Genomic DNA, 57,387 nt, shown 5'->3' with positions numbered 1-57,387 from the left:
GAAACAGATTGCATACAATTGAGGCTGAAGCGATTGAAGAGCTCAAAAGGATCAGAAATCTCAAAAAACTCTATTATATTGGAGATTTGAGGCTTTTGAAGAGGAGAAAAGTCTCAATAGTGGGCAGTAGAAGGCCCACTTTGTATGCGAAAGAAAAAACTTTTGAGTTATCTTCCGCTCTTGCAAGAAGAGGTGTTGCAGTGGTAAGCGGTGCGGCCATGGGTGTGGATGCTGCAGCACACAGAGGGGCAGGTGCGGCAAATACTATAGCTGTGGTTGCGGGCGGGCTTGATATAAAATATCCTTCGATAAATAGAAATCTTATACAGAGTATTGAAGAAAAAGGACTTGTAATCAGCCGTTTTGAGCCTGGTTTCAGACCCGCAAAATGGAGTTTTGTCGTCAGAAACGAGATAGTTGTGGCTCTTGGGGAAGTTCTTGTTATAACAGAGGCAGATATGGGCAGCGGCTCCATAAGAAGTGCAGAGTATGCTTTGAAAGCCGGCAAAAAGATATATGTCCTTCCTCATAAAATAGATAATAGTAAAGGTACTAATAGACTTTTAAAAGAGAGTCTAGCAGAGCCGATATACGATATAGAGGAGTTTGCCGACATGTTTGGAAATATGTGCGAAGATAGCAAAAATGATGAATTTTTGGAGTTTTGCAGAAAAAATCCCACTTTCGAAGAAGCTTTGCAGAAGTTCGGTGAAAGGGTTTTTGAAGCTGAACTTGAAGGTGATATCGAAATAAAACATGGAAAGGTGTTTCTTATTTTTGCATGAAAACCGTACGCTCTTTGTCTGTCTCTGTTTTGGAAGTAAAAAGGTCCAGATTCCACTCTTTTTTGGTCCCTTTTAATGAGTTTGAAGAAACTTTGCAAGATTTAAGAAAGTGTCATCCCAAAGCCAATCATTTTGTAACTGCTTTCAGATATTTTAACGAGTGTAATCAGATTGTGGAAGGTTCAAGTGATGACAAAGAACCCAGAGGTACAAGCGGCAGACCGACTCTAAAGGTATTGCAGGGAAACGGACTTGTTAATGTGGGGATAATAACGGTAAGATATTTCGGAGGTGTTTTACTTGGTGCAGGAGGACTTGTAAAAGCTTACAGCGACAGTGCCAATCTGGTAATTTCAAAAGCTGATCTGATAGAATACAAAGAGGTTGAAGAGTTTAAATTCTTTGTAGAGTATAGTAAAACAAGAGAGGTAGAATATACCATAGAGAAAAATTATATTTTTGTTTATGATAGAAAATTTTACGCAGAGGGAATCGAATATATTATCCGAGAGGATAAAGAAAAAATAGATATAATCAGAAAAATTATATAAGATAAACCATTTTTAGGAAGTTTTCCCTGTTCAACACTCCTTTACGAATGCGTCAATGGAAAATAAAAGCTAAAAGACCGATAACAGCAAGGATAATTGTACCTGCATTTATTTTGTCAAACTCCTTTTTTAAAAGAGCCAATAACAGATAGATTACAAATCCGGCACTGAGTCCTATCGTTATCGAATAGGTTAGAGGCATTAAAACTACCGTTACAAAAGCACTTACTGATATTGTAGTGTCAGAATAGTTTATGTTTTTCAATTCACCAAACATCAATACCCCGACCATTATCAGTATCGCATAAATCGCATTTTCCGGAATCGCTTTATATAGAGGCAGGAAAAAGAGCGTGGATATAAACAGAACTCCTGTTACAACAGCCGTAAGTCCCGTTCTTCCGCCATCCTCCACTCCTGCGGCAGACTCTATAAATGCCGTTGTGGTAGATGTGCCGAGTGCTGCACCGGTTACGGTAGCCAAGGCATCGGCTTCAAGAGTTTTTTGAAGTTCCAAGCTGTTGTCTTTAAAAAGTCCTGCTCTCGTTCCAATTCCGGCAAGAGTTCCTATAGTATCAAACATGTCGGTTATTAAAAACGTAATAATCACAGGTATAAAAGAGAGTTTCAGAGCCCCCAAAATATCAAGTTTAAAAGCGATAGGAGCCATACTTGCAGGCATCGATACGATGCTTTCTGGAAGTTTTGCAAGCCCGAAAATCCATCCTATCACAGAAGTTGCCAAAATTGCCAAAATAAAAGCACCTTTTATCCTGTATGCATAAAGCAGTGCAGCTAAAACAAATCCAAATACTCCCAATAAAACGTTTGGATCTTTAATATCGCCAAGAGCGACCAAAACTGCCTCATCGTTTACAATCAATTTCATTCCCTGCATACCTATGAAAGCTATAAAAAGTCCAATACCGGCACTTATGGCTCTTCTTAGATCAACGGGAACTTTTTCTAAAACCCAAACTCTAAATTTGGTCAAAGACAAAATCAGAAATATCAGTCCAGAAATCATTACTATTCCAAGAGCTGTCTGCCAGCCGATACCCATTCCTTTTACGAGTCCGAAAGTAAAATAGGCATTAAGTCCCATGCCAACACTCATGGCAACCGGAGTGTTGGACCATATACCGTTTAATATGGTGGCAATAATAGTAACTGCCGCAGTTGCCGTAATCAGCGCATCAAACGGCATTCCAGTCAGACTCATAATGGAAGCGTTGACAGGTACAATATACATCATTGTTAAAAATGTCGTAAAACCGGCTCTGATTTCTGTGGAAAAATCTGTACCTTTTTGCTGAAGTTTAAACATAGATTCAAGCCACATTTGAAATCCTGTATCTTTTGTTTATAATTATAACCCAAACAGACCACACTTGCAGGAGAAAATATGAAAAAGATACCTCTTGGAAAGTATGCCGCAAAGCATAGACTCAGTCGATATCAGGTGCTGAAAATGACTATGAAGGGCGAACTGGCTTACGAAGAGGTCGAGGAAAACGGCAGAAAAACAGTATATATACTTGAAGAAGAAGATGCGCAAAAAGAGAGAGGCAACCAGGCCGCCGAGACAAAAGAGAGTGCCAAACTTGCGTCAACTCCAAAACCGCCTTATTATGCAGTGATATTTACTTCTCAAACAGGCGAGGATATTGAAGGTTTTCAAGAGATGGCGAAAAAAATGACAGCTTTGGCATCCGAGCAGGAAGGATTTTTGGGAATTGAATCTGCAAGAAGCGATATTGGGATAACAGTCTCTTACTGGAAAGATTTGGAGTCAATACGCAGATGGAGAGAGAATAGCGAACACAGACTTGCTCAAAAGCAAGGTCAGCAAAAATGGTATAAAAGATATAAAATCAGAATTGCAAAAGTGGAAAGTGAGAAAAGTTTTGAATAGGAAGGTTTTGAGCTACTGCGGCCTTCAGGAGCCGGGAAGGCCGCAGAGCAATATTACTTCTCTTCTTGGAAAGCGTAAACGTTGATGTCAGTTTGAGGGTTGTACTCAGAGTAGACCTCAGTGCTGTTTAGCGTCTCTTTTTCGCCATCTTCGAACCAGTAAGGGTTAAGATTCGCATCGCTTGCGAATAGTGCTGTTGCCAATGCTGCAAATGCAAGTAGTGTCTTTCTCATTTTGTTCTCCTTGAGATTTTTTTTTGTTACGAAAGAATTATAGCAACTATATATTAAATAGGACATAATTTGTCTTATTTAAAGGAAATCCTTTAATTTAGGGAGCTTTGTTGCTACTTTTTATAAAAAAATATTATAAATCTTATCAAAGACAGTCAAATGATAATTTTTTTTCAACAAGTATAAAAAGGACGAAAAACTGGGGAATACAGAAAATAAATAGGACAAAAATAGTCCTATTTTAAATATGCAGAAAAAATTTTTTTCGGTTTAAGGTTTAGTTGAAGCTTTTTTTAGTGCAGTATATATTTTGCAGCCTATACAGTAGTCGAAGAAAGCTTCAAGCAGAGCAAATGTTATGAATATACATGACAATATTACTGCGGGTATATGCAGATTGAATATATATAAAACTACAAGATTGAAAGACATTATCATACCTAAAACTCTTGCAAATTTTTTAGGAGCGTCGTCAACGGATTTTTGCGGCAACTTAAGGACCTCTTTGCATTTTTTTGACAGAGGTCTGAAAATTCCGTATCTGTTTTGTGTGGCCAGTTTCAGAAGAAAATCGATTGCCAAAAGCAGAGGCATTACAAAAGAGCAGGTCATAACAAATATGGTTACAATCGCAGCTGTTATGAAAGCTTCGATGCGTTCTAGATAAGAATCGGTTCTTCTTTGCGAAATAGGACAACATTTGGCCATACAGACTCCTGTAAAGTTTTTTTGCAATAATATACAATTCAAATATTTTTTTCAATGACCAAAATCATAAAGGAGCTATGATGGGAAAACAGTATGGAAGTCTAAAACAGAAAGATGTGGATTTTATAAATGCACAGAAGATATTTTTTTTGGCAAGCTGCAGCTTAGAAGAGGTAAATCTCTCTCCGAAGGGATATGAGAGTATAAAGGTTCTGGACAGCAACACTCTTTTGTATCTCGACTACCCCGGAAGCGGTAACAGAACTGCAAGAGATATAGAAAATGACGGTGAAATTACGCTTATGTTCTGCTCTTTTGAAGGAAAGCCCAAGATTCTAAGAGCATTCTGCAAAGGTGAGCTTATAGAGAAAAAAGATGCCCAGTTTAGTGAACTTTTAAAACACTTCGATGCAGATGAGAGCCTCACAAGAAGACTTATAAAGTTCCATATATATGCGGTAGAGACAAGCTGCGGTTTCGGAGTGCCTCTGATGAAATATATAGGCAGAAGGAGTGAGCTTGAAAACTGGGCGGTAAAAAAAAGAGACACGGGTGAGCTCGAGAAATATATCGAAGAGCATAAAACTCCTCCAAACCTGAAAAATCTTGGAAATGTCACTGAAATATAATTTTTTAAAAAAGTGTTTCAAACAATCATTTGAAATTAAAGGTTAGTGTCTGTATAATGGGTGCAAATAAACAAAACCCGGGCGAGTGATGAAGAAAAAAAAGGATACTAAACAGAAAATTCTTGAAGTCTCCTCCAGACTCTTTGCAAAATATGGCTTCAAAGAGACTACCATAGCCATGATATGCAAAGAGGCCGGAGTCAATATAGCTTCTGTTAACTATCATTTCGGTTCCAAAGAGAATCTCTACAAAGAGTCCTGGAGATATGCTTTTCAAAAGAGCCTGAAACTCTACTCTGAGGAAAAAAAACTCCCCCAAAACGCAACTGCCAAAGAGAAACTGAGGTTTAAAATCGCCTCTTTGATACGCCATATTTTTGACCCAGAAGCTCTAGATTTTGCGATTATGAATAAGGAGAGCGCAAATCCTACGGGACTTTTAAGAGAGATTCTTATAAAAGAGATACAGCCTGAACGTAAAGCTATGATGGAGATAATAGCCGAACTTCTTGGAGAAAAAGCAACAAAAGAGAATGTGAAGTTTTGCCATATGAGCGTAGTAGGGCAATGTTTTCATCTGCAGAAAGTAAAGAGCCTGATGAGCGAAAAGAGTATTAAATTTGAAGGAATAACCGAAGAAGAGATTCAAAGATATATAGATCATGTTTTAAAATTTTCGCTTGCAGGTATAGAAGCGGTGAAAAATGGCTAAATATCTCTCTTTTTTGGCGATACTTCTTCTGTTTGCCGGATGTTATGCAAAAAAAGAGCCTTTGCCGGGTGAAATTGCCGAAATCCAAAAAAATATGACAAATGCAGAGACCAAAAAGTGGTGGAAAGTATTCGAAGACGAGAACCTAAACCGGCTTTTAGAAGAGGCTCTTGCCGAAAACTTCAGTTTGAAATCGATAAGAAAAAAAATCTTACAGGCCGAAGCTCAATTGAAGAAGAGCAGGTCACCTCTTTTTCCGGCTATAGATGCAACGATCGGTGTTTCTAGAAGTTTTGTAAACGAAAGCGGATATTCTGATAGCGAAAACAGTTTTTCTCTGGGTGCGGCGGCAAAATATGAAGTTGATTTGTGGGGTAAAATAGATTCGCTTTCCAAAGCGGCAGGATTTGAGTATAAAGCAAGCAAAGAAGATTTTAAGGCTGCAAATGTAACTTTTACAAGCGAAATAGCAAAAAACTGGTACGGATATCTTTATCAAAGCAGCAGACTCAGACTGCTTGCCGAAAAAAGAGATATTGCCCGAAAAGAGCTTGAGACTCTGAAGAAGCGATTTGTATCTGCACAGGCTGATGTGTCGGATATTTTACAGCAAAAGAGTACGATCAAAGAGATAGACAAAGATATAGTTTTCTCCAAAAATGAAAAAAAGATATTTGCCACTGCTCTGAATGTTATGCTCTCAAAAAAGCCGGATGAAAAGCTTATCTTTAATGAGTCTGCTTTTCCGGATGTTCTCTCCGTAAAAACACCGAAAATTGAAATGTCAAAACTTATGCAAAGACCTGATATAAAATCTCTTTATTACAAACTGCAGGCTCAGGATGAAAGATACGCGGCAGCCATATCGGCACAATATCCCAGACTCGCTTTGAGTTCAAACATAAGCAGCTCCTCTTCCGGGCTGAATAATGTTTTTGACAACTGGTTTGCCTCCATAGCGGCATCTGCAGTGTCGCCGATTTTCGATGCGGGAGAAAGAAAAGCTGATGTAAAAGCTGCCCGTGCCAAGACCGAAGAGCTTCTTTTTAGGTACAAACAAGCACTTCTTGATGCTGCAAAAGAAGTTACGGATCTTTTGGAAAAGATAGAGTCACAGAAACAATATATAAAAATTTTGAAAAAACAAAAAGAGATTGCACAAAAAAATATAGAGTTTTATCGCAGCAGATATATTACTGGGCAGCAGGAATATAGAAGATATCTAAGTGCTCTTATGAGTTTTAAAAATCTAGAGGAAAAAGAGCTTAAAGCCAGTTATGAGCTTGCACTCTATTATATAGGTCTTTACAGAGCACTATCAACCGGATGGGAAGAGGACAAGGATAAAAAATGAGAGAGAAAAACAGGTTTCATTTAATTTTAAAAGTCGTTATTGTACTGGCCGTTGCCGGTTTGTCTTTGTATATATCCTACTACTGGATTACAAACAAACCAAAAGCCAGAAAAAGAGTGCATAAAATCGAGAAAAGAGCTCTTCTTGTGGAAACTATCAAACCCAAAATATCGGATTGTAATGTCAGACTTGAGATGTATGGAAAAGTTATACCATACAGAAGCCTTGAACTTACTTCAAGAGTCAGTTCCCAGATAACAAAGCTGAATTCACGTCTGATACCCGGTGAGATGTTTAAAAAAGGCGAAGTATTGATTGAGCTTGATACTGCAGATTTTATTCTTGCTGCAGCACAGAAAAAAGCCGATATTGCGAAGGCAGAGTATGAGTTGGAAGTGGAGCTGAACAGACAGAAGAGTGCAAAAAAAGAGTTTGAGCTTTTCGCAGAAGAGGTAAGCGAAAGAGAGAAGAGTTTTATCTATCGGATACCGCATATCAAAGCCGCAGAAGAAAAACTGGCAGCGGCAAAAGCAGCTTATAAGAAGGCATTGCTCGATATAGAAAGATGCACCATAAAAGCCCCCTTTGATTGTGTGATTTTAAGTGTAGACGTTGCCAAAGGAGAGGTAGTGAACAGTTCAAAAAGACTTCTTCTTCTTGCAAGAGCCGATCGGTTTTGGATAGATGTGACTTTGAGCCCGGAGAAGCTCAAATATATAGATATCCCCGGCTATAACAGTAAAAAAGGATCAGTCGCATCGGTAAGACACAGTTTCTGGCCGAAAACTGCAAAGAGTGTTTCGGTCAAAGTAATCTCATTGAAAAAAGAGGTAGATAATGGTAGTAAAATGGCAAATATTCTGCTTGAGGCAAAAGACCCTCTAGGAATCGAAACAGAAGGAGCGAAACTTCTTTTGAACTCGTTTGTCGAAGTGGAAATAGAAGGCAAAACAATCAAAGAGTGTGCAAAGATTCCGAGAGTTGCCCTAAGAGCGTCTGATACGATATGGGTATATACAAAAGAAAAACTGCTTGATATCAGGAAAACTGAAGTTTTATGGAAAGACAAAAAGTTTGCCTATATAAAAGCGAAAGATTTAAACGACGGCGAGATGGTAATAACAAGCAATATAGAGACACCGGTGGAAGGAATGAGACTGCGAAACTTTAAAGCTTTTTCGGCAAAAAAAAGAGAGCATAGATGAGAAAAACCGATAAAGATCTGTTTAAAGGTCCCATTGCCTGGATGGCGAGCCGTCCGGTTGCAGTAAATCTTGTTATGATGATTGCTATTATCGGCGGTCTTTTGATGATGGGGCATTTAAGACAGGAGGTTTTCCCCGATTTTGAAAGAGATGAGGTAAGAATAAGCGTCTCCTATCCGGGAGCAGGTCCCGAAGAGATAGAAAAAGGGATAATCCTTCCTATTGAAGAGGCGCTTAGTTCCGTAGACGGTATAAAAAGATATCGAAGTGTCGCTTTTGAGGGGAGGGCGTCTGTAAACGTAGAAGCCAGAAAAGGATATGAGCTTCAAAAACTGCAAAATGATATAGAAAATGCGATAAACAGAATAAGAACTTTTCCGGTTGATGCCGAAAAGCCGAAAATCAGCCAAAGAAGCTATGAAAAAAGGACAATGTCACTTGCGGTTTACGGGGATGCCGACAGACTGACTCTTTATAAAATAGCTCAAAGACTCAAAGAAATTCTCTTGCACGATTCCGTTATCTCCAAGGTGGATATATACGGTGTATCGCCTTTACAGATAAGTATAGAGATAGATGAAGAGCATCTTAGAAAATACTCTCTTACCCAGGGATTCATCGCCAAAAAAATTAGGGATAATTCGCTTGATCTGCCCGCTGGAAGTATAAAGACTCAGCGTGGAGAGATAATAGTAAGATTAAAACAGAGAAGAGAAAAGCCCATAGAGTTTGAAAATATTCCTATCATTACAACAAAAGAGGGCAACTCTGTTTTTTTAAAAGAGATAGCGGTAATAAAAGAAGCTTTTGAGGATGAGGACTATTTTGCTCTGTTTGACGGAAAACCTGCAATAAGGATAGAGATAAGAAATTCCCAGGATATATCTCCCATAAAAATCTCTGAGAGCGTTAAAGAAAAAGTAGAGAGTTTCAGGCAGACACTTCCTGAGACGGTTGATGTGAAGATATTGACGGACGAGGCCTCCGTCTTCAAAGACAGGGTGGATCTTATTTTGAAAAACAGTGCGATAGGGCTGGTACTGGTACTTCTGGCTTTGTCTATTTTCCTTGAAATAAGACTCGCTTTTTGGGTAATGATGGGTATACCTATATCTTTTCTAGGCGCATTTCTGTTTTTCCCTTATCTGGATGTATCTATCAGTATGGTATCGCTTTTTGCCTTTATAATAGCTCTTGGTATAGTAGTTGATGATGCGATAGTTGTGGGAGAAAATGTTTATCATTACAGAGAAAAAGGCTATTCTCCTCTTGCCGCTGCAATAAAGGGCGCACGCGAGATGGCGGTACCGGTCTCTTTCAGTATTCTGACCAATATTGTAGCGTTTTTACCTATCTATTTTATCCCCGGGGTGACGGGCAAAATTTTTCAAGTTATACCGGTAGTTGTCATAACAGTATTTTTAATTTCTTGGTTTGAAGCTCTTTTTATATTGCCGGCACACCTTGCGGGGGTGAAAAACAGTGTCAAAAACAGACTTCTTCTCTGGATACACAATAACCAGCAAAAATTCAGCAAAACATTCAGGGCATGGGTGAGATTCAAATTTGGTCCGTTTTTGTCATTGATATTAAGAAACAGGTATATTACTCTAATCATTGCCATATCTATTTTGGGAGTTACACTCTCTTACGCATTTAGCGGTAGAATGGGTATGCAGATATTTCCGCGAACCGAGTCGGATTATGCCAAGGCAATTGTAAAGATGCCTTTTGGAACACCTGCCGAAAAGACAAAAGAGGTTGTTGAAAGATTGATAAAGAGTGCCCAAAAAGTGGCCGAAGAGACAGGAAAAAAAGATATCTATCTGAAAGGAATCTATGCAAGGGTCGGCAGAAGCGGAAGTCATCTTGCAGAAGTGAGAGTATATCTTGCACCGCCTGATATAAGAGAGGAGATCCTCTCTACTGCAGGATTTGTCAAAAAATGGAGAAAACTCACAGGCGAGATTGCCGGTGTGGATGTTTTACAGTTTTTTTCTGATGCCGGAGGTCCGGGACACGGCCCGTCGCTGACTATTGAGCTCAGTCATCCCGATATGGAGGTACTAAAAATTGCCAGTCGCTCTTTGGCACGCGAACTGGAGAAATACCCCAGAGTCTTTGATATTTCAGATGGGTTTGCGCCGGGCAAAGAGCAAATAAATTTCAGACTAACACCTTTGGCATATGCTCTCGGATTTGATGCAAATCAGATAGCCCGCGAGATCAGAAACAGACTATACGGCGCTGAAGCCAGAAGAATCCTGATAGGGCCAAATGAGGTAAAAATTATGTCAAAAATGCCTCTTGATGAGAGGAGATATGAATACTATTTTGACAATATGATGCTTTATACGAAAGACGGAAAAGAGGTTGCACTAAAAGACCTGATCATTCCTGAGTGGGGACACGCATATACTGAAATTGTCAGACAGAACGGAAGAAGAGTCATAACGGTAGAAGCCAATGTGAAACCAAGAAGCAAAGCTCTTGAGATACTAAACGATCTGAAAGAGGGCAAACTTAAAGAATTGACAAACAGATATCACGGCTTGACATACAGTTTTGAAGGTAATCAGTCTGAAATGAGGGAAAGTCTCAGTACACTGAAGACCACTTTCATTCTTTCCATATTTGCCATATATACTCTTTTGGCTATTCCTTTTAGAAGCTATCTTCAGCCGCTTATCGTAATGGCAAGTATTCCTTTTGGGATAATAGGTGCAATTTTAGGGCATCTGGTAATGGGATACAGTCTCAGTGTAATAAGCCTTTTTGGCATAGTCGCCCTTTGCGGAATAGTAGTAAACGACTCTTTGATAATGGTGAAGTTTGCAAACGACTACAAAGAAAAATTTAATGTTAGTATGTTCAGAGTTGCAAAAGAGGCAGCTTTGCAGCGTTTTAGACCCGTTTTGCTTACAACTATAACAACATTTGGCGGGCTTATGCCTATGATATTTGAAACTTCAAGGCAGGCAAAAGTGCTGATACCGATGGCTCTCTCATTGGGGTTCGGTATACTTTTCGCTACGTTTATAACGCTTCTTCTTGTTCCTTCGCTATATCTTATAGTTGAAGATATAAAAAAACTCAAAGGATAAAATTTGGCATTTTTCAAGTCTGTGTCCAAGAAAGAGAGACTATATTCAAAATCCCAGCAGATACTTGCAGAAGAGATATCAAAAAGGCTCAGGCTTAAAGGGGATGAAAATGTGCTCGATATAGGTTCGGGCAACGGAAAGATAACATATCTTATAGCTTTGAAGACTCCAACAGGTTCCGTTTTGGGGATAGATATAGACAAAGAGGCTGTGGAAAGTGCAAAAAAACTTTTCTACAGTGAAAAAAATCTTGAATTTAGGCAGATGGATGTAAAAAATATCCAAACTAAGTTAAAATTTGATGCGGTATATTCCAATGCAGTTTTTCATTGGATAGATGATCATTTTACAGCTGTAAAAAATATATCCGAGGTAATGAAAGAAAATGGCAGACTCTATATAACGATGGGTGCTAAGGGAAATGCAAAAGAGATATTTGAAACTATGCAAGAAGTGATTCAAACAGGATACAAAGAGCAGTTTGCCGATTTCGTATCGCCTTATAACTATGCATCTGCAGTGGAGTTTGAAGAGATTTTGAAAAGAAATGCTTTGTTTCCCAAAAGAGTAGGGTATATGGAAAAAAAGATAAATTTTGGCAGCAAAGAGATGTTCAAAGGCTGGATCTCTACCGCATTCAGGTCTTTTGTAGAGAAGTCCGGTAAAAACAGAGAAAAGTTTCTTGAAGATTTTGTAGAACTTTTTTTGAAAAAATATCCGCAAAAAGATGGTTCAGATATATCAGTGAATATGAAAAGACTTGAAATAGAGGCTTTTAAAAACTCAAAGAAACAGTTTTAAGTATGTGAATTAATAACTATTTTCATTAAGTTATAATAATTTCTAAAATACAATACCCTAAATCGTTTGTCAGACCGGCAAAAACATGGAGAATGAATGGATATAAAAAAAAGAGTTTTGTCTCTTCTGATTGTTTGTTTCTCTTTTTTTATTGTTCATGATTTCGTTTTTGACATGATTGATTCTTGTCAGGACTGTGTAGTTTGCCAAATTGAACCAAAAAAACAGAATCTGGATGTTTCGTGTCAGATACATGCTGATATTCACCAAATAGCTTTTATTTTGGAAAATTGTAATATCTCTCTTTCAGATATGGAAAAAGAGATTATCTTCTCATTCAGCGAAAATTACAAGTTTGAATTTTATTCAAATATTTATCATCCTCCAGCAGCATAATCTTCTTTCAGTCTTTTAATCGTTACTGTGCTTTCATCGCACTTACATACTTTTTAATTTTTTCGGAGTATTTTATATGAACAGAATATATTTAATATTTATAGCATCTGCGATAAGTGTTTATGCTGTTATATTGCCTTCCTCTGTGCAGTTTTCACCGCAAGAGTGTATGAAGTACAGCTATTCGCATTCGGGAGGTCAACTTCACTCCAGTTTCAAAAACTCAATGGAAAAAAAGAAGAGGGCTAAGGAGCTAGCAATTGTTACGAAAAATGAGGTTGAAAATTTTATAAAAAAGAAAATGCCAAATTTGCAGATAAAAAAGATAAAACTATCAACAATCAGATGCAGTGTAGTCTACAAGGTAATAGCGGAGAATAAAGTGATTTTTGTAGATGCCGGAGAACTGAAAATATTGGGACAAAGGGGAAAAAAATGAGAATTATTATGATTTTATCATTTCTTTTTTCGCTAGCTTTTGCGAAAGTTGCGGGACTTAAAGAGATAATGGAAAAATTTGAAAAAACACATCCGGCTGCTGTTGCCATACAAAAAGAGATCAAACTTTTACAAACCAAGACCAAACTGTCTATTGTACGTGATCCTGCTGAATTTAGAGCCTCATCTGCATATGCCGAAGAAAATAGCGGTATAAGCGGAAAAGAGTACTATTTTGAATTAAATCAGCAGTTCTTGGTGCCAAATGTTAAAAAATCATTAAAAAATAGTGCGTTATCGGGTGTTGAAGCGAGGATTTTAAATCTTAAATTTGATTTTTTAAAACTCAAATATTCAATAAAAAATTTATATAAGCAGACATGCCTGAACAGAAAAATATATAAATTAAGAACTGAAAATCTTTTTGAACTGGAAGGGTTTTACAAAAAGATGCAAAAGGCGTATAAGCTTGGGGAAGTCTCTAAAAAAGATATTTTGGCTCTTGAAATGGAAAAGAGAAAAGCTTTTGTAGAAGTTCAGTCTGCTAAAAACGATATGACTGAGTCCTTTTTGAATCTTAAAAAACTTCTATCTTCTACTGAAATTGAGTTTGATGAAATTCTTTGTGAAGAGGGGAGTATTAAAATAGAAGATATAAATTATGAGCCTGAAAAAATAGTTGAAAACTCTCCAGATATTTTGTCATATAAGGCATATATCAAAAAACTGCAGGCCAGACTCAGAGGATATGAAAGTACTATAGAGAGATTTGATGTCTCTATGGAGTACAGTGACGAGCTTGGTACAAAAAGATATCTGGTGGGAGTAGGAATTCCTTTGAACTTCAGCAGTTCAAAACGACAACTGGAGAAAAAAGCTATTATGGAGTCTATCAGTCTGAAACGTACAGAGCTCGAAAATCTTGTTGCTTCAAAAAAGGCTGCCGCTATGCAGCTTTTGACAAGATTGAAAAATGTAGTGAATAACTACAAAACTACTAAAAAACTTGAAGATGGAGCAAGAGAGCTGACAAGCTTGACTCTCAAGAGTTATCTTGCAGGAGAGAGCTCTTTACTAGAACTTTTGATATCCAAAAGAGAGCTGATCAATCTTCAGATAGAGACTCTCAATTTTAAAAAGAGATATTTTGAGACACTTTTTGAATTATATAAGACTATTGGATTTAGGGAGGATATATAAATGATAAAAAAAATATTACTGGTATGCGTATCTTTTTTTATTTTATCAGCAAATGAAGCAATCAAAATGACAAAAGAGGAGATGTTAAACTGGCATATAAAAACCGAAAAACCGAATCTTAGCGGATATATTCCGATAGGTGAGTATCTGGGAGTGGTAAAAGCTCCTCCTTCTATGTTATATACTGTATCGCTTCCGTTCTCGGCTCTGGTTGTAAATCTAAAAACCTACAAATACGAAAGTGTCAAAAAAGGCGAGGTATTGGCCGAAGTAACAGGCAGCGAATGGATAGAGGCTCAAAAAGATCTGCTCTCTTTATCAATTGAGCTGGCAAAAAGAGAAGCTCAGTACAAAATAAAATCTGTTTTATGTGAAGAGGGAATTGTGCCTCAAAAAGTTTGTATTGCATTGAAAGCCGATAAGGAAGCGGTTTTGAATGATCTGAAAAGCAAAAAGAGTCTCCTGGAGCTTTTCGGTGCGGAGAAAGATGAGATAGATGATATCATCAAAAAGGGTGTGATTAAAAAAACAGTAGATATAAAAGCTCCCATAAGCGGTGTTGTTGATAAAATATTTGTAAATACCGGAACCACATTGGAATCTACTAAACCTCTTTTAACTCTCGTATCAACAAAAGAGAAAGTAATGGATATCGATTTGCCGGTCAAGGTTGCAAAATTGTTGAAAGTAGGCGATAAGTTATCTGTGAAAACGAAAGAAAGTGTAATTGAGACGCGAGTTTTGCAAAAAGCACAGATACTCAATCTTTCAAACCAGTCACAAAGAGTAAGACTCGCACTCCCCTCCAACATATCTTGGCCACTTGATTTAAAGTTGTCCGTAAAGCTTGAAGTTGCAAAAAAGAGTTTGAAAATATCTAAAATATCCGTAGTCAGGATACCCGAAGGTTATCTTGTGTTTAAAAAAGATGGCAATCTATTTAAACCGGTCAGGATAAATATTTTAGCAGAAACAAAAGAGAACTTTTTCTTTGCACCAAGTGAAGAAATAAAAGCGGTTGACGAAATAGTTGTGGAAGGGGCTGCAGTATTGAAAGGTATGATGGAGGGAAATGATGGTTGACGCTCTTATAAAATTTTCCCTTTCGCAGCGACTCTTCATCCTTCTTCTGGCGCTGGTAGTTTTAGGGTTTGGGATAAAGTCGTATAAAGAGCTGCCTATCGACGCTTTTCCGGATATTTCACCTACACAGGTGAAAATAATTATAAAATCGAGCGGTATGACGCCCGGGGAAGTGGAATCAAGGATAACTACTCCTATAGAGCTTGAGATGCTGGGCATCCCTAAAGAGAGAATTTTGCGTTCTATTTCAAAGTACGGTCTTTGCGATATAACTATCGATTTTGAAGAGGGAACCGATATATACTGGGCAAGACAGCAGGTCAGTGAAAGACTGAATGCCATAAAAGATGAGCTGCCCAAAAATATCGAAGGGGGACTTGCTCCTATAAGTACGCCGCTTAGTGACATCCTGATGTTTACAATAGAGTCTGATAAGCTCTCTTTGATGGAGAAAAGATCTATTCTTGACTGGGTTATAGCTCCAAAAATAAGAAGTATAAGCGGAGTAGCAGAAGTCAACTCTCTTGGTGGATTTGTCAAAACATATCAGGTTACGCCAAAACTCAAACAGCTTGAAGCGTATGGTATAAGTATGGATACTCTATACCGTGCTCTGGATGAAAACAATATAAATGATGGCGCGGGAAGAGTGACGGTAGGCCCAGAGAGTCTGTATGTCAGAAGCGTAGGACGGATTAAAGATATTGACGATATTAAAAGCAGGCCTGTTATCAATATAGATGGAAAGGTTGTGACGGTAGGCGATATAGCTGATGTGAGCATAGGACATCTGACCAGAGCAGGTTTTGTAACAAAAGACGGTAAAGGCGAAGCTGTAGAGGGGATAGTTTTGTCTTTGAAAGGCGCCAATGCGGCCAAGGTTCTGGAGAATGTAAAAAAAGAGCTTAAAAAGATAGAAAAAGTGCTTCCTGAAGGCACTTCCATAAAGATACTGTATGATCGTTCCGAACTTGTCGATATCGCTACACATACTGTTAAAAAAGCACTTATTGAGGCAGTCATACTTATCGTGGTAATTCTTCTTCTGATGCTTGGCAATATCGCTTCTGCGGTATCGGTTGCACTGATTTTGCCTTTTGCTCTGTTGATGAGCTTTATCGCTATGAAGATGTTCGGACTCAGTGCAAACCTTATGAGTCTCGGCGGCCTTGCCATAGCTGTAGGTATGCTGGTCGATTCGGCAGTGGTAATGGTGGAGCATATAACTGCGGAACTTGGAAATCCGAAACGTATGAACAGACCGAAACTGGAAATTATTCTGGTTGCGGCAAAAGAGGTAGCTCCTTCCATAGTAACGGGGGTTTTGATAATCATCATAGTCTTTATGCCTCTTTTGACACTTGAAGGTCTTGAAGGAAAACTTTTCAAACCTGTTGCATTAAGTATTGTATTTGCACTTTTCAGTTCGCTTGTACTGGCTTTGACCCTGATACCGGTCATAAGTTATCTGATATTAAAAATCAGACCGGATAAAGAGTCTTTTGTGATGAGAGTGCTTTTGAAACTCTACAGACCTGTTTTGACAGGTGCTATCAGGCATCAGTGGATTGTTTTTGTATCTGCCGTTATGTTGATGGCAGGAGCGGTTTATATGGCAGCAAATGTCGGAAAGACATTTATGCCTACCATGGATGAGGGAAGTATAATCATAGGAATCGAAAAAATTCCTTCGGTAAGTCTTGATGAGAGCAAGGAGATGGATCTGAAAATCCAGCAAAAGATACTCCAAAGAGTTCCTGAAGTTGTATCCATAGTAGCAAGAACCGGAAGTGATGAACTGGGTCTTGACCCTATGGGGCTCAATGATACTGATACTTTTTTGGTTCTGAAGCCGAAAGAGGAGTGGAGAAAACAGGATAAAGAGTGGTTGATTCATGAGCTTAGAAAAGTTCTTGAAGAGTTTCCGGGAATTGAGTATAGCTTTACTCAGCCTATTGAGATGAGAGTATCGGAGATGCTTACCGGAGTCAGAGGAGATGTTGCCATAAATATTTACGGCAGTGATCAAGACAAACTTGAAGAGATAGGAAAAAAGATCAAAACTCTCCTTGAAAAGATACCTGGAAGTACGGATATTTACAAAAAGGCAAACGAAGGTGTAGAATATCTTGAGCTTACATTTAATCAAAAAATGCTTGGCTTGTATAATATAACAGAAACAGAAATTGCAGCATATCTGAAAACTCTTGTTGACGGTATAAAAATAGGTATAATTCAGGAGGGTATGAGAAGGATAGATCTTGTTATAAAAGGAGAAAACTCCGTTCAGCGTTCAATTTCTGCACTTAAAAAACTGAACTATACATTACCAAACGGCAACACCATTCCTTTGTCCCAACTGGTAGAGTTCAGGCAGACCAGCGGACCGGTGCAGATAGAGCATGAAAACGGTCTTAGAAAGACGGTGGTTCAAAGTAATGTGGAAGGCAGAGATCTTGTTGGATTTGTTGATGATATCAAAAAAGCTGTGGAAAATGAGATAAAACTTCCGGCCGGATACTATATAGAGTATGGCGGAGAGTTTGAAAATCAGCAAAGAGCGGCAAAAAGATTGATGCTGATAGTTCCTATATCCGTTTTTATGATATTTATTTTGCTGTTTATGTCATTCAAATCCATAACACAGGCACTTTTAGTGCTTGTAAACATTCCTCTGGCGCTTGTGGGAGGAGTTGCAGGGCTCTACTTTAGTGGGGAATATCTATCGGTACCTGCATCAGTCGGATTTATAGCGCTTTTGGGTATAGCGATACTTAACGGTGTTGTAATGGTAAACTATTTCAACCAGCTTGTTTTGAACGGAATGGAGATTAAAGAGGCTGTCATAACCGGAGCAATGAGAAGGCTAAGACCTGTTTTAATGACAGCACTCATAGCAGCTTTTGGACTTTTGCCGCTTCTGTTTTCAACAGGTCCTGGTTCTGAGATACAAAGGCCTTTGGCGATAGTTGTTATAAATGGTCTTGGAAGTTCTACTACGTTGACACTTCTTATCTTACCTATTCTTTATATGAGATTTGTGAAAGGTTTAAATAGATAACTCTTTGATCCGCCACAGCAAGATGCTGTGGACGGACCGTTTTGTAATCTATCCCGCTGTTACATCTTTGCATCTTTTTTTGAAGTACTCTTTGTCTGCTTTACATAAAGGGCATTTGTTTGGAGCTTTTTTGCCTCTGTGGACATGGCCGCAAACTTCGCAGACCCACTCTTCTTCGTCATCACTTTCAAAAAATCCTTCTGCTTCAAGTGCGGCTTTTAGGGCAAGATATTCCGCTTCATGCTCCACTTCAACTTTACCGATTGCCGTAAAAAGCCTTGCTATATCTTTGAAATTCTCATCTTTTGCAATAGATGCAAAATTTGGATACATCTCTTCATGTTCATATCTTTCACCGTCTGCAGCGTATTGAAGATTTTTTCTTGTTGTATCGAGTTCAATATCGTGCACAAGTTTATTGTAAGCTTTAAATTCAGCCATTGCGTGATATTTTTCGTTATCAGCAGCTTCTTGGAAAAATCTTGCAATTTTGTGAAGACCTTCATTCCTAGCAACTTCTGCAAAAAACTCATATTTGTTTCTAGCCTGTGATTCACCCGCAAACGCTTTCATTAAATTTACCGCTGTAAGATTTTCGGTAATGCATTCCATTTCCTCTCCACAACATACCAATGTACCGCCGCCTACCTTTTGTACTTCCACTTCATTGCCGCATTTGTTGCATCTGTAAGTTTCATATTGTCTCATACTGTTCCTTTAAAAGTATTTCTGATTTAGCAAAATTTATGCTTATCAGATTTTATCAAATGATTATTACATAATAATTCTTATAAGAAAATTATTTTCCTTTGCTTTCGATATGTTTTTTAAATTTAACCTCTATGGTTTCAATAATTTCAGGTGCGAATACTGATTTTTTACTTGATGTCAGATAAGATATAGTTGCTGTAACCGCAGCAAAATGTGCCGCTTCTATTCCGAAAAGTTCTGCCGCAAGTATTATGGCTGCAATAGGAGAGTTTGTGGAACCGGCGAGTATGGAAACAAAACCCAAAGCAGCATAAAGAGGTATATTTGCATCAGTAAAATGGGCGAAAAAATTTCCGGCAGTCGCTCCAATAAAAAAGATGGGAGTTACAAATCCTCCGCTGCCGCCAAATCCCAGTGTAATAGATGTAAATAGAGTTTTCAAAAGAGGATCGTACCAATGAAAAGTACTTGAAGCCGAAAAAGCGGCATTTATACTTTCAAGTCCAAGACCCAGATATTTTTCTCCAAAAAGAAGTATCATGAAAATTAAAATAATCCCGCCAATTACTCCTTTAAAAAATGGATTTGCTATATTTTTTTTCGCAAAAATGTTAGTTAAATTCATTGCGGCAATTACAACATATGATACGATACCGAAAAAAAGACCTGCTAAAACTGCTTTTATAAGATTTAACAGTTCCCAAAGATCAGGTACAAGACCTATAAAAATCGGATGATAGATATATTCCACATTCAGAATATGCATACTCCAATATGCAACGAAACTTGATACAAAAGAGGGTACAAGCACTCTGTATAGTATTTTGCCGGCAAAAAGCGCTTCAAGTGCAAAAAAACCTGCTGCTATCGGAGCACCGAAAACGACAGCAAAACCTGCACTTACTCCTGCAATTATGATAACAATTCTTTCTGCATGTCCTACATGCATAATTTTTGCCACAATGAGCGAAAAAAATGCTCCCATCTGTGCTGCCGGAGCCTCTTTACCGGCAGAACCGCCAAAAGTTATAGTTAAATAAGTAGCCAATTGTTTTATAAAAAAAGAGAAAATATTGAGCTTTTTATCGTTATATACAGCTGAACGAACCATCTCTTCTGTTCCGTCTCCCGCTGCCTCTTTAAAAGTTTTGTGGATTATCAGTGATGAGAGTCCCATTATAAATGGCAGGAGTATATAAAGATTGAAGTTAAAAGGATTGTTTATATTTGCAAAGTCTATTGCAAGTTCTAGTAGTATCAGAGCTGAGCCTACACCAAAACCAACCAAAAGACCTATAAAAACAGATAAGAAACTCCATTTGACTATATCTGAAGATGTTTTGTAGAAAATACGGGAATTTTCTATTGCTTTGTCAAAAAATTTGTTTTTAAGTTTTAACCACTCTTTTTTCATTCTGTTTCAAAATGCACAATTACCGGTGCATGGTCGCTGGGCGTAGGGCTTCGCCTTCTTCTTGTCCACATATCCACTTCGATTTTTTTGCAAAGTTTCGATAACGGAGGAGATGCAAGTATATAGTCTATTCTCATCCCTTCATCTCTCCAAACTGCTGCATTTCGGTAATCCCACCAGGTAAAACCGTGAGAGTTGGGATGAAATTTTCTATACAGATCTACAAGACCGATGGATAAAAATTTCTCAAAAGCTTCTCTCTCATCATCCATAAATCCGATGGTACCTCTTAAAAGTTCCGGTTCCCAAACGTCAATATCATCTCTTGCCACATTCATATCGCCTGCAACGCAGACCATATCTTTTTCCAGTGAAAAGTTATTTTTTATATAGTTTCCCAGATATTCGAAAAATCTTAGTTTGTATTCGTGTTTTACTCCTTCGATTTCACCGTGGGGAGCATATATATTTAATATATTGATACCGTTTATTTTGGCTCTTATAAATCTTTTTTCTCTGTCCATCTTTTCATCGCCAAAACCTTTTTGTACCTCTTCAAAAGGGAATTTTGAGCATATTGCTACACCGTTGTAGGCTTTTTGACCGAATACTTCGCATTTGTATCCTAGATTTTCAAAATCTTCGTACGGAAAGTTTTCATCTGTGCATTTAAGTTCCTGAAAGCAAAGAACATCAATCGATACTTTTTCGTTAAGCCATCTGATGATAAGCTCTTTTCTCGCTTTTATTGAGTTGACGTTAAATGTGGCTATTTTCATTTTTATTCTCATTATTTTTCAAAGATTCTATAATAACTCTGTTGAATTCTGCATCGTCAGCAGTGAACTCCTCTTTTTTCTTTTTGGGTTTTTTAAACTCCAGATAGAGTCCTCCGAAAACGAGTATTATTACAGCAGCAATAACTGAGATTCTTGAAACGGTATCCAGACTCATTTTAGAGGTTCCCTTTATTTAAAATGTTCCAAAAGTTTAGGATAGATTGATGCACAAAGTTCCATATTTTCCGGAAAACTTCCTGATAATTCTATAACGGAAGCTTTTTTTACTCTTATATTAAGATTTCTACATTTTGTTAGTGTACCGATCATTTCGGAAAAATCCGGTTCATGTCCGATAACAGCAATAGTGTCGAATTCAAGATAGTTTTTAATAGCAAGCTGAAGATCCAGAATATCGGATCCAGGGTTTAAAAGAGAGTTTGTTATAAATTTTGCGTTTGGAAACTGTTCATATAAAATATCTGCAGTTTGAAGCGCTCTTGTCGCTTTTGATGTTATTATCACTTCTACATCATAAATTTTTGGCAGTTTTTTGAAAAACTCTTCCGCTTTTTTTGCCCCCTTTTCACTTAAAGGTCTTAAAAGATCATCTTTGTGCCACTCAAATCTTTCAAGAGCTTTTGCATGCCTTATGAAAAGAAGTCTCATATCTCTTTTCCCGGTTTGATCTCTTCGAACTCTATATTTTTTATCTCTATCTTTATCTCCATATCTATCTTTTTATCTTCTACTTTTTTGTTTATGATAAAATGGCTCTTTTTTGGAATAAAAGAGAGTTGCGATACGATAAGTTCCGCTTTGTCAAATCCCGGGTTTTTTCTGTATTTCAATTCAAATCCGACTTTTGAAAAAGGTAGTGTAAAATCTCCAAATCTCTCTTCTTCAAGAGGTTTTGAATAGAAGTGCATTTTTAAAATACCTCTAAATTTTTCATCTCTTTCTTTATCTATTCCGTAATTGAAAAGATTCCATATCTCCAGACCTGCTATAAGATACCACTGTTGTGCTGCATAGTCAAGAAGAGTTTTTTTGGCAAAAAATTTTTTATCTCCCGTAATAAAAGGTTGTGCGTCTATATTTGTAAATGCAGAGGGGTTTGTCCACACATAGGTCTCATTGTTATGTTTTACAAATATACCTGCAAATTTTGAAGAGAGACTTGTCTGTCTAGGTTCGGTTCTTCCAAAAAGATTTGAGCCGATATAACCCGGGAAAAGTGTTATAGAAAAATTGTTTGGCAGAGTTTTAAAATAGCTGTGATATTCTATAAACCCTTTAGTCTTTTTTATGGTATAAGTGATGTCGATAACTTCATGATTACCTAAATTTACGACTTTTCCATTTTTTATACCCTTGAACTCTACCTTTTTCCTGTCTACTGAAAAATCTATACCAAATCTCTTTTTTCGAATACCGTTTCTAACATCTATTGTATATGAAGCTTTTTTGATATAGTATTTTTTCCCGTCATATATCAAAGGATAGAGAGAACTGTTGTTGTCTGTTTTGATAGGAAGTGCAAGGTATAGATAATGGTTGGCGTTTTTTCCAAATATATGCGTCGCCTTTCTCCATACATTGGTATCTGCAGAACAGAGTATTGTAGAAAACAGTATAACAGTAATAAATGTGACAAATTTTAAACTTTTCACTATATCAGCCTTTAAAAAATTTTTATTATGAATTATACAGGTAAAGCATAATTTTGTAAATAAAATTTTTAAAATTCAAAAAGTTATATAACCAACATTGCATCACCGTAACTGTAAAATCTATATTTTTTTTCAATAGCAAGTCTGTAAAGTTGCAGAGTTTTTTCAACTCCTATAAAAGCGGCTACGAGCATGATAAGAGTAGATTTGGGCAGGTGAAAATTTGTAAGAAGATGATTTACCCTTATAGGAGGGTTTAGAGGATGCAAAAAGAGATCGCACTCTCCAAACGGGTTTTTTGTCCTTGCGTAGTATTCTACTGTCCTTGTCACCGTAGTTCCCACAGCCAGTATTTTAGCGTTTGAATCTATAATTTTTTGTGTATCGGCGGGTATTTCATAATATTCCGAATGCATTTTATGCTCTGTTATAAATTCAGTTTCTACAGGCTTGAATGTTCCGGCTCCTACATGAAGCGTTACAAAATGTATATTGAACTCTTTTTTTATTCTTTGAAAAAGCGCTTTTGTGAAATGAAGCGATGCGGTAGGAGCTGCTACCGCTCCTTCTGTTTTGGCAAATACTGGCTGATAGTTTTTTTCATCCTCTTTCATATCGGCTCTGTCTATGTATGGCGGTAGCGGGATATGTCCTATTTTTTCAAGAATATGCACTAAGGAGGAGAAGTCTAATTCCGATAAATTTTTATAAAACTTTACAATTCTGCTGCCATCTTTTTCCAAAGATACCACATCTGCGATAAGCTTCTCATCAAAAATCAGTTTTGTTCCGGGTTTTACTTTTCCTTTTATAAAAACGGAAAAGAGATTATCTTTCAAAGGTCTGTTCAAAAGAAGCTCTATCTTGCCGCCTGTCTCTTTTTTTCCGAAAATTCTGGCTTTAATCACTTTTGTGTTGTTAAAAATAAAATGAGTATCTTTGGGCAGAAATTCGACAATATCTTTAAAAAGAGCGTGTGTGACTCTGTCTGTTTTTCTCTCATAAACAAGAAGTTTAGCCCTGTCGGCAGGATGGACAGGATGTTTTGCTATAAGTTCTGAAGGGAGCTTATAGTCATAGCTTTCTACTCTGAGAGGATCAAGCATCAGCGGCTTTCTGCTCTTTTTCTTCTTCCTCCTCTTCCTCTTCTTTAGCAGGGTTTACGATTTTTGCAATAAGGATGGAAACACCGTAAAGAAGTATCAACGGCCCTGCCATTAAAAGCTGGGAAAGTACATCAGGAGGGGTCAAAAGAGCTGCGATAACGAAAATGATTAAAATTGCATATTTAAAAAATGATTTTAGACTTTCGTCAGTTACGAGTCCAAGAAGTGCCAGGAAAAAAGTTATAACGGGAAGCTCAAACGACAGACCGAAACCGAACATTAGCTTTGTAAAAAAGCCAACATATTCCCCGATGCTTGGAAGTGCGGTAAAAAGTTGGCTTCCGAAGTTGATCAGATAACCGAAACCAAACGGAAAGACTATGTAGTATGCAAAAAGTGCTCCGGAAATGAACATGATTGTTGCAGATATTACAAATGGAAGAACAAATTTTTTTTCGTGTTCATATAGTCCGGGAGCTATAAAAAGCCAAAGTTGCCAGAAAATTACAGGTAAAGATAAAATCAGTGCAGCAAAAAAAGATACTTTGAGTGCAGTAAAAAATGCTTCTCCCACTTTTGTGAAAATAACATTGCTGCCCGCCGGTAAAACATCTTTCAAAGGTGTTATCATCCAGTCAAGAATCTGTTCCCAAAAACCAAAACATACAAAAAACATTACAAGAACGGTTAAAATGGAAATGAGTAGTCTTTTTCTAAGTTCGGCCAGATGCGGTTTTAACTCTTCAAACATTTACTTTATCCTTATCATCAAGGTCTGTTTTTTTAAAATCTACAACTTCTCTTTCAATCTCTTTATCTTCAAGACCCTTTTGAATCTCTTTTACTTCATCTTTGATTTCTTTTAATTCACTCAGAGCTTTCAGTTCTTCTATCTCTTGAGTGGCACTTGTCAGTTTTTTCTTATACTGGGACGCTTCTTCTTTGAGCTCTGATATCTTTATCTCTTCTTCTAGTGAAGATTTGGCATCGTTTATTGCTCTTTTTACACTTTTGAAAAACTTGGCCATATCTATGAGAAAATTGGGCAGTTTTTCAGGCCCCAAAAAGACAATGGCAATAATTGCAATCATAAGGATTTCGGTAAAGCCCATTCCAAACATAGCCAACCTTTTAAAAAAATATCGGTGAGTTTAAGTCGAAAAACTTTTTTGGGCAGTTTTTCTTGAATCCGGTTCATACAATCTTGATAAACGGACTCAAATTTTACACTAAAAGATATTAAACCCGAATTATGCACTAATTCAATACAAAAAGTGAAATCTCATCAGCCAAAAAATAGTTGTTGTTGTAATATATCCCGTTTTTTTCAAAAATTTTTCCGTTTTTTACAAGAATTTCAAACTTTTCAATCTGCTCTTTTTTCAAAACTTTTCTGTTTACGCCGACTATGCTTCTTAATCCAAGAAAAATTTTTTCCGTAATGATATCTTGTTCCGTTAATATTTCTGTATCTGTTTTCAGAGGATTTTTTATATATTCTTCCGGACTTTTTGAAGGATAAAATCTTCTGTTTTTCAAAAAACCGACCGCACCGCTTCCTATACCGATATAATCTTTGTATCTCCAGTAGCCAAGGTTATGCTTGGATCTGTATTTTCCGAAGTTTGAAATCTCATACTGCTCAAATCCTCTTTTTTTTATCTCATCCGCAAACCAGAATGCAATATTTTCTTCATCTTTTTGCACCTGCGGAGTTTTTGAAAAAGGTGTCCCTTCCTCTATTGTAAGTGAATATGCACTAAGATGGTTTATAGGAAGAGAAAATGCAATCTCTATATCTTTTTGCAACAGCTCTTTACTGTCCATTGCAGTTGCGTAGATCAGATCTAAAGATATATTGTAAAATCCTGCTTCTTTTGCATTATAGATAGCGTTGACCGCCTGTTTTGAACTGTGTGTTCTTCCCAAAAACTTCAGTTTTTTGTCATTAAAGCTCTGTACACCGAAACTTATCCTGTTTACTCCCAAAGAGCGTATCCCTTTTAGCCACTCTTGTTTGGCACTGTTTGGATTTGCTTCAATTGTAATCTCTATATCTTTTTTTAGATATGGCAAGAGTGTTTCAAAAAACTTTTCGTAAAATGAAACTTCCACGGTAGATGGGGTTCCTCCCCCGATAAAAACTGTTTCAATGGAATTTTTTTTCACATTAAATCTTTCTATCTCGTATATAAGCTGTTTTTTTACAGCTTCAAAATATTCCTTTTTTAGATAAGTTTTTTCCACATACGAGTTAAAACTGCAGTAGTGGCACTTACTGTCGCAAAAAGGTATATGCAAGTATAAAAGCAACCATTTATCCTTTTTTAAATAGATTTGGGATATTATATCACTCATTGAAAAGAGTGGGGTATGACAGGAGATGAGAATTGAGTTTTCGTACTCACTTCTCACCTCTTGCAATCTGCCCCGGAAAGAGGGGAAATGAGCGAGGAAAAAAGGTATCGGCCCAACGTCGCAGCGATAATATTGTCAGCAAAATATCCGGAAAAAGTGGAATTTTTTATTGCGTCAAGAAACGATGTAGCCGGTGCCTGGCAGTTTCCTCAGGGTGGTATAGATGAAGGGGAGAGTCCAAGAGAAGCACTTTTCAGGGAACTCAAAGAAGAGATCGGCACGGATGAAATAGAGATAATTGCCGAATATCCCGGCTGGGTCAGCTACGACTTTCCAAAAATGATAGCCAAGAAGATGTATCCGTATGACGGGCAGAAACAGAAATATTTTTTAGTCAGACTCAAACCGGGTGCAAAAATAAACCTCAAGACGAAAGAGCCCGAATTTATCGAATACAAATTTGTGCCATATCATAAAATTTTTCGCTATATAACATATTTTAAAAGACCGATATACAAAAAAGTTCTTGAATATTTCAGAAAAGAAGGATATATTTGAGTGAATGAGTGTGAGTGAAACCGATCACGAATCACCAATCACCAATTACGAATCACGAATTACGAATTACCAAAAACGGAGAAGGTATGCTTATCGTTCAAAAATACGGAGGAACAAGCGTAGGAACCCTTGAAAGGATAGAGAACGTAGCAAAAAGGGTTGCCAAAACAAGAGCCCAGGGCAACGATGTGGTTGTCGTAGTATCAGCAATGAGCGGGGAAACAAACAAACTTATAGAATATGCGAAACATTTCAGCCCGACTCCGAGCAGAAGAGATATGGATCTGCTGCTCAGTTCCGGAGAGAGAGTTACATCCGCTCTGCTTTCTATCGCTTTGAATGAGATGGGGTATCCTACTGTTGCAATGACCGGCAGACAGGCGGGAATCGTCACGGATGAGGCGCATACGACCGCAAGGATAGAAAAAATTGATCCAAAACCTATAGAAAATGCCGTAAAAGAAGGCAAAATCGTAGTAGTTGCCGGTTTTCAAGGGATTACAAAAGATGGAAAAGTTACTACGCTGGGGCGCGGAGGAAGCGACCTCACCGCTGTTGCTATAGCCGGAGCGCTTGGAGCGGGCAGATGTGAAATATATTCCGATGTTGACGGCGTCTATACTACAGACCCAAGAATCGAGCCCAGAGCAAAAAAGCTTGAAAAAATCAGTTATGACGAAATGTTAGAGCTTGCCAGTCTCGGTGCCAAAGTTTTACAAAACCGGTCAGTAGAACTTGCAAAAAAACTAGGTGTTATCATAGAAGCCAAAAGCAGTTTCAACGAGAATCCGGGAACTATAATAACAAAGGAAGAGGATATTATGGAAAAGCCACTTGTCAGCGGAATTGCACTCGATAAAAATCAGGCACGTGTGAGTCTTAGAGGTGTAAAAGACAGGCCTGGTATTGCTGCGGAGCTGTTTAAAGCTCTTGCAGGCGAAAATATAAATGTAGACATGATAGTTCAAACCATAGGGCATGATGGAAAGACAAACCTTGATTTTACTGTGCCCCAAAGTGAATTAGAACGCGCAAAACAGGTAATGGAACAGTTTAAAGAGGATTATGAGTCTGTTGATTATGACAGCAATATAGCTAAAGTATCAATTGTAGGCGTAGGTATGAAATCTCACAGCGGAGTAGCTTCAAAAGCATTTGAGACTTTGGCTCAGGAAAATATCAATATAATGATGATCAGCACAAGTGAGATAAAAATCTCCATGATTATCGATGAAAAATACAGTGAATTGGCGGTAAGAGCATTGCATAGGGCTTATGAGTTGGACAAATAGCCCATTTGAAAAGCAAGGAAAATTATGCAAGAGTTTGACAGGTGGACGCTTAACACCATCAGATATGACGATGCTTTAATGAGTTGGCTTGAAGAGAGGCGTTACGACTGGATGCCTCTTGCAGTAAGTGCACTTGAAAAGCTTTTAAGCGGCCAGAGTGTAATAATTGTAACAGATGAAGAAAGAGAATGGTTTGGAGATTATATACTCTCATCTATAAACAGACCTCATAAAAACAGGCCTTTACTGCCTTTCTATCGGCTAAAAGATCTTTATCCCTATATAGACAGAATCAAAAAAGCCGAAGATGTAGATATTTTATATGATATGCTTTCACTCTCTTTCAAAGATGATTATTTTTTCTGGTATATCGGCAAAAGCGAAAGCCCTAGATGTCAGATTGCAAAAAGAAAAGATGACAGTTTTTTGTGGATAATGGATGAGGAGATGCAAAACAGCTTCTATCTCAAATCTTTTGATGATCTGCTAGATCTAAAACTTTTCCAGCTTTTTAGGCTTTTTGACAAAAGTATAGATGCGGCAATGTTCGGAGAAGTGGAAATAAAACTATAAGGCTTGCAGTTGGCAGATAAAATTGAACTCAAAAGCCAGATAATAATCACTGAAGATTTTGAGAAAATCGAAGAGTTTTTCAAAGATAATATAAAGCCTGCTTTTTTGCATATTTTTAGGCGAGACGAGTTTAAAATAGATGATGCGAAAGATGTTATCAAAGAGGCTTATATAGCGAGTGAATCTTTGAAATACATCATCCTTGCCGCAGAAAAATACAATATTTACTCACAGAATACTCTTCTTAAAATTCTTGAAGAACCCCCTAAAAACATAATTTTTATAATGATGGCAAAATCAAAATCCTCCCTTTTGCCCACGATTCGTTCCAGACTTCCTCTAAAGTCTCTTAAAAGCAGAAAAGATGATTTTGAGCTTCCGTTGGATATTGACAGACTCGATCTTGCCCAGATCTATTCATTTGTAAAGGAAAATCAGCGTCTTGAGAGAAAAGATGCAAAAAAAATTATAGAATTGCTTATTAAAAAAAGTGTTGAAAACAATATTGTGCTGAATGAAAAAGAGCTGGAATTCTTTTCAAAAGCATACAGGCTTCTTGAACTAAATGCCAGTATCAAGAACGTCCTTACAGCTGTACTTCTGATGCTTCTGAAAGCAAAAAAGAGAAAGAAGTAATATGAAAATAAAGAAAATTGATATCAAAGATATCGGTCTCTTTTTGAAAAAACTGGATGTAGAAAAGCCAGGAATAAAAATAATGTCCAAAAAAAGTACCCTATCTCTTTTTTTTATTAAGGGTATGCATGTGGGAGCGGCGAATATTCTAAAACAGGATGCCCTTTCTTTGGGTGCAGATCTTGCTGTACCCCGTGGTACGATTATCTGTTCGGACAAAAGAGTGGATGCACTTCTCATAGGGACAAAAAGAGAGATAGAGCAGCTTTCAAGAAAAGAGCTTGCACAGCCTTTCGGACTTAAAGAGTTGGCAAAAAGACTGCAGCAGTATCTGCGCGAAAAAGAGTATCCACTAAAAATTATGGGCGTTATAAATGCAAACGAGGACAGTTTTTATCCAGGAAGCAGATTTAAAGAGGCAAATGCTATAAAAGCCGTCGAGAGGATGATAGAAGAGGGCGCGGATATCATAGATATAGGCGGAGTCTCAAGCAGGCCGGGAAGTGAACCGGTAAACGAAGAAGATGAGCTTCAAAGGGTAAAACCTGTTATTGATGTGATATATTCTTCAAAACTATACGAAAAAGCGCTATTTAGTATAGACAGTTTCAGGCCGAAAGTCATAGAGTATGCACTTCAAAGAGGCTTTAAAATCGCAAATGATATTACTGGGTTAAAAGATGAGGAAGTTGCAAAAATTGTCGCAAAACATGATGCCAAAGCTGTTATAATGCATATGAAAGGCGAGCCCAAAACCATGCAGAAAAATCCTGAATATGAAGATGTGGTTATCGAAATATCCGATTTTTTTGAAAAAAGATTAGAAAAAGCAGAGTTTTTCGGCATAAAAAGAGAAAATATCATACTAGACCCCGGAATCGGTTTTGGCAAAAAGCTTCAGCATAATCTTGAGATAATAAGAGATTTGTCAGAATTTAAAAGATTTGGATGTGAGATACTTGTAGGAGCCAGCAGGAAATCTATGATAGATATGATAGTTTCATCATCTGTTGAAGAGAGGCTGCCGGGCTCTTTGGCTCTTCATATGAAAGCATACCAAAACGGTGCTTCTATCATAAGATGTCATGATGTGAAAGAGCACTTTCAGGCATTGGAAGTATTAAAAGCAGTTGAAAATATATAAGGATAAATGTGAAAGAGGTTGTTGTATCGCGTTCTAGTGCTCTAAAGCTTGAAAAATTTTTCCCGTGGGTCTACAAAAATGAGATTTTATCCGATGAAGATTATGAAAAAGGTGAGATTGTCATTGTAAGAGATGAACTTGGAAAGTCATATGCTGTAGGATACATAAATACAAATAGCATAATATCTGTAAGAGTCTTTGATTTTAAAGTAAAAGATATAGATGAAGAGTTTCTTAAAGAGAAGATTTTAGATGCTTCCTTGAAAAGAGAGAATATAAACAGTGACGCTTACAGACTCATACACTCAGAAGCGGATATGCTACCGGGACTCATCGTAGACAAATATGGCGATTATCTCTCATGTCAGTTTAATACAGCGGGAATCTTGCGTTTAAAAGATACAATACTAAAGCTTTTATCAGAGATTTTCACTCCCAAAGGCATATATGTCAATGCTGATTTCTACTCTTTGAAAAAAGAGGGGGTTGCGGATTTTGAAACGACAGTTTTAGGTGAAATACCGGATGAGATAATCATAGAAGAAAACGATGTAAAATTTTGTATCGATATTACCGGCGGACAGAAGACCGGATTTTATCTTGATCAGAGACGTAACAGAGAGATTGTCACAAAATATATCAAAAAAAGAGACAGAGTTCTTGATGTTTTTTCGCATGCCGGCGGATTCGGACTTTATGCGGCTGCAAAAAAAGAGGCGGAAGTTACCATTGTCGATATCTCATCAGAGGCTCTATTACTTGCCAAAAGAAATTTCTCTCTTAACGGTGCGCCTTTGAGAGATGCAGTAGAGGCAAACGCTTTTGATTATCTAAGAGAACTCAGGAATAAAAAAGTCAAATATGATGTTGTATTGCTGGACCCGCCGTCGTTTGCAAAATCGAAAGATAAGAAAAGAAGTGCACTCAGAGGTTTTAAAGATCTTTTCGTAAACGGTCTTAAATTGGTTGACAAAGACGGAATGATTTGCATTTTTTCATGCTCGCATTATATAGATATGGATGATCTTAAAGATATAGCTCTCAAAGCTTCAAAAGATACAGGCATAAGACTTGAAGTTATGGAACACCTCTATCAGGATACGGACCATCCTTATATATTGAATATTCCCCATTCATTGTATCTGAAAGGAATTCTTTTCAAGAGAAACGGTTAGTTTCAGAGGTGTTGTTTTGAAGTACGGCCGAAACGACAAGATACGATAAAAGTGCCCCTGTCGCTGCACATATCATATCTTTTTGGGAATCCCATTCATCTCCCTGAGTTATAAGATAACTTCCCTGTCCGTTTGAATGGGTAATTTCTATGAGCAGCCATTCGGCTATCTCATAAAATGAGGAAATTGTCATTATAAACAGAAAAGCTATCAGAAAACTTGTCTTTTTTGTGAACTTTTGATGATAGTAAATTTCAAAAAAAGCCGGATATACAAGAAGACCGAAAAGAAAATGTACAAATCTGTCATAATAGTTTCTTTTTTCTCCAAATATTTCAAATGTAAAAAAAGGTACGTCGTTATAGGTAAAATATGAACCTATAATATGGAAAATACCAAATATAAACAGCATTAAAAAAGTAGTATTACTGAATCTGTATTTTTTATCCAGATATATTACAAGTGGAAACGCAAAAAGAAAGATAATATTCTCCGCAAGCCATACAATTCTGTCGTGCGGCGAGAAAGCCATAATGATCCAGAAAAGTATAAATAAGAAAGTCACAGCTTTTTTCATAAAGTACCTTGTTGAGATAATAGTGTTTTATTGCTTACATTCTATTTGGTATAATTTTAAAATATCTTTAATAAGCTGAAATTCTCTAATGAGGTTAAATTGTTTCAAAAACTAAAATATCTTAAAAATGAAAATCTTAAAAGTATAAAGCCCGGATTTAAAGGTGTTCCTTATAAAAGAGGACGTTTTGCCGGAGAGTATGAAGCTAGAAGTAAAAAAATCACAACAAAATCGAAAAGTATAGTCAGGTTTATAGAAAGAACTATAAAAAAAGAGAAAAATATAGAGGAAACTCTTCTTCCTGTTATTGAAGATAAAGGTTTTTTGGAAAAAAAAGAGGATTTTATCGTATGGCTGGGTCATGCTACTTTTCTTATGCAGATAAGCGGAATAAGGATTATAACTGATCCTTGTTTCTCTTCTATTCCATTTAAAAAGAGACTTATGCCTGCTCCTTTGCATATTAAAGAGCTGGGCAGTATAGATTATATGCTCATTTCTCACGGACACCATGATCATCTGGATATAAAAACTATCAGATATGCGGGAAACCAGATAAAAGAGGCTCTGGTGCCTCTTAAAATGGGTAGGCTGATAAAAAGAGCAAACAGGCATATAAAGGTTCAGGAAGCTGGATGGTACCAGCAGTATAATACGAAAAAAGAGGTAGAGATTTACTTTCTTCCCGCTCACCACTGGCACAGAAGAAACCCGTTTGATTATAACAAAGTTTTATGGGGCAGCTTTGTTATCAGAAACAGTGATAAAACAATTTTTTTCGCAGGTGACAGCGGGTATAATAAACACTTTAAAGAAATTGCGGAAATTTTTGGCAAAATAGACTATGCAATAATGCCGATTAATCCGCCTTATGTAATGGAAGGGTCGCATATGACTCACAGTGAGACAATTAAAGCCATAAAAGATCTTAATCCCGACTATATTATACCTATGCATTACGGTGCATTCAAACTTACAGTTGAAAGTGTCGATGAACTGATCCAATGGTTTAAAAATCTGAAAAATCATCCCGGCATACACGCCGAGACACTGATGCCGGCAATCGGGGAGGTCATTGAGATATGAAAACTCAGACTTTTAGAGAGTTTCGTGAAAATTTTTTAAATTTTTTCAGAGAACTTTTTTTGTACCACTACTCTTCACTCAAATTTCGTGCAAAAGTTTTTGCTATTGTTATAAGTGCGAACAAAGAGTGGGGAGAGTGTGAAATGAATATACTGCAAAAAGCCGCAGTAAAAATATATGATAACCAGGAAGAGCGCGTAGAAGCTTTGATAAGTGCTGTCAAAGACTATATAAATGAGCTTGAAGAGTATGAGTATCTGGGCGAACGGTACTGGATAGCCGATATTAAGAAAGATATTGCAAAGCATAAAAGATTTATTAAAAAAATTGATATACAGACTTTAAAAGAGTTTGGTAAGTGTGTTAAAGATAAAGAGACCAGAATGTATCAGCAAAGAGTTATAGAATTTTTGGAAAATCTAAAAAAAGAGTTCGGAGAAAAAAATGACGTATGAAGAGTATAAAAAAGCGGTTGAAAAACTGAAAAAATGGTCTTATGCCTATTATGTTCTTGATAATCCTCTGGTACCCGATGAAGTGTATGATAAGCTGTACAGGGAAGTGGAGCAGTTTGAAAAAGAACATCCCGAACTCATTGATCCCAGCTCACCTACGCAAAGAATCGGAGAAGAGCCTGCAAAAGAGTTCGTAAAAGCGAAACATTTAACAAAAATGTGGAGTATGGAAGATGTTTTTAATGAAAAAGAGCTAAAAGAGTGGTTGAAAAGAGTAGAGAAAAATCTTGCGGGAAAATATGATATCGAAAAAATAGACTACTATCTTGAACCTAAATTTGACGGTGCAAGTCTAAATCTCATATATGAAAACGGACTGTTAAAACATGCGATTACAAGAGGAAACGGAATCGAAGGAGAAGACGTTACTCTCAATGCCAAAACGATTCACTCTATTCCTTTGAAAATAGAACATAAAGACCTTATAGAGATAAGAGGAGAGGTTGTTATCCCAAAAGATGATTTTGAAAAACTTAATAGCGAGAGAGTAAAAAGAGGAGAAACTCCTTTTGCAAATCCCAGAAATGCAGCTGCCGGAAGCCTCAGACAGCTTGATCCGAGAATTACCGCAAGAAGAAAACTTGTGTTTTATCCATGGGGAGTCGGATACAATACCCTAAATCTGAACAGACTCAGTGAAATACTAGATTTTGTATATACTCAAAACTTTCTCAAACCTCCAAAGAGAAAAATCTGCAAAAAGTATGAGGAGATTTTGGATACATATGAAGATTTCAAGGAGTTTAGAGAACATTTTTCAATGATGCTAGACGGTATGGTTGTAAAAGTCGATCAGGTTGATGCACAGGAGATTTTGGGATATACGGTCAAGTATCCAAGATGGATGGTTGCCTATAAATTTCCTGCAATCGAAAAGATGACAACAATTCTTGATGTAAAGGCGCAGGTGGGAAGGACCGGAGTCGTAACCCCTGTAGCTATTGTTGAACCGGTAGAGATAGAGGGCGTTATAGTGGAGCGCGCTACACTTCACAACTATAGTGAGATAGAGAGAAAAGATATAAGAATAGGCGATAAAGTTATAATAATCAGAAGCGGTGATGTAATTCCGGAGATAACAAAAGTTTTAAAAGAGTATAGAACAGGCAAAGAGAAGAAAATAGAAAGGCCAAAATTTTGTCCGGTCTGTGGAAGCGAACTTCTTGATGAAGGTATTTTGATAAAATGCCAGAACCTCAGTTGTCCTGCAAGGGTTGTCAACTCCATTATCTATTTTGCCTCAAAACAGTGTCTAAATATTGAAGGATTGGGAGAAAGCACCGTAAAGCTTCTCTATAAAAAAGGGCTTGTAAAAGATGTTTCCGATCTTTTTTATCTGAAAAAGGAAGATTTGATAGGGCTTCCGGGATTCGCCCAGAAAAAAGCCGAAAATCTTATCAAAGCTATTGAGAATGTAAAAGGGGTCGAGTGCTGGAGATTTATAAATGCTCTTGGAATTGAACATATAGGAGAAGTTGCCAGCAAAGTTCTATGTGAAAAATTTGGACTCGGATTTATCAATGCCACAAAAGAAGAACTGCTCTCTATTGAAGGTTTCGGTCCTGAGATGGCGGAGTCTGTGCTCGAGTTTGTAAGAGTCAACAGAGAAAAGATAGAAAAACTTATGGATTTGATAAAGCCAAGAGAACCGAAAAAAGAGGAGATAAAAGAGTCTCCTTTTACGGGTAAAACTGTAGTTCTGACAGGAGCTATGAAGAAACCGCGAAATGAGATAAAAGAGATGCTTGAGCATCTGGGAGCTCATGTAACCAATTCTGTATCAAAAAAGACAGATTTTGTGATATACGGTGAAGATCCTGGAAGTAAATATGATAAAGCTAAGCAGTTGGGAGTTACTCTTTTGCCCGAAGAGAAAATGTGGGAGATGATAGAAGCGTCAACTAAAAAATAGGGAATTAAATGAAACAGCCTAAAAAAGAGAGAGAGGGTAGACTGGATAGAAATAAACTTTTCGAACAAGGTCCGGTATTGCTATTTAGTATCGATATAAGAAATCCCAATAATCCAGTTGTAACTTTTGCTACGCCAAATTTATATACGCATTTGGGTTATATGCCGGAGGATGTAATCAACGGCAAAGTTTCATTGAAAGATATTATACATCCAGATGATTATTCCCGATTTACAAAACGGATCTTTTTATCTTTTGAAAATAAAGAGATAAACAATTTAAATACCAATTACAGGCTTATTAAAAAAAACGGTGAAATAAGATATATGCGAACATATTCATTTATAGAGAGGGACAGCAGACAAAACCCTCTTTTTTTCCATGGGTATATTATGGATGTACATGAACAGGAGCTATATAAAAGACAGCTAGAACAGGTTATAGAAGGAGCCAATCTTGGATATTGGGTATGGAATGTAAAAACAGGTCATCATGAAGTCAATGATATCTGGCTTGATATGCTGGGTCTCTCCAGAGAAGATATAAAAAACGATATTACCGACTGGTCCGATAGACTTCATCCTGATGATAAGAAAAAGATTCTACCGATAGTTGAAGAGCATATAAAAAACGGAACGATTTTTGTGGGTGAATTTCGTATGAGACATAAAAACGGCTCATGGGTATGGATTCAGTCTTCGGGCGGTGTTGTGGAGTACTCGCATGAGAGCGGTGAGCCTTTGCTTATGTGCGGAACACATCAGAATATCAGTGACCGAAAAAAGACGGAAAAGAAGATTAAATTTATGGCTTTTCATGACGTTTTGACGGGATTGCCCAACAGAACACTTCTTTTTGACAGAATAAAACAGGCTCTGTATCATGCAAAAAGAAGCAGGGAATCAAATGCACTCATTTTCATAGATCTTGACAATTTTAAACATATAAATGATTCTCTCGGACATAAAATAGGGGATATGCTTTTAAAAAGAGTCGCTTCAAGGCTTAAAAAGTGTGTAAGGTCGGAAGATACAGTAGCAAGACTAGGCGGTGATGAGTTTGTTATACTTCTTACCGGTTTAGATATTAATCGCGCAGATGAATATGCTCTTTATGTGGCAAATAAAATAATGAACAGCCTGAAAAGAGCCTTTAAAATAAACAATCAAACACTACATACAAGTTCAAGTATAGGAATCGCTTTATTTCCTGTTATCAACAAGCTGGAGTGCTGTACACCGGTGGAGGTATTGAAACGTGCAGATACTGCAATGTATCATGCAAAAAGTGAGGGAAAAGGAACGATAAGATTTTTTGATGAAGAACTGAATAAAAAAGCTCAAAGAAGACTTAAAATGGATATAGGCATGAGAAATGCCCTGAAAAAACGAGAATTCGATGTATTTTATCAGCCAATTGTAGAGATAAAGTCAGGTCGGACAATAGGACTTGAAGCACTTATAAGATGGGAACCAAATAATGAAGTGTTCCATCCTTCCGAGTTTATTCCCATTGCCGAAGAGAGTTCTTTAATTCTTGAGATTAGCGAGTTTGTTATAAAAGAGGTATGTAAAGATCTGAAAAACGGAAAAATTTTTAAACTGTTTCCCGATTTGAAAAGTATATCTATAAACCTTAGTACCAACCTTTTCAAAATAGAAGAATTTGAAAACAAGATAACAAAAATTCTTCAACAGAAGTGTATAAACCCTTCAATGCTAAATTTTGAACTTACAGAAAGTGTTTTTATAAATAACTATCAAAACATCATTGACAAAATTTTGAAGTTCAAAAAAATGGGTATCAAATTTTCTATCGATGATTTCGGTACAGGTTTTTCATCTCTGACATATTTGAAAAAACTGCCTATAGATTATATTAAAATTGACAAATCTTTTATAAATGAGATCAATATTGATGAAGATAATGCAAAAATAGTTGAAGCAATTATAGATATTTCCAAACATTTTGGTTTGAAAGTGGTTGCAGAAGGAGTTGAAACAGCAGAACAGTTAAAGTTTTTGAAAAAAAGCCGTTGCGATTACTGTCAGGGATTTTTGTTTTCAAAACCTTCAGATTTGGATTCTTTCTCTTATGATAATGAAAATATGAAGATGGCAAAGGAGATAATTGAGACTTGATAAATATCTCTGCATAAGAGGTCTTGCACAAAGCAGAAACAAAGCTATAGAGCTTATAAAAGATGGCAGAGTCAAAGTAGGAGGCAAAAGGGTCAAAAAGCCTTCTCTTGAAGTGTCAGACAATGACATTATCGATATCGATTCATACAGACAGTATGTAAGCAGGGCTGCTTTGAAGCTAAAAGGATTTTTAGAAGAGTTTCCTTTGGATATAGAACATAAAAGCTGTATGGATATTGGAGCGAGTACTGGCGGATTTACCGAAATACTGCTTGAAAACGGAGCTGCTGAAGTCTATTGTATAGATGTGGGTTCAAATCAGCTAAGTAATAATCTTAAAAGTAATGAAAAGGTTAAAAATTTCGAAAAGTGTGATATAAGAGGCTTTGAGTGTGACAGAGTTTTTGATATTATTACCTGCGACGTATCGTTTATCAGTGTCATTAATATCATAAAAGATATAGACAGATTTGCCAAAGATAAAATCATAATTTTGTTCAAACCGCAATTTGAAGTAGGACGTGAGGCAAAAAGAGACAAAGCGGGCGTAGTTATTGATGAAGATGCGATAAACGCAGCAATGCAAAGAGTTGAAAAGGCAGCCGAAAAACTGGGCTGGAGACTGATTGGAAAAAACAGATCGAAACTAAAGGGGAAAGAGGGAAATGTCGAATGGTTCTACCTTTTCGAAAAATGAAATAGAATCTCTTGCCATAGGAGCATTCAACGGAATGCACAGAGGGCACAAAGAGCTTTTCAAACGTCTCGGAACAAAAGGAGGTATACTCGTTATAGAGTCAAAAAAAGCGGATCTTACTCCCGGAAGATATAGATGCGAATATGTTGAATATCCATGTTTTTTTTGTAATTTTGATGAGATAAAAAATATGGAAGCAGAGGAGTTTATAGAAAAACTAAAAAAAGAGTTTCCCAATCTGAAAAAAATTGTCGTAGGGTATGACTTTGCTTTCGGAAAAGGAAGGAGATATACAGCGGATGATTTGAAAAAGATGTTTGATGGTGAGGTAGAAGTTGTTGATGAGGTAAAAATCGACGGAGTATCTGTTCATTCGAAAATTATAAGAGAGCTTTTGAAAAAAGGAGATATAGAAGAGGCTAACAAGCTTTTGGGACACAGTTACAAAATAGAAGGAAAGATTGTAAAAGGGCAGGGGTTGGGTAAAAAAAAGCTTGTTGCTACGCTTAATCTGGATATTGACCAATTTCTTCTGCCCAAAGAGGGTGTTTATGCAACTCTGACAGAAATAGAGGGGAGGTTTTATCCATCGGTCACTTTTATTGGCAAAAGAGAGACAACCGACGGAAAAACAGCAGTTGAGACACACATCTTAGACCATGATTTAAAAACCACGCCTCAAGAAGCCCAGATAGTTTTTCTCAAATACCTTCGTCAAAACCGAAAATTTAAAAATCTTGAAGAGTTGAAAAAGTCAATAGAAGAAGATATCGAAGAGGCAAGAGAGGTTGTCAAAGAGCATATAATATAAGTGTCGGGTTACTAACATAAGGCTGATTGATGAAAAAAGTGATAATAATATTTTTAACTCTTCTGTTTTCATTTGCAGAGGAAAAACATACCAACGCTTTGATTTATGAAGAGTCTCCTTATCTTCAGCAGCATGCACACAATCCTGTAAACTGGTATCCCTGGGGCGAAGAGGCTTTTGAAAAAGCGAAAAGAGAACATAAGCCCATATTTTTATCAATAGGATACAGTACCTGCCACTGGTGTCATGTTATGGAAAAGGAGTCATTTGAAAACGAAGAGATAGCCGAATTACTCAACAGATACTACATAGCTATAAAAGTCGATAAAGAGGAGATGCCGCATCTGGACAAATACTATCAGAAAGTCTATCAGCTTCTCCATGAGCGCGGAGGCGGCTGGCCTTTGACTATCATACTTACAGAGGACATGAAACCTTTTTTTGCAGCTACGTACATACCGCCTGAAGACGGATACGGTGTAAAAGGGATGAAAACTATACTTCCCCTTTTGGCCAAAGAGTATAAAAACAACAGAAAAAAGATAGAGATAACTGCAAATGCAATAGTATCATTGATGAAAAGTGTAGAAAATATGCAGACAAAAACTGTCTTGCTTGATTTGGGTGTTGCAGAAAAAGCCGTCAAAGAGATAGAGGGGTATTATGACAATATATATAAAGGTTTTTCGAAAAGAATAAAGTTTCCGGAGAGTTCGAGAATACGACTGCTTATAGATATATATCTTGCTACCGGGAACGAGAAAGCTTTTAAAATGGCGGATGAGACTTTGAGCGCAATGGCAAAAGGGGGCATTTACGACCAGATAGAAGGAGCGTTTTTCAGATATACGACGGACAGAAGATGGCAGATACCGCATTTTGAGAAGATGCTCTACACGAACGCCGAACTTATAGAGCTATATACAAAAATGTATATACTTACCAAAAAGCCTCTTTATAAAAAAGTTGTGATTGAAACAATTGCCGAAATAGAGAGGAGATTTGAAAACAACTCTCTTTATTACAGTGCGAGCGATGCCGATACTGACGGGATAGAGGGCGGATATTTCATATACAGTTTTCAAGATACGCTAAAGTATTTCCAAAAGAGAGGATTTAAAAAAGAGAATGCCCAGAAAGTTCTTGCATATTTCGGTATAGTTGAAGACGGAAACATCGACTCGGAATACTCAAACCCTCACATAAACGAGAATATAAAAATAGATGAAAAAACGAAAAAGCGAGCAAAACGTCTTTTAAAAGAGCTAAGATTTGAGAGAAACTATCCCTTTATAGACAAAAAAGTCATTACCGCATGGAATGCCATGTGGATAAGGGCGAAACTGAAAGCATCCTATATAGATAAGAGATATGCACTTCAGGCGTTCGGTTCTTTGGAGAGACTTTTAAAGAAAATGTATAAAAACGGCACTTTATACCATCAGTTTAGATTTCCGCATGAGCCATCAAAAGAGGGCCTTTTGGAAGATTATGCGTATCTGATTTCAGCACTTATTGAAGCCTATGAAAACAGTTTTGAAGAGAAATATCTGAAACTGGCTAAAAAACTGGCAGATGATGCAAAAAGCAAATTTTATACAGGGGAGAAGTGGTATCTAAGCGCAGGGGATTTTAAAACAGTGGCAGATATAAACGATAGCTACTATACCGCTCCTTTATCTATAATGATACACAATTTTCTCTCACTGTCTTCTTTGAGTGAAGATTTGAAATATCTTGAAGATGCAAAAAAGATATTAGCGAAATATTCTGTAATGATTGACACAAACCCTTCATATTATCCAGAAGCTGCAAGAGCTGTTATAAGAGAGAACAGAGGCGATATCATACTCAAATCCCGGGCAGAAAATCTTCTAAGATACAAAAAGGAATCAGATGAGATAAAATATCCCTATCTTTTGCTAAAACCTGTAAAAGAGGAAGGTTATCTTGCCTGCAGGACAAATACCTGTTTTGCTTATGAAAAAGATTTTGAAAAAATAAAAAAGAGAATTGAAAATGAGCGATAAAGATAGAGTTTTCAGCAAACCGATAAAAAAGCAGTTTGAATTTGACGAAGAGGTAGCCTCGGTATTTGACGATATGATAAGCCGTTCCGTACCTTTTTACAAAGATGTCTTGGATCTTGTATCAGACCTTGCCGTAAAAAACAGTGAAAGCGGCGATGTTGTTTACGATCTTGGATGTTCAACCGGAAATACACTGCTCGAGATTAACAGAAAAACGCCGCACACTCTTACACTTGTAGGTATAGATAATTCCGTACCGATGATTGAAAGAGCAAGGAAAAAGGCGGCGGCATACGGAGCGGATATTGAGTTTGTGGTCGAAGATATCCTAAAATATGACTATAAAAAATCGAAAGTTTTTCTTTCAAACTATACTCTCCAGTTTGTAAGGCCTCTCAAAAGAACTGAGCTTGTTAAAAAAATATACGAATCATTAGAAGATGAAGGTATCTTTATTTTCAGTGAAAAGGTGATAAGTGAAGATAAAAAACTGAATAAACAGCTTATAGATAAATATTATGAGTTTAAAAAAAGACAGGGTTACAGCGAATTTGAGATAATGCAGAAAAGAGAAGCTTTGGAAAATGTCCTTGTTCCTTTCAGTGAGGAAGAGAACCGTCATATGATAAAGTCAGCGGGGTTTAGATATTTTGAGACGATTTTCAGATGGGCCAATTTTGCCACTTTTTTTGCCAGAAAGTAAAAGGAGAAATAGGTCAGCTAAATAGATGAGGTCTTGTTTTTTTGATATGCTCTATTACTTTAACGATCTCTTCAAAACCCATTTCTCCTTCCTCGTCGCCGAAAACTTCGTCAATACCTTTTAGATAGGCATCAACAGCTTCAGGTATCTTCTCTTTTTTTACTCCGGCAAAAAAGAGTGCTGCTCCCAGCATATCCGCCAACTGCATAGCTAGCTCTTCTATCTCTATTTCAGCCCTTTCCAACTCTTTTTTTTCATTTTGTCTCATTCTCTTTTTCCTTCAAAAGTTCTTCTATATTTGATTTTAGCTCACTGTAAATAAATTGCTCTTTAAAACCTTTGATCCGTCCTCCGCTTGCATTTGGATGTCCACCTCCTCCTGCAAGTTCTTCAGCCATTTTTGAAACATCCATTTTATTATTTGCTCTGAGACTGAAAGATCCTCTAGCCGATACATTCATAAAAAAGCTATAATCCGGATTTTGCGTTAAAAACTCATTTCCTATGATGGAGGTGTTTCCGATGGAGTATGTAAGAATCCCTTTGTTATTTTTGTAATATATGGTCATCTCATCTTTTTTGGTATTTAGAAGCGAAACGATATATGCTGTGACCATATTATCGAGAGTGTCGTTTTTATCTTTTCTAAAAAAACTCTTTTTTATCTTATAGAGGTTATCATCTAGTTTTATGTGGGCTTCTTCTTTACCTATATAATCTGCAGCAGTTTTGATCACATAGTGTTTGTATTCGGCATTTTCTGAAGGAAAAAGATTTCTGTTTATCTCTTTTGCCTCGTCTACAAGCCTCATACAGACTTTTCCGAATTCAAACAGTTCATGTTTTTGAAGCCATAGATCGACAGCATTAACGGCTTCTACAAGTTGTAAATATTTTGTCAAATTTTTGGCGGCATAATTTTCTATAAGATATTTATATGTTATAAGTGTGGCCGATTTTGTGACATCGAGATGGTACCAATTGAAATTTTCGGCAGAATCAAGTCCTGTGGCATGATGATCGAGCAGTTGAAGTTTTACCTCTTTGCCGCTGGAATTTAGATTTTCCACCTCTTTGTGTAAAAACTCTGCTTCCTCCAAAGTTAAATTAAGGTCAGTAATAAGAATTTTTGTTTTTGTAGACGACTCTTTGATATTTTTTATTATATATTCAAGTCGTATGCCTACTTCTTCACCGTAGTTAGCATTTAAAAACTCTATGTTATTAAAAATTTCTTTTGTCAAAAGTTGACAGCAATAGCCGTCAAGATCTGTATGCGAAAGATGATATATTTTCATCTATTTCCTTTATATGACAGGGAGAAGGAAGTTATTCCATAATGTCTTTGAGAGTCAGGTCTTCTAAAAAAGTATCGATTTTGTTCTGCAATTTGTTAAGAAATGGCCACAGTAGACAAAACTGACCTTTGTTACTTGGACAGCATCCCAAATCTGTAGAGCAGTCAAAAACGCTAATCTGTTTTCCTTCAGCTGCTTCCGCAATCTCTCTTATTGAGATTTTATCCGGTTTTTTTGCCAGTATAAAACCTCCGCTTGCGCCCTTGAAAGATTTGAGTATATTCTTTCTTGCAAGATTTTGCAAAATTTTGGCCAAAAAACTTTTTGAGATTCCCAGCTGTTTAGATAATGTATCTGTTCCCATCGGTTCGTTTTTTCTGGCTATAAGCACCAATGACAAAAGAGCATATTCGCTCGCTCTGGTAAAAAGCATAGCCCTCCCTGTTTTTTTGATTTTTAAATGGCTGATATAATCATATAATCCATTCTGTAATATAATTATACAAAATTTATCCTATTTTTACACTGTTTGCAAAATAAGATTTTTTAGATATAATACGGCTCCAAAACTAAAATGCCCTTGGGCATATACCAATCAGGAGGCTGACATGGCTTTGGATTCGGCGAAAAAGCAAGAAATCATCGCTAAATTTGCTCAGGGTGAGAGCGATACAGGATCTCCCGCAGTGCAAATTGCACTATTGACTGAGAGAATAAAGTATCTGACTGATCACCTAAAAGAGCACAAAAAAGATCACTCTTCAAGACTGGGACTTTTAAAACTGGTAGGACAGAGAAAAAGACTTCTTAGATACTTGAAGAAAAAAGATTACGACAGATATACTCAGGTAATCTCCGAACTGGGAATAAGAGGATAATTTCCTCTTCCCATTTTCTCTATAGCTGTTAAATAATACCATAAGTATAACTATTCCTTTTTTTCTTCTTTTGCAATACTCCCTTTAATTACCTAATACTTAGATACTCTATAATATAAACATAAATGAGGATAATTATTTGTTTCAGAAAAATTACTAAAATAACTTGACAATAATAAACTCAATGTTGTATAATAACATCAGCAATCAAGCAAACCAAGTGCTAAAACTGGAAAACTATGATAGATAAAAAAGTATTGATATTAGAAACAATCATAAAAGAGTATATAAAAAATCCGGCACCGGTAAGTTCAAAACAGCTTCAGACCAAGTTAGAAATCAAACTTTCTTCCGCCACAATAAGAAACTATTTCAAAAAAATGGTGGAAGAGGGAAAACTTGAACAAAAACATATCAGCAGTGGTCGTGTACCTACTGTTAGTACATTGAAAAAATATTGGACCAAAAAACTTTTAAATATTGGTCCGGTTAAAATTTCCAAAAAAGAGAATATAAAAGATGCTGTAAAAAATTATAGAATTTTTTGTGAATTCAAGTTTTTTGAATCCGATAAACTTTTAGAAGTTAATAACATTGATAATAAATTTCTACTTCTAGTTTTTGAAAGAAAAGAGTTTGTCACTCCCTATACAGATGTTTTATATAGATTTTTCAATGAATTCAAAGGTACAGATTTTTCTGATTTGATAAGAGTGTGTGAACAGCTTGGCCTTACGGCTCTTTCAAAGAAACTTTCTATTTTGTCAAATGAAGGTATAATAAGAGAAGGTTTTGAAGAACTGATTTCTATAATATCGAACAATAGTAAATGGGGTAGCGGATTTTTAAAAGATATTATGGAAGGTAACTATTTTGATAAAGTTGAAAAGGGCGTTCATTTTAAACATATCGTTCCTGAGGGATATCTCGCTTTAAAAAGTGATGCCCAGATTGAGGATAAAGAGGCAAAGATGCTCTGTATCGGGCATTTGTCACGTGACTTTGAAAGTTTCCTACAACAAATGCAGAAGGAGTAATTATGGCTGAGAAAAAAAGAGAGGAAGAGATCGAGCAGGAGAAAGAGACGAAAACGGAAAAGAACGAAAAAAACGAAATTGAAGAACTGAAAAAGAAACTTGAAGAGTGCGAAGAAAAATATCTTAGAGTCTTTGCCGACTTTGAAAATACAAAAAAGAGACTGGAAAGGGAGAAGTACCAGGCACTCGAATACGCATATGAACAGTTTGCAAGGGATCTGTTGCCTGCTCTTGACAGTCTTGATATGGCTCTGGCTACTGTCAGCAGCGAAAATCTTAAAGCTGAAGAGGCGGTAGAGAAATTAAAAGAAGGAATCGAACTTACAATAGAGCAGTTTGCGAAAGCTTTCGGTAAGCACGGAATAGAAATGATAGAGATAGGTGAGGGATTCAATCCTCATCTGCATGAAGCGATTTTACACGTGGAGAGCCCTGACCATGAGGAGGGCGAAATAGTACAGGTACTTCAGAAAGGGTACAAATATAAAGAACGCGTTTTGCGTCCTACAAAAGTGAGTATTGCCAAAGGTAAAAAAAGCGAATAAAAAATGAGTGAGAGAAAATAATAAAGGAGATAAAAATGGGAAAAGTATTGGGAATAGATTTGGGAACTACAAACTCATGTATGGCTATATATGAAGGCGGCGAAGCCAAAGTAATAGCCAACAAAGAGGGTAAAAACACTACTCCTTCTGTCGTTGCGTTTACCGACAAAGGAGAGGTTCTTGTGGGTGATCCTGCAAAAAGGCAGGCTATTACAAATCCAAAAAAGACAATATACTCTATTAAAAGAATTATGGGCCTTATGTGTAGTGAAGACAAAGCAAAAGAGGCCAAGAAAAGACTTCCTTATGATATAGTTGATAGAAACGGCGCGTGTGCCGTAGAAATTGACGGGAAAATATATACTCCGCAAGAGATAAGTGCGAAGATTTTGATGAAACTTAAAGAAGATGCAGAGAGTTATCTCGGCGAAGAGGTTACCGAGGCAGTTATTACGGTTCCTGCCTATTTTAACGATGCCCAGAGAAAAGCAACAAAAGAGGCGGGTACTATTGCCGGACTTAATGTTCTCAGGATTATAAACGAGCCGACTGCGGCAGCCCTTGCGTACGGTCTTGATAAAAAAGAGGCCGAAAAGATAGTTGTATATGACCTTGGGGGCGGTACATTTGACGTTACTATCCTTGAGACAGGCGACAACGTTGTTGAAGTTCTTGCAACGGGAGGTAACGCATTTCTTGGTGGTGATGACTTTGACAACAGGATAATTGACTGGCTAGTAGAAGAGTTCAAAGCTGAAAATGGAATTGATCTTAAACAGGATGTTATGGCTCTTCAAAGACTTAAAGAAGCAGCTGAAAATGCCAAAAAAGAGTTAAGCTCGGCTCAGGAGACTGAGATAAACCTTCCGTTTATCACAGCTGATCAGACAGGACCTAAACACCTTGTTAAAAAACTGACAAGAGCCAAATTTGAAAGCATGATAGAAGATCTTGTAGAAGAGACTATCGAAAAATGCGAAGAGGTTCTAAAAGACTCTGGTTTAAGCAAATCGGATATAAATGAAGTAGTAATGGTGGGCGGTTCTACAAGAATACCGCTTGTTCAAAAAAGAGTAAAAGAATTTTTCGGAAAAGAGCTGAACAAGTCTGTAAACCCTGATGAAGTTGTTGCAATAGGCGCTGCAATACAAGGTGCAGTTTTAAAAGGTGATGTAAAAGATGTATTGCTGCTTGACGTTACTCCTCTAAGCCTTGGTATTGAGACACTTGGCGGAGTAATGACAAAAATTATAGAAAAAGGTACAACCATACCTGTTAAAAAGACACAGATTTTCTCAACAGCCGAAGATAATCAGCCTGCAGTTACTATCCATGTATTGCAAGGTGAAAGAGAATTGGCCAAAGACAACAAATCTTTGGGTATGTTTGAACTTACAGGTATTCCTCCTGCTCCAAGAGGCGTACCTCAGATAGAAGTTACATTTGATATCGATGCAAACGGTATCCTCACTGTCAGTGCCAAAGACAAAGCGACAGGTAAAGCTCAGGAGATCAAGATTACAGGAAGCTCTGGCCTTAGTGAAGAAGAGATCGAAAAAATGATAAAAGATGCAGAAGCTCACAAAGAAGAAGATAGAAAGAGAAAAGAACTCATCGAGACAAGAAACCAGGCTGATGCCCTAGCGTATCAGACTGAAAAGAGTCTAAAAGAGGTAGGTGACAAGCTTGCTGATGCAGATAAAGAGGCCGTCGAAAAAGCATTGAGCGAACTAAGAGAGACTTTGAAAAACGAAAACGCTACAAAAGAGCAGATAGAAGAGAAAGTTAAAAAATTGACAGAAGTGAGTCATAAGCTTGCCGAAGCAATGTATAAAAAAGAGCAGGAAGGCAAGGCTGGCGGAGCCGCACAAGGCGGTGAAGCCAAAAAAGGCGGAGAAGACGACGTTATAGACGCTGAAGTAGAATAATCTCTCCAAAGCGGGCATCTGCCCGCTTCTTTTTTCTGCTATATCTATCAAAAAACAAGAAGGCAAACTATGATAATCTACATTCATGGTTTTGGCGGAAGCGGCGAAGGAAACAAAGCCAGAATCGCACGAAACTATTTCAAGGAACGTATTTTAACCCCTTCTTTGTCTTATGTGCCAGACCTTGCGATTTCAACACTTGAAGATATTATAAAGAAGTTTTTGAAATATGAAGATATATATCTGATAGGCTCATCGCTGGGAGGATACTATTCTATCTATCTTGCTGAAACATACAATCTCAAAACTGTACTTATAAATCCATCCGTAAAACCTTATGAGACACTCTCAAAATGGACAGGTTTTGCACAGAATTTTTATGATAACTCGAGATTCGAATGGAACGAAAAACATATCGAAATGCTCAAAAAATATGATGTCAAATATATAAATGACCAGAGCAGATATATGCTCATGCTTCAAAAAGGAGATGAACTGCTGGATTTCAGAGTCGCTTTGAGAAAACTGCCCGAAGCCGATTTGATACTCGAAGAGGGAGGCAGCCATCAGTTTGAGGGATTTGAGAATCATCTATCCACGATAGAGCGTTTTTTTGAAGATATCTAAACTCTTGCAGGGCAGTGGTCCGATACAGGGCATATTTCACACTTAGGTCCTACGGGCTTGCATATAATCTGACCGAAAGAGACCAGAAGTCTGTTCAGGCCTTTTCTATACTTCGGCTCCAGTTTCTCTTCTATGGCTTTATCAGTCTGTTCAGGGTTTTTTGTATGAACAAATCCCCATAGATTCAATATCCTGTGTACATGGGTATCAACTGCCGTATAGTTTTTGCCATAGGCGTTTTCAAGAACTATTTTAGCCGTTTTGGGTCCTACACCTTTGATTTTGGTGAGATCTTCAAGAGTATCAGGCACTTTGCCGCCGCAGTTTTTTAAAAGATACTTTGATACTTCCAATACGCTTTGTGCTTTTTGGTTATAAAAACCTACCGGATATATCAGTTTTGCTATCTCTTCTTTTGGAAGTTTTATCATTTTTTCAGGTGTGTCGGCAAAGTCGAAAAGTCTGTGTGCTGCAGCAACTGTCACTTCATCTTTTGTTCTGAAACTAAGCAGTGTTGATATAAGTATGGTGTAGGGAGTTCTTTTGTAACCGTAGGATTCTGAGAGTTTTTTTGCCGGGGCATCCCATTTGTGATACTCTTCTTTCAAAATCTCTATGATATTTAAAAATTTCTCTGTTTTCATAAAGAAATAATACCAAAAATAAAATTTTTTAACTCTTTTGAAAGATAAAAGGATAATATTTTACTAAAACCCTTTTTATAAATATCCGGTTTTTAGAAAAACTATTTAGAAGATCATTTGTTTTTTATCCTGATTTTGGATATATTTATAAAAAATGGTTAAAAGATTGATATTATGAAAAATGTGCTATATATCATATGGAATGATGAGAATGATCTGGGAATACCGATAATTGACGAGCAGCATAAAGGTATCGTTTCTATCATAAACTCTCTTTACTTCTTTATGCAAAACGGCGATGGAGAAGATGAACTGCTGCATATTATAGATCTGTTGGACAAATATATAAAAGTACATTTTAAAACCGAAGAAGCCCTTATTAAAAAAGCCCTTTTCCCAGGCTGTGAAAAACATCTGTTGATGCATAAAGAGTTTTTCAAGAAAATGCAAAAAATAAGAGCCGAAGCACTTACAACAAACGAGCCTAAAAATCTGCTTAGTTTTTTAAGATCATGGTGGTTAGAACACATAAAAAAAGAGGATATAAAATACGTTCCTTTTGTGATGAACACTTTAGAAAAATGATTTGTCATCCTTTCAAGCCTGTAATAGACAAAAACTCTGAAATTTTGATACTGGGGTCCTTTCCCAGTATAGATTCATTTAAAAACTCTTTTTATTACGGACATAAAAGAAATCAGTTTTGGAAAATATTGTCGAACATTTTTGAAGAAAATGAGCCCAAAACGATCGAGGAAAAAACAGAGTTTCTAAAAAAACATCATATTGCTCTTTGGGATATGGTTAAAGTATGCAGTCGTCAAAACTCACTTGACAGCAGCCTGAAGGATGTAGAGGTAAACGATATAGAAGCACTGCTGAAAAAATACCGGGGTATTAAAGCCCTTTTCTTTACCGGAAAAAAGGCGTATAATCTTTACAAAAAACATTTTTCACATCTATCTATCCCTGCAGTCTATCTCCCTTCGCCTTCGCCGGCATATGTAAAAATGAGTTACGAAGAAAAACTGAAAATCTGGAAAAGAGAGCTCAAAAAGTATCTGTCATGAAAAAGGTTATGATTTTAAGCGGGGCCGGACTCAGCCAGGAGAGCGGTATAAAAACCTTCCGGGACAATAACGGGCTTTGGGAAGAGTATGATGTGATGGATATTTGCTCTGCGGAAGGGTGGCGGAAAAATCGCCTGCTGGTTACAAAGTTTTTTAACGAAAGAAGAGAAGAACTAAAAAACAAAGAGCCAAATCCTGCCCACTATATGCTGGCAAAACTGGAACAGAATTTTCCGGACCGTATCTGGCATCTGACTCAAAATGTAGACGACCTGCTTGAAAGGGCAGGCTGTAAAAATATCATCCACATGCACGGTACGCTAAAGGATCTTAGGTGTGAAAATTGCGGTTTTGTGTGGGATATAGGATATCGTGCTCAAAGAGAGGATGAAGTTTGCCCCAAATGCGAAAGTGATAGCGTCAGGCACAATGTGGTGATGTTTGGAGAACCGGCTCCGGCGTACCGCAACATATACAGAGCAGTAAATGACAGCCGGCTTTTTGTAGCCATAGGCACCAGCGGCCGCGTAATAGATATCGTCTCGCTTGCAAAGGAGTTTGGAAACTCTATACTTGTAAATCCTAAAAGAGAGGAGTATATCACTGTTTTTGGCTCTCACGAGCGTAATATTGATGAGTATTTTACCGAGTTTATACAAAAAAAGGCCGGTGAGGCTTGTGAAGAGCTTTATGAAAAAATAGTGAAATTTTTGGAATGACTCAGTTTGTGAGCATAATAGCTTTTGTCATACGGCATACTCTTTGAAGTTTTTCATAAATTTCTCTATTTTAGGGGCTATAACGGCCATACAGTATCCCTGGTAAGGATTTCTTTCATAATAGTTTTGGTGGTAATCTTCGGCGGGACAGAAAAGCTCCAGTTTTTTCAATTCCGTTACAATCCTGTTTTCAAAATATGGATTTAGCTCTTTTATAATCCGTTTTGCTGTCTCTTTTTGCTCTTCATCTGCATATAGGATAATAGACCTGTATTGCGTTCCTATATCGGCACCCTGTCTGTTAAGAGTCGTTGGGTCATGAATGGCAAAAAAAATCTTTAAAATCTCTTCGTATGATATTTTATCCGGGTCGAACTCCACTTTTACAACTTCGGCGTGTCCGCTTAGACCGCTGCAGAGCTTTTCGTATGTAGGGCACGGATCATCACCTCCTGCATAGCCGCACACAACATCTGTTACCCCTTTGACTCTCCTGTATACCGCCTCCATGCACCAAAAACATCCGCCGCCGATTACTGCACTTTTTTTAGTCATGTTGTTCCTTGATATGTTCGATTATCTTTTTGCAATCATTTTCGCTTGCATAGCAGTTTCTAATTCCGCAGAGCATATACCCTTTTGCCTCTTCATCAGCTTTCAAAAGCGTAAAAGGGTATGGAACATAGTCTATCTTTTCGGTACATTTGAAAAGATTATCTCTGTTTGATTTTATTATTTTGTCTTCATATATCAGTCGTACTATATCTTCTGCGAAAAGCCCTGCATAAAGAAGGTGTTTCATAATTTTTCCAGAGTAATATTCAAGAGATTTGAATGAAAAGTGCCTGTATTTTTCATCGATAAGGCTGCCAAGAGAGAGCATAACCGATACTATTTTTGCCCCGCTGCTCGGATATGTAGTATCGCTCTCTTCGGCATATATGGTAAACTCTCCTTTGCTGAAATACCATCTTCCCTCATCGAAATACTCTATCAGCGCTTCGTTTGTCAATTTTTGGGCTAAAAGAAGATAGCTCTCGTTCAGAGTCGTTTTATAAGCTTCCAAAAGAGCATCTGCAAGATATGCGTAATCCTCCAAAAAGGCTTTTATTTTTGGTTCGCCGTCTATCAATGCACTGTGGTATAGGTGGTTGTCAATATACATCTTTTTCAAAAGAGCATTTATAGCTTCTTGGGCCGGCTCGAAATACTTCAGGTCTGTTCGTGATGCTATAAATAGAGTTTTTATCATCATCGCATTCCAAGAAGTTATCACTTTTTTATCGATCTGCGGATAATCTTTGTTTTTCCTGAGTTCTTTTAAAACTGTAAGTACTCCCTCAAGCCACGAAAAATCTTGCAAAGATTCGTTTCTGATGATTATTTTGCCCTCAAAATTTCCATTTTTTGTAATAGAGAGTTTTTCGCATACCTCTTTTATCTCTTTATCGTTAAATCCGGCGTTTTTGAAAGCCTTTATTATTTCATCGTACTTATATACATAATATTTCCCCTCTTCGTTATCACTATCCGCATCGCTTGAGGAAAAAAAGAGATTTTTTTCGCTCATCTTTTCCAGCATAAAATCCAAAGTCTCAAATGCAACATTTTTATAAAAATCGTCTTTTGTGGTGAAATATGCCTTAAGATAGGTTTCGGCCAAAAGAGCGTTGTCGTAAGTCATTTTCTCAAAGTGGGGCACAAGCCATTTATCATCTACGCTGTATCTGCAAAATCCGCCGTCCACAAGGTCTCTAATCCCGCCTTTGGCCATATTTTTGAGAGTAAACTCAGCCATTTCGAGGGCATCTTTGTCGTTTTCGAGTCTATAGATATTCAAGAGCATATTAATAAGTGAAGTTTGGGGAAATTTTGGTGGTGGGGAAAAACCTCCATATTTTTTGTCAAAATGCTTTTTTGCAGCTTCAATGAACTTTTTTGTAATCGTTGCGTCAAATTTTACGGCTTTTACAGGTTCGGCTCCGCCTTTGATGAATCTCTCTATCTCCCGGGCATGCTTTATCAACTCTTTTGGATCCTCTTTATACATAGAAGCGATTTTTTCTATGAGCTGCATAAATCCCATCATATTGTATTTTGGTTCCGGCGGTATATAAGTACCTGCAAAGAACGGTTTTTTGTCGTGAGTCAGGAATATAGAGGTGGGCCATCCGCCAGGCCGCTGGTTCAGGAGTTGATAGACCTCCTGATAGTATTTGTCAATATCCGGACGCTCTTCTTTATCCACTTTTACAGATATGAAATGTTCGTTCAAAAACTTTGCAATTTCGGCATTTTCAAAAACCTCTTTTTCCATAACATGGCACCAGTGGCAGCTGCTGTATCCTATGGACAAGAATATAGGTTTTTTTTCTTTTAAAGCTTTTTCGAAAGCCTCCTCACACCATGGCCACCAGTCCACAGGGTTGTCGGCATGCTGTTTCAGATACGGCGAATCCTCATTTACAAGTCTGTTTGGCATCATTTTCCCTTGATATTTTTTTTATGATTTTTTTATACTATAATGATATTTCGTTAAATCAAAATTAATCAAAACCGATAAAAAAGTTTCACAGGTATAAAAAAAATTTATTTTGCTATGATAAAATCGTGACACATAACCGCTGAAATTATAAAATATATTTTTAAACGAGGATATAAAATAATGAAAAAATTGTATGGCCTTCTTTTTATACTTACACTCTCTTTTGTATATGCTTTTGACTTGGAACAGAAGATTCTGGAGCCTGAGGAAGCTTTCAAACCCTCTGCAACAGTGATAAATGACAAAGTTGTGGTCAATATAAAACTTGGTGAAAAAATCTATCTTTATCAGGACCAGATAAAAGCCCAAATAGTAAAACCTGAAAAAAAAGAGCTCAAAATATCTTTGCCGGCTCCCGAAGAGATTCACGGCGATAAAGTCTATTTCAAAGAGCTCAGATTTGAGATACCCAAATCCGAAATAGGATATGACAGTTTCACCCTTAAAGTCTCTTTTCAGGGATGCTCCGAAGCCGGTCTTTGCTATACTCCCATGAGCAAAGAGTTTGAGCTGTCATTTAAACAGGCAGAAGCCAAAAGTAAGCCTCAAAACGAGAAAAATACCGTTTCTTCAACTTCCGAGCAGGATAAAATCGCCGATACCCTGAGAAACGAAAGCGTTTTAGTGATTTTGGCCACTTTTTTCGGGTTTGGCCTTCTACTTGCGCTTACTCCCTGTCTGTTTCCTATGATACCGATACTATCTTCCATAATTGTGGGTACAAAAAACATTACTGCAAAAAAAGCTTTTTTCCTATCTGTTGTTTATGTTCTCGCTATGTCCGTTACATACACAGTTGCAGGCGTTTTGGCAGGGCTTTTTGGAAGCAATCTTCAAACCGCTTTTCAGGATCCTATCATAATAGTTGTATTTTCTCTTGTTTTTGTCGCTCTTGCATTTTCCATGTTCGGTTTTTATGAGATTCAATTGCCCGCTTCATTGCAGACTAAACTTGCAAAAAAGAGTGAAGAGGCGGGTGGACACGGAGTAATCGGTGTAGCGATAATGGGTTTTTTGTCGGCTCTAATAGTAGGACCTTGTGTCGCTCCTCCTTTGGCTGGAGCTCTAATATACATCGGACAAACGGGAGATGCCGTCCTTGGAGGCGCTGCTCTTTTCATGCTAAGTATCGGTATGGGGTTGCCGCTTATTCTTATAGGGACAGGCGCAGGTAAGTTTATGCCAAAACCGGGTCCATGGATGACGGCAGTAACGAAAGTCTTCGGTGTTGTTATGCTGGGAGTGGCCGTATGGATGCTCTCAAGAATAGTTCCGGATTGGATAACTCTTCTGCTTTGGGCAGTACTCTTTATAGGAAGTGCTGTATATATGCGTTCTTTTGAAGCATTGCCACAGGACGGGCACTGGTTTCATACATTCAAAAAAGCGGCTGGAATCATTATGTTCATATACGGTGTTTTCCTTTTTATCGGCTCCTTTACCGGAGCAAACAATCCGCTTGATCCTTTAAAATCATTCAAACCGGCGGCAAAAGCTGCTGTCTCAAAAGCCTCTAAAACCGAAATGTTTAAAAAAGTATCCACTCTTGAAGAGCTTATGAATATCGTAAAAAATTCAGATAAACCGGTTATGGTGGATTTTTATGCGGACTGGTGCGTAAGCTGCAAAGAGCTTGAACACAATACATTCAGTGACGAAAGAGTCAGAAAAGAACTTGAAAATTTCATAACACTGCAGGTTGATGTGACCAAAAACAGCGAAGAAGACAAAAAATTGTTAAAATATTTCAATCTCTTCGGTCCTCCTGCGATACTCTTTTTTGAGAATGGAAAAGAGGTCAAGGGCCATAGAGTAATAGGATACAAAGGGCCTGAAGAGTTTTTGGATATACTTAGGAAAGTAAACGGTAAATGAGTATGGCAATAGTCTATTTTTATTCAGATACTTATAAAGGATGGTCATGAAAAAACTTGTTTCGATTCTGTTTTTATCGATTGTTCTTTTTGCTGCTGATTTTGACTGGGTGGAATCTTTGGATAAAGCGAAAGAGATGGCCAAAAAAACCGGAAAGCCTATAATGCTTATGATAGACCAAAAAGGTTGTGAAGCTTGCGAATATATGGATGAAGTGGTTTTTGAGACGGACAATGTGGCAGAGTTTGTGGAAAATTTCTTTATACCGGTTAAAATGGAAATGAAAAAAGCAAAAGCTGCCGGTTTCAAAGTATTTGGAACGCCTACATTTTATTTTTTCAACAGCAAAGGCGAAAAGATAGGCCGACAACTTGTAGGAGCCGCTCCGGCAAAAGCCTTTATACACAAACTGCAGGTATATAAAAAACTGAACGAGAAATACAAATAAAACTATAAACCGTTAGATTTACGACCCGTCGTCACCCCACTGTACGAAATCGAGCTGATATCTCTCTTCATTTTCATCTTTTTTGATATTTTTCAAAAACCGGGCTATCGCTTTTATCTCCTCATCGCTCAAAGGCTTTGCGTAAGAGACCATGATATCGGCTCTTTTTGATTTTATCTTCTGTGCACGGTAGGCTTTGAGCTTATCTATCAGATACATTTTTGATTTGCCGGCTAGTTTAGGATACGAAGAACTTCCTTCTCCTTTTGCTCCGTGACAGCCGTAGCAGCCGTATTTCGAATAGAGTGCCTCTCCATTGTCTGTAGCAATTGCAAGCGCAAAAAGAGAAAAAAACAGAAACAGATGTCTCATTATCACCCTTTTAGTCAACTTTTTGTACAATTTTAGAAGTTTGTACAATTATATCAAATTGAAACAAGGTCAGATATGGTTATAAAAAATGCTCTTATAGTTGATTCAAAAGGCGAAAGAGAAGCAGATATAGAGATAAAAGACGGCAAAATTGCAAAGATAGGCACAGATCTTAGTTCAGATGAGATATACGATGCAAAAGGATGCTCTGTTTTGCCAGGTATAGTAGAACTAAATGCCAAAACCTGCGATGATAGAGTAAGCGTCGACTCTTTGGCCAAACTTGCGAAAAACAGTGCAAAAGGAGGAGTTACTACCGTACTTTTAAATCCTCACTTAAATCCTAAAATAGATGATGAAATAATTTTGGAGTTTGTAAAATCCCAAAACGAACTTAACAGTAAATCCGATATAAAACCGATGATAACAGCCATAAAAGGCGAAGAAAACGAGCAGCTCAGTGAAATAGCCATACTTTTGAAAAAAGGTGCTGCTGCAATTTATACCAGTTCAGATATAGATTCTTCTTTGATGAGGAGAGTTTTCGAGTATGCCGTTATGTATGAGATTCCTCTTCACTGCAGGGCGCAGAACTGTTCTTTGAGAGCCGGTGGTGTGATGCATGAGGGGGAAGTCTCATCCGAGCTTGGCCTGGGAGGGATTCCGGAACTTGAAGAGAATATAGAAGTTGCCAAAATCGTAGAGTTTCTAAATCGCTACAGAATAGAGACGGTATTTAAAAGCCTTTCGTCTGCCAGGTCTGTAGAACTTGTAAACGAAGCAAAAAAAAGAGGGTTCAAAGCTTATGCCGAAGTTTCTATCCACCATCTTGTAAAAAGCGACGAAGCGTGCAGAGGCTACAATACCTGTGCCAAAATAGACCCTCCGCTCAGAGATAGAGAGAACAGAGAGTTACTTTTGCAGATGCTCAAGAACGGACAAATCGATTTTCTTACATCTCTTCACTCTCCAAAATCGATGGTTCAAAAAGATATAGCATTTGATGAAGCGGCCTACGGCGTGGATGCCATATCTCTTTATCTGCCGATAGCATATACATATCTTGTAAAAAGCGGTATTTTGAATATGAGTGATTTGACAAAACTTCTTTGCAAAAATCCGGCGAAAGTCCTTGGACTGAACCACGGAACTATAGAAGAGGGGTGCAGCGCAGATATCGTCATCTTCGATCCCGATAAAAAAAGAGTTGTGGAAAACGAAGAGTCTTTGTACTATAAAGAAGAGCTTTTTGGAGAGGTTACAGCCACTTTCAAAGAGGGCAGACGGATATTTTGATTGAGAAATACAAAAGAAATAATAAATTTTTCATTGAAC

Annotated in this window: 60 protein-coding genes; 39 read left to right on the top strand and 21 right to left on the bottom strand. The window is 37.3% G+C overall.

Annotated features, from left to right (window positions below):
* The first annotated feature begins 8 nt into the window (after positions 1-8).
* Together EPR_RS06170 and EPR_RS06165 are read left to right on the top strand one after the other, a co-directional pair.
* Positions 9-785 (top strand): DNA-processing protein DprA, encoded by a 777-nt coding sequence (locus tag EPR_RS06170; protein ID WP_234697094.1) that lies wholly within the window; start codon positions 9-11, stop codon positions 783-785.
* Entirely contained in the window at positions 782-1,336 is a 555-nt protein-coding gene (locus EPR_RS06165; RefSeq protein ID WP_200762377.1) for a YigZ family protein, read from the top strand. The genes EPR_RS06170 and EPR_RS06165 overlap by 4 nt, the downstream gene beginning before the upstream one ends.
* A gap of 52 nt (positions 1,337-1,388) precedes the next feature.
* Here EPR_RS06165 and EPR_RS06160 read toward each other — a convergent pair whose 3' ends face one another.
* Complete coding sequence (locus EPR_RS06160) at positions 1,389-2,678, bottom strand: NCS2 family permease (RefSeq protein ID WP_200762376.1); 1,290 nt, start codon at positions 2,676-2,678, stop codon at positions 1,389-1,391.
* 63 nt (positions 2,679-2,741) lie between these two features.
* Here EPR_RS06160 and EPR_RS06155 point away from each other — a divergent pair, with 63 nt between their 5' ends.
* Positions 2,742-3,251: an antibiotic biosynthesis monooxygenase family protein gene (locus EPR_RS06155; protein ID WP_200762375.1), complete on the top strand. Its 510-nt coding sequence runs from the start codon at positions 2,742-2,744 to the stop codon at positions 3,249-3,251.
* 53 nt (positions 3,252-3,304) lie between these two features.
* Here EPR_RS06155 and EPR_RS06150 read toward each other — a convergent pair whose 3' ends face one another.
* Together EPR_RS06150 and EPR_RS06145 are read right to left on the bottom strand one after the other, a co-directional pair.
* Positions 3,305-3,484, bottom strand: a complete 180-nt coding sequence (locus EPR_RS06150; protein ID WP_200762374.1) for a hypothetical protein — start codon at positions 3,482-3,484, stop codon at positions 3,305-3,307.
* Positions 3,485-3,754: 270 nt separating this feature from the next.
* Entirely contained in the window at positions 3,755-4,192 is a 438-nt protein-coding gene (locus tag EPR_RS06145) for a DUF4395 domain-containing protein (RefSeq protein ID WP_200762373.1), read from the bottom strand.
* 80 nt (positions 4,193-4,272) lie between these two features.
* On the opposite strand from EPR_RS06145, the gene EPR_RS06140 reads away from it, so the two are divergent.
* The 11 genes from EPR_RS06140 to EPR_RS06090 all read left to right on the top strand — a co-directional run bounded on the left by EPR_RS06140 (position 4,273) and on the right by EPR_RS06090 (position 18,175).
* Positions 4,273-4,821 carry a pyridoxamine 5'-phosphate oxidase family protein gene (locus EPR_RS06140; RefSeq protein WP_200762372.1) on the top strand — a complete coding sequence of 183 codons (549 nt, stop codon included), beginning with the start codon at positions 4,273-4,275 and terminating at the stop codon, positions 4,819-4,821.
* Positions 4,822-4,909: 88 nt separating this feature from the next.
* Positions 4,910-5,533 carry a TetR/AcrR family transcriptional regulator gene (locus EPR_RS06135; protein ID WP_200762371.1) on the top strand — a complete coding sequence of 208 codons (624 nt, stop codon included), beginning with the start codon at positions 4,910-4,912 and terminating at the stop codon, positions 5,531-5,533.
* A complete protein-coding gene (locus EPR_RS06130; protein WP_200762370.1) occupies positions 5,526-6,887 on the top strand; it encodes a TolC family protein in 1,362 nt (453 codons plus the stop codon). The genes EPR_RS06135 and EPR_RS06130 overlap by 8 nt, the downstream gene beginning before the upstream one ends.
* The gene (locus EPR_RS06125; protein WP_200762369.1) at positions 6,884-8,092 is read left to right on the top strand and encodes an efflux RND transporter periplasmic adaptor subunit; all 1,209 of its coding nucleotides are present in this window, start codon (positions 6,884-6,886) and stop codon (positions 8,090-8,092) included. Before EPR_RS06130 ends, EPR_RS06125 begins: the two co-directional genes overlap by 4 nt.
* A complete protein-coding gene (locus tag EPR_RS06120; RefSeq protein ID WP_200762368.1) occupies positions 8,089-11,196 on the top strand; it encodes an efflux RND transporter permease subunit in 3,108 nt (1,035 codons plus the stop codon). Before EPR_RS06125 ends, EPR_RS06120 begins: the two co-directional genes overlap by 4 nt.
* A gap of 3 nt (positions 11,197-11,199) precedes the next feature.
* The gene (locus EPR_RS06115; RefSeq protein WP_200762367.1) at positions 11,200-11,997 is read left to right on the top strand and encodes a class I SAM-dependent methyltransferase; all 798 of its coding nucleotides are present in this window, start codon (positions 11,200-11,202) and stop codon (positions 11,995-11,997) included.
* A 96-nt stretch (positions 11,998-12,093) separates the two neighbouring features.
* A complete protein-coding gene (locus EPR_RS06110) occupies positions 12,094-12,393 on the top strand; it encodes a hypothetical protein (protein ID WP_200762366.1) in 300 nt (99 codons plus the stop codon).
* A 76-nt stretch (positions 12,394-12,469) separates the two neighbouring features.
* Positions 12,470-12,832 carry a hypothetical protein gene (locus EPR_RS06105; protein WP_200762365.1) on the top strand — a complete coding sequence of 121 codons (363 nt, stop codon included), beginning with the start codon at positions 12,470-12,472 and terminating at the stop codon, positions 12,830-12,832.
* On the top strand, positions 12,829-14,031 hold the full coding sequence (locus EPR_RS06100; RefSeq protein ID WP_200762364.1) for a TolC family protein: 1,203 nt from the start codon (positions 12,829-12,831) through the stop codon (positions 14,029-14,031). The genes EPR_RS06105 and EPR_RS06100 overlap by 4 nt, the downstream gene beginning before the upstream one ends.
* Positions 14,032-15,114 (top strand): efflux RND transporter periplasmic adaptor subunit, encoded by a 1,083-nt coding sequence (locus tag EPR_RS06095; RefSeq protein ID WP_200762363.1) that lies wholly within the window; start codon positions 14,032-14,034, stop codon positions 15,112-15,114.
* Positions 15,107-18,175, top strand: coding sequence for an efflux RND transporter permease subunit (locus EPR_RS06090; RefSeq protein WP_200764185.1), 3,069 nt, complete (start codon positions 15,107-15,109; stop codon positions 18,173-18,175). The genes EPR_RS06095 and EPR_RS06090 overlap by 8 nt, the downstream gene beginning before the upstream one ends.
* A 48-nt stretch (positions 18,176-18,223) precedes the next feature.
* Here the strand turns inward: EPR_RS06090 and EPR_RS06085 are convergent, their stop codons facing one another.
* From EPR_RS06085 to hemW, 10 genes are all read right to left on the bottom strand, one after another.
* Positions 18,224-18,883, bottom strand: coding sequence for a ferritin family protein (locus EPR_RS06085; RefSeq protein WP_200762362.1), 660 nt, complete (start codon positions 18,881-18,883; stop codon positions 18,224-18,226).
* 91 nt (positions 18,884-18,974) lie between these two features.
* Entirely contained in the window at positions 18,975-20,300 is a 1,326-nt protein-coding gene (locus EPR_RS06080) for a chloride channel protein (RefSeq protein ID WP_200762361.1), read from the bottom strand.
* Entirely contained in the window at positions 20,297-21,079 is a 783-nt protein-coding gene (gene xth / locus EPR_RS06075; RefSeq protein ID WP_200762360.1) for an exodeoxyribonuclease III, read from the bottom strand. The genes EPR_RS06080 and xth overlap by 4 nt, the downstream gene beginning before the upstream one ends.
* Positions 21,060-21,254, bottom strand: coding sequence for a hypothetical protein (locus EPR_RS06070; RefSeq protein WP_200762359.1), 195 nt, complete (start codon positions 21,252-21,254; stop codon positions 21,060-21,062). The genes xth and EPR_RS06070 overlap by 20 nt, the downstream gene beginning before the upstream one ends.
* 14 nt (positions 21,255-21,268) lie before the next feature.
* Entirely contained in the window at positions 21,269-21,748 is a 480-nt protein-coding gene (locus EPR_RS06065) for a SixA phosphatase family protein (protein ID WP_200762358.1), read from the bottom strand.
* Positions 21,745-22,752: a hypothetical protein gene (locus tag EPR_RS06060; protein WP_200762357.1), complete on the bottom strand. Its 1,008-nt coding sequence runs from the start codon at positions 22,750-22,752 to the stop codon at positions 21,745-21,747. The genes EPR_RS06065 and EPR_RS06060 overlap by 4 nt, the downstream gene beginning before the upstream one ends.
* Before the next feature lie 83 nt (positions 22,753-22,835).
* The gene (queA, locus tag EPR_RS06055; protein WP_200762356.1) at positions 22,836-23,858 is read right to left on the bottom strand and encodes a tRNA preQ1(34) S-adenosylmethionine ribosyltransferase-isomerase QueA; all 1,023 of its coding nucleotides are present in this window, start codon (positions 23,856-23,858) and stop codon (positions 22,836-22,838) included.
* Positions 23,851-24,609: a twin-arginine translocase subunit TatC gene (gene tatC, locus EPR_RS06050; protein WP_200762355.1), complete on the bottom strand. Its 759-nt coding sequence runs from the start codon at positions 24,607-24,609 to the stop codon at positions 23,851-23,853. Before tatC ends, queA begins: the two co-directional genes overlap by 8 nt.
* Positions 24,602-24,979, bottom strand: a complete 378-nt coding sequence (tatB, locus tag EPR_RS06045) for a Sec-independent protein translocase protein TatB (RefSeq protein WP_200762354.1) — start codon at positions 24,977-24,979, stop codon at positions 24,602-24,604. Before tatB ends, tatC begins: the two co-directional genes overlap by 8 nt.
* Before the next feature lie 136 nt (positions 24,980-25,115).
* Complete coding sequence (hemW, locus tag EPR_RS06040) at positions 25,116-26,171, bottom strand: radical SAM family heme chaperone HemW (RefSeq protein WP_234697092.1); 1,056 nt, start codon at positions 26,169-26,171, stop codon at positions 25,116-25,118.
* Positions 26,172-26,303: 132 nt separating this feature from the next.
* Between hemW and EPR_RS06035 the strand changes: the two genes are divergently transcribed.
* The 6 genes from EPR_RS06035 (at position 26,304) to EPR_RS06010 (ending at position 31,594) form a co-directional block, all read left to right on the top strand.
* Positions 26,304-26,774: an RNA pyrophosphohydrolase gene (locus EPR_RS06035; protein ID WP_200762353.1), complete on the top strand. Its 471-nt coding sequence runs from the start codon at positions 26,304-26,306 to the stop codon at positions 26,772-26,774.
* Positions 26,775-26,860: 86 nt separating this feature from the next.
* On the top strand, positions 26,861-28,066 hold the full coding sequence (locus EPR_RS06030; RefSeq protein WP_200762352.1) for an aspartate kinase: 1,206 nt from the start codon (positions 26,861-26,863) through the stop codon (positions 28,064-28,066).
* A 24-nt stretch (positions 28,067-28,090) separates the two neighbouring features.
* Positions 28,091-28,639, top strand: coding sequence for a HobA family DNA replication regulator (locus tag EPR_RS06025; protein ID WP_200762351.1), 549 nt, complete (start codon positions 28,091-28,093; stop codon positions 28,637-28,639).
* A gap of 9 nt (positions 28,640-28,648) precedes the next feature.
* Positions 28,649-29,275 (top strand): DNA polymerase III subunit delta', encoded by a 627-nt coding sequence (locus EPR_RS06020; RefSeq protein ID WP_200762350.1) that lies wholly within the window; start codon positions 28,649-28,651, stop codon positions 29,273-29,275.
* A 1-nt stretch (position 29,276) separates the two neighbouring features.
* Complete coding sequence (folP, locus tag EPR_RS06015) at positions 29,277-30,419, top strand: dihydropteroate synthase (protein WP_200762349.1); 1,143 nt, start codon at positions 29,277-29,279, stop codon at positions 30,417-30,419.
* A gap of 8 nt (positions 30,420-30,427) precedes the next feature.
* A complete protein-coding gene (locus tag EPR_RS06010; RefSeq protein WP_200762348.1) occupies positions 30,428-31,594 on the top strand; it encodes a class I SAM-dependent rRNA methyltransferase in 1,167 nt (388 codons plus the stop codon).
* On the opposite strand, the gene EPR_RS06005 is transcribed toward EPR_RS06010, so the two are convergent.
* Positions 31,578-32,171 (bottom strand): DUF2238 domain-containing protein, encoded by a 594-nt coding sequence (locus EPR_RS06005; protein ID WP_200762347.1) that lies wholly within the window; start codon positions 32,169-32,171, stop codon positions 31,578-31,580. The two genes, EPR_RS06010 and EPR_RS06005, sit on opposite strands and share 17 nt — an antisense overlap.
* A gap of 99 nt (positions 32,172-32,270) precedes the next feature.
* Here EPR_RS06005 and EPR_RS06000 point away from each other — a divergent pair, with 99 nt between their 5' ends.
* The 8 genes from EPR_RS06000 to cmoA are packed head-to-tail and all read left to right on the top strand — an operon-like array spanning position 32,271 to position 42,066.
* Positions 32,271-33,257, top strand: a complete 987-nt coding sequence (locus tag EPR_RS06000; protein WP_200762346.1) for an MBL fold metallo-hydrolase — start codon at positions 32,271-32,273, stop codon at positions 33,255-33,257.
* Positions 33,254-33,712 (top strand): hypothetical protein, encoded by a 459-nt coding sequence (locus tag EPR_RS05995; RefSeq protein WP_200762345.1) that lies wholly within the window; start codon positions 33,254-33,256, stop codon positions 33,710-33,712. The genes EPR_RS06000 and EPR_RS05995 overlap by 4 nt, the downstream gene beginning before the upstream one ends.
* On the top strand, positions 33,702-35,684 hold the full coding sequence (ligA, locus tag EPR_RS05990; RefSeq protein WP_200762344.1) for an NAD-dependent DNA ligase LigA: 1,983 nt from the start codon (positions 33,702-33,704) through the stop codon (positions 35,682-35,684). The genes EPR_RS05995 and ligA overlap by 11 nt, the downstream gene beginning before the upstream one ends.
* Before the next feature lie 8 nt (positions 35,685-35,692).
* Positions 35,693-37,825 (top strand): bifunctional diguanylate cyclase/phosphodiesterase, encoded by a 2,133-nt coding sequence (locus EPR_RS05985; protein WP_200762343.1) that lies wholly within the window; start codon positions 35,693-35,695, stop codon positions 37,823-37,825.
* Positions 37,815-38,522, top strand: coding sequence for a 23S rRNA (cytidine-2'-O)-methyltransferase TlyA (gene tlyA, locus EPR_RS05980; RefSeq protein WP_200762342.1), 708 nt, complete (start codon positions 37,815-37,817; stop codon positions 38,520-38,522). Before EPR_RS05985 ends, tlyA begins: the two co-directional genes overlap by 11 nt.
* Entirely contained in the window at positions 38,491-39,333 is an 843-nt protein-coding gene (locus EPR_RS05975) for a bifunctional riboflavin kinase/FAD synthetase (protein ID WP_200762341.1), read from the top strand. Before tlyA ends, EPR_RS05975 begins: the two co-directional genes overlap by 32 nt.
* A gap of 29 nt (positions 39,334-39,362) precedes the next feature.
* Positions 39,363-41,363, top strand: coding sequence for a thioredoxin domain-containing protein (locus tag EPR_RS05970; protein WP_200762340.1), 2,001 nt, complete (start codon positions 39,363-39,365; stop codon positions 41,361-41,363).
* Positions 41,353-42,066, top strand: a complete 714-nt coding sequence (gene cmoA, locus EPR_RS05965) for a carboxy-S-adenosyl-L-methionine synthase CmoA (RefSeq protein WP_200762339.1) — start codon at positions 41,353-41,355, stop codon at positions 42,064-42,066. Before EPR_RS05970 ends, cmoA begins: the two co-directional genes overlap by 11 nt.
* Positions 42,067-42,079: 13 nt before the next feature.
* Here cmoA and EPR_RS05960 read toward each other — a convergent pair whose 3' ends face one another.
* Genes EPR_RS05960 through EPR_RS05950 form a run of 3 tightly spaced genes read right to left on the bottom strand, consistent with a single transcriptional unit; the run spans position 42,080 to position 43,797 of the window.
* Positions 42,080-42,334, bottom strand: a complete 255-nt coding sequence (locus EPR_RS05960; RefSeq protein WP_200762338.1) for a hypothetical protein — start codon at positions 42,332-42,334, stop codon at positions 42,080-42,082.
* A complete protein-coding gene (locus tag EPR_RS05955) occupies positions 42,321-43,364 on the bottom strand; it encodes a DHH family phosphoesterase (protein WP_200762337.1) in 1,044 nt (347 codons plus the stop codon). The genes EPR_RS05960 and EPR_RS05955 overlap by 14 nt, the downstream gene beginning before the upstream one ends.
* A gap of 31 nt (positions 43,365-43,395) precedes the next feature.
* A complete protein-coding gene (locus tag EPR_RS05950; RefSeq protein WP_200762336.1) occupies positions 43,396-43,797 on the bottom strand; it encodes an RrF2 family transcriptional regulator in 402 nt (133 codons plus the stop codon).
* Positions 43,798-43,972: 175 nt separating this feature from the next.
* Between EPR_RS05950 and rpsO the strand changes: the two genes are divergently transcribed.
* The 5 genes from rpsO to EPR_RS05925 all read left to right on the top strand — a co-directional run bounded on the left by rpsO (position 43,973) and on the right by EPR_RS05925 (position 48,379).
* A complete protein-coding gene (rpsO, locus tag EPR_RS05945; RefSeq protein ID WP_200762335.1) occupies positions 43,973-44,242 on the top strand; it encodes a 30S ribosomal protein S15 in 270 nt (89 codons plus the stop codon).
* A 239-nt stretch (positions 44,243-44,481) separates the two neighbouring features.
* On the top strand, positions 44,482-45,279 hold the full coding sequence (locus EPR_RS05940) for a hypothetical protein (protein ID WP_200762334.1): 798 nt from the start codon (positions 44,482-44,484) through the stop codon (positions 45,277-45,279).
* Between the two features lie 2 nt (positions 45,280-45,281).
* Complete coding sequence (gene grpE, locus EPR_RS05935) at positions 45,282-45,824, top strand: nucleotide exchange factor GrpE (protein ID WP_200762333.1); 543 nt, start codon at positions 45,282-45,284, stop codon at positions 45,822-45,824.
* Positions 45,825-45,859: 35 nt separating this feature from the next.
* Entirely contained in the window at positions 45,860-47,752 is a 1,893-nt protein-coding gene (gene dnaK, locus EPR_RS05930; RefSeq protein ID WP_200762332.1) for a molecular chaperone DnaK, read from the top strand.
* A 69-nt stretch (positions 47,753-47,821) separates the two neighbouring features.
* A complete protein-coding gene (locus tag EPR_RS05925; protein WP_200762331.1) occupies positions 47,822-48,379 on the top strand; it encodes a YqiA/YcfP family alpha/beta fold hydrolase in 558 nt (185 codons plus the stop codon).
* Here the strand turns inward: EPR_RS05925 and EPR_RS05920 are convergent.
* Positions 48,376-49,023: an endonuclease III domain-containing protein gene (locus EPR_RS05920; RefSeq protein WP_200762330.1), complete on the bottom strand. Its 648-nt coding sequence runs from the start codon at positions 49,021-49,023 to the stop codon at positions 48,376-48,378. The two genes, EPR_RS05925 and EPR_RS05920, sit on opposite strands and share 4 nt — an antisense overlap.
* A 174-nt stretch (positions 49,024-49,197) precedes the next feature.
* On the opposite strand from EPR_RS05920, the gene EPR_RS05915 reads away from it, so the two are divergent.
* Genes EPR_RS05915 through EPR_RS05905 form a run of 3 tightly spaced genes read left to right on the top strand, consistent with a single transcriptional unit; the run spans position 49,198 to position 50,812 of the window.
* Positions 49,198-49,608, top strand: a complete 411-nt coding sequence (locus EPR_RS05915; protein WP_200762329.1) for a bacteriohemerythrin — start codon at positions 49,198-49,200, stop codon at positions 49,606-49,608.
* Complete coding sequence (locus tag EPR_RS05910; RefSeq protein WP_338037280.1) at positions 49,536-50,093, top strand: DNA-deoxyinosine glycosylase; 558 nt, start codon at positions 49,536-49,538, stop codon at positions 50,091-50,093. Before EPR_RS05915 ends, EPR_RS05910 begins: the two co-directional genes overlap by 73 nt.
* Positions 50,090-50,812 (top strand): SIR2 family NAD-dependent protein deacylase, encoded by a 723-nt coding sequence (locus tag EPR_RS05905; RefSeq protein WP_200762327.1) that lies wholly within the window; start codon positions 50,090-50,092, stop codon positions 50,810-50,812. Before EPR_RS05910 ends, EPR_RS05905 begins: the two co-directional genes overlap by 4 nt.
* A gap of 27 nt (positions 50,813-50,839) precedes the next feature.
* Here the strand turns inward: EPR_RS05905 and msrA are convergent, their stop codons facing one another.
* On the bottom strand, positions 50,840-51,367 hold the full coding sequence (gene msrA / locus EPR_RS05900) for a peptide-methionine (S)-S-oxide reductase MsrA (protein ID WP_200762326.1): 528 nt from the start codon (positions 51,365-51,367) through the stop codon (positions 50,840-50,842).
* Positions 51,360-53,294 (bottom strand): thioredoxin domain-containing protein, encoded by a 1,935-nt coding sequence (locus tag EPR_RS05895; RefSeq protein WP_200762325.1) that lies wholly within the window; start codon positions 53,292-53,294, stop codon positions 51,360-51,362. Before EPR_RS05895 ends, msrA begins: the two co-directional genes overlap by 8 nt.
* A gap of 183 nt (positions 53,295-53,477) precedes the next feature.
* On the opposite strand from EPR_RS05895, the gene dsbD reads away from it, so the two are divergent.
* Positions 53,478-55,232 carry a protein-disulfide reductase DsbD gene (dsbD, locus tag EPR_RS05890; protein ID WP_200762324.1) on the top strand — a complete coding sequence of 585 codons (1,755 nt, stop codon included), beginning with the start codon at positions 53,478-53,480 and terminating at the stop codon, positions 55,230-55,232.
* 46 nt (positions 55,233-55,278) lie between these two features.
* Positions 55,279-55,680, top strand: a complete 402-nt coding sequence (locus EPR_RS05885) for a thioredoxin family protein (RefSeq protein WP_200762323.1) — start codon at positions 55,279-55,281, stop codon at positions 55,678-55,680.
* Positions 55,681-55,698: 18 nt separating this feature from the next.
* On the opposite strand, the gene EPR_RS05880 is transcribed toward EPR_RS05885, so the two are convergent.
* Positions 55,699-56,052: a c-type cytochrome gene (locus tag EPR_RS05880; protein ID WP_200762322.1), complete on the bottom strand. Its 354-nt coding sequence runs from the start codon at positions 56,050-56,052 to the stop codon at positions 55,699-55,701.
* A 57-nt stretch (positions 56,053-56,109) separates the two neighbouring features.
* Here EPR_RS05880 and EPR_RS05875 point away from each other — a divergent pair, with 57 nt between their 5' ends.
* Entirely contained in the window at positions 56,110-57,348 is a 1,239-nt protein-coding gene (locus EPR_RS05875) for an amidohydrolase family protein (RefSeq protein WP_267905534.1), read from the top strand.
* Positions 57,349-57,387 lie beyond the last annotated feature (39 nt).

This window comes from Nitrosophilus alvini, assembly GCF_015100395.1.
In the GTDB taxonomy this organism is placed as follows: domain Bacteria; phylum Campylobacterota; class Campylobacteria; order Campylobacterales; family Nitratiruptoraceae; genus Nitrosophilus; species Nitrosophilus alvini.
This window is presented reverse-complemented; position numbering and strand designations above follow the sequence as displayed.

Excerpts from the sequence above, each read along its gene's own strand:
- EPR_RS06150 (WP_200762374.1), bottom strand. The coding sequence starts at position 3,484 with ATGAGAAAGACACTACTTGCATTTGCAGCATTGGCAACAGCACTATTC.
- EPR_RS05895 (WP_200762325.1), bottom strand. The coding sequence starts at position 53,294 with ATGCCAAACAGACTTGTAAATGAGGATTCGCCGTATCTGAAACAGCAT.
- dsbD (WP_200762324.1), top strand. The coding sequence starts at position 53,478 with ATGAAAAAATTGTATGGCCTTCTTTTTATACTTACACTCTCTTTTGTA.
- EPR_RS05955 (WP_200762337.1), bottom strand. The coding sequence starts at position 43,364 with ATGAAAATATATCATCTTTCGCATACAGATCTTGACGGCTATTGCTGT.
- xth (WP_200762360.1), bottom strand. The coding sequence starts at position 21,079 with ATGAAAATAGCCACATTTAACGTCAACTCAATAAAAGCGAGAAAAGAG.
- EPR_RS05985 (WP_200762343.1), top strand. The coding sequence starts at position 35,693 with ATGAAACAGCCTAAAAAAGAGAGAGAGGGTAGACTGGATAGAAATAAA.
- ligA (WP_200762344.1), top strand. The coding sequence starts at position 33,702 with ATGACGTATGAAGAGTATAAAAAAGCGGTTGAAAAACTGAAAAAATGG.
- EPR_RS05940 (WP_200762334.1), top strand. The coding sequence starts at position 44,482 with ATGATAGATAAAAAAGTATTGATATTAGAAACAATCATAAAAGAGTAT.
- EPR_RS05995 (WP_200762345.1), top strand. The coding sequence starts at position 33,254 with ATGAAAACTCAGACTTTTAGAGAGTTTCGTGAAAATTTTTTAAATTTT.
- EPR_RS06160 (WP_200762376.1), bottom strand. The coding sequence starts at position 2,678 with ATGTGGCTTGAATCTATGTTTAAACTTCAGCAAAAAGGTACAGATTTT.
- EPR_RS06070 (WP_200762359.1), bottom strand. The coding sequence starts at position 21,254 with ATGAGTCTGGATACCGTTTCAAGAATCTCAGTTATTGCTGCTGTAATA.
- tatB (WP_200762354.1), bottom strand. The coding sequence starts at position 24,979 with ATGTTTGGAATGGGCTTTACCGAAATCCTTATGATTGCAATTATTGCC.
- dnaK (WP_200762332.1), top strand. The coding sequence starts at position 45,860 with ATGGGAAAAGTATTGGGAATAGATTTGGGAACTACAAACTCATGTATG.
- EPR_RS06155 (WP_200762375.1), top strand. The coding sequence starts at position 2,742 with ATGAAAAAGATACCTCTTGGAAAGTATGCCGCAAAGCATAGACTCAGT.
- grpE (WP_200762333.1), top strand. The coding sequence starts at position 45,282 with ATGGCTGAGAAAAAAAGAGAGGAAGAGATCGAGCAGGAGAAAGAGACG.
- EPR_RS06035 (WP_200762353.1), top strand. The coding sequence starts at position 26,304 with ATGAGCGAGGAAAAAAGGTATCGGCCCAACGTCGCAGCGATAATATTG.
- EPR_RS06145 (WP_200762373.1), bottom strand. The coding sequence starts at position 4,192 with ATGGCCAAATGTTGTCCTATTTCGCAAAGAAGAACCGATTCTTATCTA.
- EPR_RS06030 (WP_200762352.1), top strand. The coding sequence starts at position 26,861 with ATGCTTATCGTTCAAAAATACGGAGGAACAAGCGTAGGAACCCTTGAA.
- EPR_RS05920 (WP_200762330.1), bottom strand. The coding sequence starts at position 49,023 with ATGAAAACAGAGAAATTTTTAAATATCATAGAGATTTTGAAAGAAGAG.
- EPR_RS06130 (WP_200762370.1), top strand. The coding sequence starts at position 5,526 with ATGGCTAAATATCTCTCTTTTTTGGCGATACTTCTTCTGTTTGCCGGA.
- EPR_RS06025 (WP_200762351.1), top strand. The coding sequence starts at position 28,091 with ATGCAAGAGTTTGACAGGTGGACGCTTAACACCATCAGATATGACGAT.
- EPR_RS06085 (WP_200762362.1), bottom strand. The coding sequence starts at position 18,883 with ATGAGACAATATGAAACTTACAGATGCAACAAATGCGGCAATGAAGTG.
- msrA (WP_200762326.1), bottom strand. The coding sequence starts at position 51,367 with ATGACTAAAAAAAGTGCAGTAATCGGCGGCGGATGTTTTTGGTGCATG.
- queA (WP_200762356.1), bottom strand. The coding sequence starts at position 23,858 with ATGCTTGATCCTCTCAGAGTAGAAAGCTATGACTATAAGCTCCCTTCA.
- EPR_RS05915 (WP_200762329.1), top strand. The coding sequence starts at position 49,198 with ATGAAAAATGTGCTATATATCATATGGAATGATGAGAATGATCTGGGA.
- tatC (WP_200762355.1), bottom strand. The coding sequence starts at position 24,609 with ATGTTTGAAGAGTTAAAACCGCATCTGGCCGAACTTAGAAAAAGACTA.
- EPR_RS05970 (WP_200762340.1), top strand. The coding sequence starts at position 39,363 with ATGAAAAAAGTGATAATAATATTTTTAACTCTTCTGTTTTCATTTGCA.
- EPR_RS06125 (WP_200762369.1), top strand. The coding sequence starts at position 6,884 with ATGAGAGAGAAAAACAGGTTTCATTTAATTTTAAAAGTCGTTATTGTA.
- EPR_RS06080 (WP_200762361.1), bottom strand. The coding sequence starts at position 20,300 with ATGAAAAAAGAGTGGTTAAAACTTAAAAACAAATTTTTTGACAAAGCA.
- EPR_RS05885 (WP_200762323.1), top strand. The coding sequence starts at position 55,279 with ATGAAAAAACTTGTTTCGATTCTGTTTTTATCGATTGTTCTTTTTGCT.
- EPR_RS05880 (WP_200762322.1), bottom strand. The coding sequence starts at position 56,052 with ATGAGACATCTGTTTCTGTTTTTTTCTCTTTTTGCGCTTGCAATTGCT.
- EPR_RS06140 (WP_200762372.1), top strand. The coding sequence starts at position 4,273 with ATGGGAAAACAGTATGGAAGTCTAAAACAGAAAGATGTGGATTTTATA.
- rpsO (WP_200762335.1), top strand. The coding sequence starts at position 43,973 with ATGGCTTTGGATTCGGCGAAAAAGCAAGAAATCATCGCTAAATTTGCT.
- EPR_RS05960 (WP_200762338.1), bottom strand. The coding sequence starts at position 42,334 with ATGAGACAAAATGAAAAAAAAGAGTTGGAAAGGGCTGAAATAGAGATA.
- EPR_RS06105 (WP_200762365.1), top strand. The coding sequence starts at position 12,470 with ATGAACAGAATATATTTAATATTTATAGCATCTGCGATAAGTGTTTAT.
- EPR_RS06005 (WP_200762347.1), bottom strand. The coding sequence starts at position 32,171 with ATGAAAAAAGCTGTGACTTTCTTATTTATACTTTTCTGGATCATTATG.
- EPR_RS05950 (WP_200762336.1), bottom strand. The coding sequence starts at position 43,797 with ATGCTTTTTACCAGAGCGAGCGAATATGCTCTTTTGTCATTGGTGCTT.
- EPR_RS06110 (WP_200762366.1), top strand. The coding sequence starts at position 12,094 with ATGGATATAAAAAAAAGAGTTTTGTCTCTTCTGATTGTTTGTTTCTCT.
- EPR_RS06065 (WP_200762358.1), bottom strand. The coding sequence starts at position 21,748 with ATGAGACTTCTTTTCATAAGGCATGCAAAAGCTCTTGAAAGATTTGAG.
- EPR_RS06100 (WP_200762364.1), top strand. The coding sequence starts at position 12,829 with ATGAGAATTATTATGATTTTATCATTTCTTTTTTCGCTAGCTTTTGCG.
- EPR_RS06135 (WP_200762371.1), top strand. The coding sequence starts at position 4,910 with ATGAAGAAAAAAAAGGATACTAAACAGAAAATTCTTGAAGTCTCCTCC.
- EPR_RS06165 (WP_200762377.1), top strand. The coding sequence starts at position 782 with ATGAAAACCGTACGCTCTTTGTCTGTCTCTGTTTTGGAAGTAAAAAGG.
- EPR_RS05975 (WP_200762341.1), top strand. The coding sequence starts at position 38,491 with ATGTCGAATGGTTCTACCTTTTCGAAAAATGAAATAGAATCTCTTGCC.
- EPR_RS06095 (WP_200762363.1), top strand. The coding sequence starts at position 14,032 with ATGATAAAAAAAATATTACTGGTATGCGTATCTTTTTTTATTTTATCA.
- EPR_RS05905 (WP_200762327.1), top strand. The coding sequence starts at position 50,090 with ATGAAAAAGGTTATGATTTTAAGCGGGGCCGGACTCAGCCAGGAGAGC.
- cmoA (WP_200762339.1), top strand. The coding sequence starts at position 41,353 with ATGAGCGATAAAGATAGAGTTTTCAGCAAACCGATAAAAAAGCAGTTT.
- folP (WP_200762349.1), top strand. The coding sequence starts at position 29,277 with ATGAAAATAAAGAAAATTGATATCAAAGATATCGGTCTCTTTTTGAAA.
- EPR_RS06090 (WP_200764185.1), top strand. The coding sequence starts at position 15,107 with ATGGTTGACGCTCTTATAAAATTTTCCCTTTCGCAGCGACTCTTCATC.
- EPR_RS06120 (WP_200762368.1), top strand. The coding sequence starts at position 8,089 with ATGAGAAAAACCGATAAAGATCTGTTTAAAGGTCCCATTGCCTGGATG.
- EPR_RS05910 (WP_338037280.1), top strand. The coding sequence starts at position 49,536 with ATGGTGGTTAGAACACATAAAAAAAGAGGATATAAAATACGTTCCTTT.
- EPR_RS05925 (WP_200762331.1), top strand. The coding sequence starts at position 47,822 with ATGATAATCTACATTCATGGTTTTGGCGGAAGCGGCGAAGGAAACAAA.